This window comes from Gaetbulibacter sp. PBL-D1, from assembly GCF_050509525.1.
Classification (GTDB): domain Bacteria; phylum Bacteroidota; class Bacteroidia; order Flavobacteriales; family Flavobacteriaceae; genus Gaetbulibacter_B; species Gaetbulibacter_B jejuensis.
In genome coordinates, this window is record NZ_JBNWKB010000013.1 from 57672 (window position 1) to 105847 (window position 48176).

35 protein-coding genes and 1 pseudogene are annotated in these 48176 nt (G+C 33.3%); 18 read left to right on the forward strand and 18 right to left on the reverse strand.

Annotated features, from left to right (window positions below; all coding sequences use genetic code 11):
- Window positions 1-71: 71 nt before the first annotated feature.
- The 3 genes from ACQ0RB_RS11780 to ACQ0RB_RS11790 are packed head-to-tail and all read left to right on the forward strand — an operon-like array spanning window position 72 to window position 5636.
- The gene (locus ACQ0RB_RS11780) at window positions 72-2462 is read left to right on the forward strand and encodes a two-component regulator propeller domain-containing protein (RefSeq protein WP_430498650.1); all 2391 of its coding nucleotides are present in this window, start codon (window positions 72-74) and stop codon (window positions 2460-2462) included.
- Between the two features lie 16 nt (window positions 2463-2478).
- Window positions 2479-3198, forward strand: coding sequence for a DNA repair protein RecO (gene recO / locus ACQ0RB_RS11785; protein ID WP_430498652.1), 720 nt, complete (start codon window positions 2479-2481; stop codon window positions 3196-3198).
- Window positions 3199-3224: 26 nt separating this feature from the next.
- Window positions 3225-5636 (forward strand): TonB-dependent receptor, encoded by a 2412-nt coding sequence (locus ACQ0RB_RS11790; protein WP_430498654.1) that lies wholly within the window; start codon window positions 3225-3227, stop codon window positions 5634-5636.
- A 47-nt stretch (window positions 5637-5683) separates the two neighbouring features.
- Here ACQ0RB_RS11790 and ACQ0RB_RS11795 read toward each other — a convergent pair whose 3' ends face one another.
- Window positions 5684-11419 carry a lamin tail domain-containing protein gene (locus ACQ0RB_RS11795; protein WP_430498656.1) on the reverse strand — a complete coding sequence of 1912 codons (5736 nt, stop codon included), beginning with the start codon at window positions 11417-11419 and terminating at the stop codon, window positions 5684-5686.
- 114 nt (window positions 11420-11533) lie between these two features.
- On the opposite strand from ACQ0RB_RS11795, the gene ACQ0RB_RS11800 reads away from it, so the two are divergent.
- On the forward strand, window positions 11534-12004 hold the full coding sequence (locus ACQ0RB_RS11800) for a regulatory protein RecX (protein ID WP_430498658.1): 471 nt from the start codon (window positions 11534-11536) through the stop codon (window positions 12002-12004).
- Window positions 12005-12056: 52 nt separating this feature from the next.
- On the opposite strand, the gene ACQ0RB_RS11805 is transcribed toward ACQ0RB_RS11800, so the two are convergent.
- The 6 genes from ACQ0RB_RS11805 to ACQ0RB_RS11830 form a co-directional block, all read right to left on the reverse strand.
- Window positions 12057-14213, reverse strand: coding sequence for a T9SS type A sorting domain-containing protein (locus ACQ0RB_RS11805; RefSeq protein WP_430498660.1), 2157 nt, complete (start codon window positions 14211-14213; stop codon window positions 12057-12059).
- 130 nt (window positions 14214-14343) lie between these two features.
- On the reverse strand, window positions 14344-14835 hold the full coding sequence (locus ACQ0RB_RS11810) for a DUF6646 family protein (protein WP_343795589.1): 492 nt from the start codon (window positions 14833-14835) through the stop codon (window positions 14344-14346).
- Between the two features lie 35 nt (window positions 14836-14870).
- A complete protein-coding gene (locus ACQ0RB_RS11815; RefSeq protein ID WP_430498662.1) occupies window positions 14871-15740 on the reverse strand; it encodes a cupin-like domain-containing protein in 870 nt (289 codons plus the stop codon).
- A 265-nt stretch (window positions 15741-16005) separates the two neighbouring features.
- Window positions 16006-17442, reverse strand: coding sequence for a flotillin family protein (locus ACQ0RB_RS11820; protein ID WP_430498664.1), 1437 nt, complete (start codon window positions 17440-17442; stop codon window positions 16006-16008).
- Between the two features lie 60 nt (window positions 17443-17502).
- Window positions 17503-18141: a hypothetical protein gene (locus ACQ0RB_RS11825; protein WP_430498665.1), complete on the reverse strand. Its 639-nt coding sequence runs from the start codon at window positions 18139-18141 to the stop codon at window positions 17503-17505.
- A gap of 364 nt (window positions 18142-18505) precedes the next feature.
- Complete coding sequence (locus ACQ0RB_RS11830; RefSeq protein ID WP_430498667.1) at window positions 18506-20323, reverse strand: TonB-dependent receptor plug domain-containing protein; 1818 nt, start codon at window positions 20321-20323, stop codon at window positions 18506-18508.
- Window positions 20324-20402: 79 nt separating this feature from the next.
- On the opposite strand from ACQ0RB_RS11830, the gene ACQ0RB_RS11835 reads away from it, so the two are divergent.
- Window positions 20403-21896 (forward strand): PLP-dependent aminotransferase family protein, encoded by a 1494-nt coding sequence (locus ACQ0RB_RS11835; protein WP_430498669.1) that lies wholly within the window; start codon window positions 20403-20405, stop codon window positions 21894-21896.
- 3 nt (window positions 21897-21899) lie between these two features.
- On the opposite strand, the gene ACQ0RB_RS11840 is transcribed toward ACQ0RB_RS11835, so the two are convergent.
- Window positions 21900-22313, reverse strand: a complete 414-nt coding sequence (locus ACQ0RB_RS11840) for a DUF2007 domain-containing protein (RefSeq protein ID WP_430498671.1) — start codon at window positions 22311-22313, stop codon at window positions 21900-21902.
- A 106-nt stretch (window positions 22314-22419) separates the two neighbouring features.
- Here ACQ0RB_RS11840 and ACQ0RB_RS11845 point away from each other — a divergent pair, with 106 nt between their 5' ends.
- Together ACQ0RB_RS11845 and ACQ0RB_RS11850 are read left to right on the forward strand one after the other, a co-directional pair.
- A complete protein-coding gene (locus ACQ0RB_RS11845; RefSeq protein ID WP_430498673.1) occupies window positions 22420-22938 on the forward strand; it encodes a DUF2975 domain-containing protein in 519 nt (172 codons plus the stop codon).
- Window positions 22939-22940: 2 nt separating this feature from the next.
- Window positions 22941-23147: a helix-turn-helix domain-containing protein gene (locus tag ACQ0RB_RS11850; RefSeq protein ID WP_430498675.1), complete on the forward strand. Its 207-nt coding sequence runs from the start codon at window positions 22941-22943 to the stop codon at window positions 23145-23147.
- A 14-nt stretch (window positions 23148-23161) separates the two neighbouring features.
- Here the strand turns inward: ACQ0RB_RS11850 and ACQ0RB_RS11855 are convergent, their stop codons facing one another.
- From ACQ0RB_RS11855 to ACQ0RB_RS11890, 8 genes are all read right to left on the reverse strand, one after another.
- Window positions 23162-23710, reverse strand: a complete 549-nt coding sequence (locus ACQ0RB_RS11855) for a hypothetical protein (protein WP_134198452.1) — start codon at window positions 23708-23710, stop codon at window positions 23162-23164.
- A gap of 118 nt (window positions 23711-23828) precedes the next feature.
- Complete coding sequence (locus ACQ0RB_RS11860; RefSeq protein WP_129759603.1) at window positions 23829-24122, reverse strand: F0F1 ATP synthase subunit epsilon; 294 nt, start codon at window positions 24120-24122, stop codon at window positions 23829-23831.
- Window positions 24123-24182: 60 nt separating this feature from the next.
- Window positions 24183-25691, reverse strand: a complete 1509-nt coding sequence (gene atpD, locus ACQ0RB_RS11865) for a F0F1 ATP synthase subunit beta (RefSeq protein WP_134198453.1) — start codon at window positions 25689-25691, stop codon at window positions 24183-24185.
- A gap of 169 nt (window positions 25692-25860) precedes the next feature.
- On the reverse strand, window positions 25861-27516 hold the full coding sequence (locus ACQ0RB_RS11870) for a G-D-S-L family lipolytic protein (protein ID WP_238155762.1): 1656 nt from the start codon (window positions 27514-27516) through the stop codon (window positions 25861-25863).
- 4 nt (window positions 27517-27520) lie between these two features.
- A complete protein-coding gene (locus ACQ0RB_RS11875; protein ID WP_430498678.1) occupies window positions 27521-30268 on the reverse strand; it encodes a TonB-dependent receptor in 2748 nt (915 codons plus the stop codon).
- A 190-nt stretch (window positions 30269-30458) separates the two neighbouring features.
- Window positions 30459-32306: a glutamine--fructose-6-phosphate transaminase (isomerizing) gene (gene glmS / locus ACQ0RB_RS11880; RefSeq protein ID WP_430498680.1), complete on the reverse strand. Its 1848-nt coding sequence runs from the start codon at window positions 32304-32306 to the stop codon at window positions 30459-30461.
- 6 nt (window positions 32307-32312) lie between these two features.
- Window positions 32313-33944 carry a DUF4270 domain-containing protein gene (locus ACQ0RB_RS11885; RefSeq protein WP_430498682.1) on the reverse strand — a complete coding sequence of 544 codons (1632 nt, stop codon included), beginning with the start codon at window positions 33942-33944 and terminating at the stop codon, window positions 32313-32315.
- A 102-nt stretch (window positions 33945-34046) separates the two neighbouring features.
- Window positions 34047-34850, reverse strand: coding sequence for a glycogen/starch synthase (locus ACQ0RB_RS11890; RefSeq protein WP_131506237.1), 804 nt, complete (start codon window positions 34848-34850; stop codon window positions 34047-34049).
- Window positions 34851-34960: 110 nt separating this feature from the next.
- Here ACQ0RB_RS11890 and panC point away from each other — a divergent pair, with 110 nt between their 5' ends.
- The 11 genes from panC to ACQ0RB_RS11945 all read left to right on the forward strand — a co-directional run bounded on the left by panC (window position 34961) and on the right by ACQ0RB_RS11945 (window position 47445).
- A complete protein-coding gene (gene panC, locus ACQ0RB_RS11895) occupies window positions 34961-35809 on the forward strand; it encodes a pantoate--beta-alanine ligase (protein WP_430498684.1) in 849 nt (282 codons plus the stop codon).
- 13 nt (window positions 35810-35822) lie between these two features.
- A complete protein-coding gene (panD, locus tag ACQ0RB_RS11900; protein WP_129759595.1) occupies window positions 35823-36173 on the forward strand; it encodes an aspartate 1-decarboxylase in 351 nt (116 codons plus the stop codon).
- 3 nt (window positions 36174-36176) lie between these two features.
- Window positions 36177-37130, forward strand: coding sequence for a lysylphosphatidylglycerol synthase transmembrane domain-containing protein (locus ACQ0RB_RS11905; RefSeq protein ID WP_430498687.1), 954 nt, complete (start codon window positions 36177-36179; stop codon window positions 37128-37130).
- Window positions 37131-37168: 38 nt separating this feature from the next.
- Window positions 37169-38317: an alpha/beta hydrolase gene (locus ACQ0RB_RS11910; RefSeq protein WP_134198459.1), complete on the forward strand. Its 1149-nt coding sequence runs from the start codon at window positions 37169-37171 to the stop codon at window positions 38315-38317.
- 55 nt (window positions 38318-38372) lie between these two features.
- Window positions 38373-39734, forward strand: a complete 1362-nt coding sequence (gene radA / locus ACQ0RB_RS11915) for a DNA repair protein RadA (RefSeq protein WP_430498689.1) — start codon at window positions 38373-38375, stop codon at window positions 39732-39734.
- 10 nt (window positions 39735-39744) lie between these two features.
- Window positions 39745-40224 (forward strand): hypothetical protein, encoded by a 480-nt coding sequence (locus ACQ0RB_RS11920; protein WP_430498691.1) that lies wholly within the window; start codon window positions 39745-39747, stop codon window positions 40222-40224.
- A gap of 96 nt (window positions 40225-40320) precedes the next feature.
- Window positions 40321-43725, forward strand: a complete 3405-nt coding sequence (gene ileS / locus ACQ0RB_RS11925) for an isoleucine--tRNA ligase (protein ID WP_430498693.1) — start codon at window positions 40321-40323, stop codon at window positions 43723-43725.
- A gap of 5 nt (window positions 43726-43730) precedes the next feature.
- The gene (locus tag ACQ0RB_RS11930; RefSeq protein ID WP_129759590.1) at window positions 43731-44114 is read left to right on the forward strand and encodes a TraR/DksA family transcriptional regulator; all 384 of its coding nucleotides are present in this window, start codon (window positions 43731-43733) and stop codon (window positions 44112-44114) included.
- Between the two features lie 123 nt (window positions 44115-44237).
- A complete protein-coding gene (locus ACQ0RB_RS11935; RefSeq protein WP_131506230.1) occupies window positions 44238-44852 on the forward strand; it encodes a lipoprotein signal peptidase in 615 nt (204 codons plus the stop codon).
- Window positions 44853-44884: 32 nt separating this feature from the next.
- Window positions 44885-46771, forward strand: a complete 1887-nt coding sequence (locus ACQ0RB_RS11940; RefSeq protein ID WP_430498696.1) for a hypothetical protein — start codon at window positions 44885-44887, stop codon at window positions 46769-46771.
- Window positions 46772-46785: 14 nt separating this feature from the next.
- Entirely contained in the window at window positions 46786-47445 is a 660-nt protein-coding gene (locus tag ACQ0RB_RS11945) for a hypothetical protein (RefSeq protein WP_430498698.1), read from the forward strand.
- Here ACQ0RB_RS11945 and ACQ0RB_RS11950 read toward each other — a convergent pair.
- On the reverse strand, window positions 47429-48004 hold the full coding sequence (locus tag ACQ0RB_RS11950) for a 5-formyltetrahydrofolate cyclo-ligase (protein ID WP_430498700.1): 576 nt from the start codon (window positions 48002-48004) through the stop codon (window positions 47429-47431). The two genes, ACQ0RB_RS11945 and ACQ0RB_RS11950, sit on opposite strands and share 17 nt — an antisense overlap.
- Window positions 47973-48176: pseudogene (locus tag ACQ0RB_RS11955) on the reverse strand (succinylglutamate desuccinylase); the annotation flags it as partial. The pseudogene ACQ0RB_RS11955 and the gene ACQ0RB_RS11950, both read right to left, overlap by 32 nt.

Genomic DNA, 48176 nt, shown 5'->3' on the forward strand with positions numbered 1-48176 from the left:
AAGTAATGAAGCCAAAAATACAATAATTAATATTATTTTTGGTTAATATTATTTTGAACTTATTTTGTCTTATGAAGTTGAACTTACACATTACTGTGCTTACTTTAATTTTCTCATTTAATTTGTCGTTCGCTCAAGACTATTCAGATTTGTGGGCAGAGCATTTTTCTTACTTAGACATTACTGATATTGTAAATGGTGAAGATAGGATATATGTAGCTTCTCAGAACTCTATTTTTGTTTATAATACTATTACTTCTGAAATTCAAGAGATAACTACTATTAATGGTCTTTCAGGTGAAGATATTACCACTATTCATTACAGTACTGAGTTTAATTATCTTATTATTGGTCATGAAAGTGGTTTGATTGAGGTAGTTGACTTGCAAAACGAAATTGATGTTACAACTGTGGTTGACATAGTTAATAAAGAGACAATACCTCCTAATATTAAGAGAATTAATCATTTTTTTGAGGATAATAGTCTTGTTTACATTTCAACAGATTATGGTATTTCTGTTTATGATTTAAATAACTTAGAGTTTGGAGATACCTATTACATTGGAACAGATAATTCATTTGTAACTGTTAAACAAACGACTATTTATAATGGGTTTATTTATGCAGCATGTGTTTCAGGTGATAGAATAAGAAAAGCTGATATAAATAACCCTAATTTAATTAATTCTTCACAATGGTCAACAATAGGAGGAGGTAGTTTTAATTTTATTTTTAATGTTTCAAATCAACTATATACTATTCGTCCTGGTAATCAATTGTATAAAGTTAATGACAACAATACTCTAACGATATTGCAGACTTTTAACAGTCAAGTTAAAGATGTTCAGGTTTTTAATAACCAAGTAATTGTAGTGTTAAGTGGAGTGTGTTATATTTATGATGAAAATTTCAATCTTATATCTACACAGGAAGTACCTCAGGATTTAGATTTAGATTATTCGGCAGGAACAATGGATAATGATAGTAATTTGTTTTTAGGCACAAAAGGTAGAACAAATCTAGGAAAGCCTGGACATGGTTTGCTTAAGTTTTCAAATGCAGATTACCAAGAGATACATCCTGACGGACCATTGAAAAACAATGTTTTTGAAGTTAAAGCAAATAATAATGAATTATGGGCTGTTTTTGGTGGATACTCAAACTCATTTAATTTTAATGGAGGTTTAGCAAGAACAGGGATAAGTCACTTTATAGATGAACAATGGGTTAATACTCCTTATGATACAATTTCTTTAGTAGTTAACGAGCCTAGGTTTTTATCTCACATAACAATTAATCCTTTTAATAATTCGCAAGTATATATATCATCTTATTATTCTGGTTTGTTGGAAGTTTTAAATAATGAGGTTATTGGCGTGTATAATCAAGATAATAGCACTATAGTCCCTTTTGCAGCAAGTTTACATTTAACATTGGTTAATCATTTTGACGAAAGAGGTGTGTTGTGGGTTGCTAATGGAAGGGTAGATAGACCACTTAATAAATTTGCAGATGGTAATTGGACATCGTATGATTTTCTTTCACTAATCAATCCTGCTGGAAGTAATTTAGGGTTTTCTTCAATTCAAGTAGACTCTCAAAATAAAGTCTATCTAGGAACTTTCAATTATGGTTTAGTAATTTGTGATACCGAAAATGTGGATACTCCAGTTATAAACATTGTTTCACAAGAGCAAAACATGCCTATCGATGATGTGAGAGCGTTAGCGTTGGATAGAAATAATGCATTATGGATTGGAACCAGAAACGGGTTAAGAGTTTTATATAATACATCAAATGTTTTTGAACAAGAATCGCTTTCGGTTAATGAAATCGTTATTTTAGACAATGGGATTCCTCAAGAATTGTTGTCTAATCAATTAATTACTGACATTGAAGTAGATGGTTCTAACAATAAATGGGTAGCAACATCTACTTCAGGAATTTTTTACTTTTCTCCTGATGGGCAAGAAACAATTTATCATTTTACAAAAGACAACTCACCTTTACCGTCAAATGCAATAAACGACATTTCAATTGATAATAGTAACGGAGAAGTTTTTATAGCTACAGACAAAGGAATGGTTTCTTTTCTTTCTGGAGGATCAAAGCCTGAAGATGAGTTGAAAAATGCCTTTGTGTATCCAAACCCTGTTAGGCCAGAATATGATCTTTTAGGGTATAATGATTTAAATAATATTACAAAAGGAGTCAAAATAAAAGGGCTTACCGAAAATGTAAACGTAAAGATTACTGATATTGAGGGTAATTTGGTTGCTGAAGCACAATCTAACGTTAATCAAAGATCTTCTAACTATAATTTTGCTATTGATGGTGGAACAGGAGTGTGGAATGGTAAAAACCTAGCTAATAATGTTGTTGCAACAGGTGTGTATCTAATTATGATTTCTGATTTAGATTCTTTTGAAACAAAAGTTTTAAAGCTCCTCATTGTAAGATAATCCAATTACACAGTTTATGCTTATAAAAACTAATGTAATTGTTCTTTCAAAACTCAAATACAGAGATAACGATCTTATTGTAAAATGCTATACCAAGCATAGAGGTTTGGTGAGTTATATTTTAAGAGGTGTTCTCAAATCTAGAAAAGGTAGTGCTAAAACTGCCTATTTTCAACCGTTAACTCAGCTTCAAGTTGAAGAAAACTATCGACCTAATCAATCTCTTCAAACCCTTAAAGAAGTAAAACCTAAGTATGTTTACGAAAGTATAAATACCAATGTTTTAAAAGGGTCTGTTGCTATGTTTTTGTCAGAAGTGTTATCAAATACATTAAAAGAGGAGGAGAAAAATGATTTGTTGTTTGAATATTTAGAGACTACACTACTATGGTTGGATAATGAAAGTAGTTTTTCAAACTTTCATCTATTATTTTTACTTAATCTAACAAAGCATTTAGGGTTTTATCCTCAACAGTCAAATATTGATAATAAATACTTTAACTTAAGCAGTGGAGAGTTTGAGGTAAACAAGACTAATATGTATTCCATTTCTGGAGAAAATTTAGTGCTCTTAAAACAGCTGTTAGGCATAAATTTTGATGCATTAAATACGATTAAATTAAACTCAAAACAAAGGCAATCGTTTTTAAATATGATATTACTTTATTATGAGTTACACTTAGGAGGTTTTAAAAAACCTAAATCGCTAACTGTTTTTAATCAAGTATTTAACTAACTAAAACCAACAAAAAAAAACGTACAATGAAACACAAATTTCTATTTGTATTAATTTGCTTTACTTCATTTTTACAGGCACAACAAATTCAAGTTCTTGAAAAAGGGACAAATTTACCCATTTCTGGAGTTACAATTTATAATTCTGAGAAATCAAAATCGGTAATTACTGATATCGATGGATATACGACTTTAAGTCAGTTTGATGATAATGAAACTATTTTTTTTCAAAACTTGTTATATCAAAAACTAAAAACAACCAAAGCGGAAATAGCAAGTAACAATTTTATTGTGTATTTAACCCAAAACGTTGAAGGGTTGAATGAGGTAGTAGTTTCTGCCTCAAAATTTGAACAAAGCAAGAGAGATATTCCTCAGAAAGTGATTAGTTTTGATGCTGAAAAAATTCAGTTTTCAAATCCACAAACAAGTGCAGATTTGTTGGAAAACACTGGTAATATTTACGTTCAAAAAAGCCAATTGGGTGGTGGAAGCCCAATGATTAGAGGGTTTTCAACTAACCGATTGTTGATAACAGTTGATGGTGTTAGAATGAATAATGCCATTTTTAGAGGAGGTAATCTTCAAAATGTAATCTCTATTGACCCTTTTTCTATTCAAAATACCGAAGTTAATTTAGGAGCAGGCTCTGTTGTTTATGGTAGCGATGCCATTGGTGGAGTTATGAGTTTTTATACTAAAAAACCTCAGCTTTCGTATTCAGACTCTTTGTTTTTTAAAGCCAATGCAGTAGTAAGATATGCAACAGCAAATAGTGAAAAAACAGGACACTTAGACTTAAATTTCGGACTTAAAAAATGGGCGTTTTTAACAAGCGTAAGTTATACTAATTTTGACGATTTAAGAATGGGAGCTCATGGTCCAGATGAATACATTAGACCTGAATATGTTGAAACCATTAATGGCGAAGACGTTATTGTTGCTAATGATGAACCCTTAGTACAAAAACCAACAGGCTACGATCAAATTAATCTTCTACAAAAAATTAAGTATCAACCTGAAGATAACCAAAGCTTTGATTTAGGACTGTATTATACTGAAACTTCAGAGTATTCTAGATACGACCGATTAATAAGATATCGAGGCGACGATTTAAGATCTGCCGAATGGAATTACGGACCACAACGTTGGTTCATGGCAAACTTACAGTATACTAAACTGAGTAGTAACTCTAGCTTTTATGATAAAATACAAACGAATGTTGCTTTTCAAGATTTTCAGGAAAGCAGAATTGATAGAGATTTTCAGTCTGTTGAAAGAAATACAACCGAAGAAAGTGTAAACGCTATATCTTTTAACCTTGATCTTGAAAAGCAGTTGGGTTCAAAAACAGAATTGTTTTATGGTGTAGAATACGTTTACAATAAAATTAATTCTGAAGGAAATACATACAACATAGAAACCAACGAGACTGCTAACGCTGTGTCAAGATATCCTGATGGTTCCGATTGGCAATCTATGGCAGCTTACACAAGTTTGAAATATAAACCTAATCCTAAATTTGTTTTCCAAACAGGAGTGCGTTATAATCATATTATTTCAAATGCTGATTTCACTGAAAACAATCAGTTTTTGAACCTTCCGTTTAATGAATCAAAAATCAATGCAGGAGCATTTACTGGGACAGCAGGAATAAGCTGGATACCAAACGAAACCATCCAATGGAAATTAAATGCCTCTTCGGCTTTTAGAGCTCCAAATATGGATGACATTGGTAAAGTGTTCGACTCTGAACCTGGTTCAGTAGTTGTGCCTAATAACAATTTAAAACCAGAGTATGCTTATGGTGGTGAACTTGGTCTTAATTTAAATTTTGATCAAACATTTATCATTGACCTTTCAACGTATTACACCTATTTAGATAATGCACTTGTGCGAAGAGACTTTAATATTAATGGTGAAACTGAAATAGAGTATAATGGTGAATTAAGTAATGTGCAAGCTATTCAAAACGCATCTAAAGCTTGGATTTATGGTTTTGAAGCAGGAGCTCAACTTAATTTTTCTGAAAAGTTTAAACTTACCACACAATATAATATAATAGGAGGGACAGAAGAAGATAATGGTATTGAAGTTCCAGTAAGACATGCTGCTCCAAACTTTGGAAACACACATTTAGTTTGGCAAAATGATAAGTTACAGTTAGATGCATTTGCGGTTTATAACAATGAGTTGTCATTTAATCAATTGGCGCCTTCTGAAGCTGAAAAAGATTACATCTATGCTTTGGATGCTAACGGAAATCCTTATTCGCCTTCTTGGTATACTCTTAATTTAAGAACTAAGTATAAGATTACTGATGCAGCAACACTAATAGCGAGTTTAGAAAACATTACAGACCAACGCTATAAAACATATTCATCAGGTATTGCTTCTGCTGGAAGAAATTTAATACTGTCCTTGATGTACACATTATAAATAAAAAAAGCCTCCAACTTAGGAGGCTTTTTTGTGTGATGATTATTTTATTTTCGTTTCACTGCTTTCTTAGTAATTACTTGTCCGTTTGACAATGTTACTTTAGCCAAATAGGTGGCTTGACTTAAAGCCGAAAGGTTATAAATTTCTGAATTGCTATTACCATTAAAGTTGTATAGCGTTCTTCCTAAAAGATCAATAATTTCAACATGTTCAATAGTAATATTTGCACCTATAGTGAATTTAACATCATTATCGTTAAGCTCAATGATTGTTAAATCTTTAGGGCTAATATCTTTATCGTCAATTGATAGCGCTTCTGGCATAAATACAATTTCAAAACGCTCATTAAACTCACCAGCTTCAGATGTAAAAGTATAATCAGTTTCTGATAGGTTGTGAGTGATATTTAATAATTTATCTTTTACATAAATAGTATTAGTGGTTAAAAACTCACCTTCTAGTTTTGAGATAGTTAAGGTATAAATTGTAGGTGTATTTATTAATGTACTAAATCCTAAAGGAATTACTTCGTTTAAGGTTAAACTCTCTGGCGCTCTTCCTTGAATGGTGTACTTTTTATCAGAACCTTCAATAATTGAATACATCACAGCATTAACGTTTGGTGAAGCCATAGGAGCATCAAAATACATTTTATCCAAACTGTTAGTTGCGTTGTCGACATAACCTACTAAAATTTGATTAAACACTCCATTATCAGTTGTTAGATCTAACCATAATTTATTAAGTGTGTTAGTTGTGTTTTGTCTAAAGAATTGAGAGTTATCGTTGGTTCCTCTTACACGCATTGAATTATTAAAAACAACACGTTTTCTTTGTATATCTCCAGCTTGTGCTGTTGGGTTTGAAACATACTCAGTAGTAGGAGCAGTATCAGACATTGCAATAAAAAATGCTTGACCCGAAGGAATCATTCTATTTGTTGGGTCACTGCCATCTCCACCAGCACTAGTAGCTGTTTCTCCTACACCATTAATGATAGCATAATCACTTTGAGAAAAGTTTAGCTGCTCATTACCGCTTGTATTGCCATCAGGAGGAGTGTTTTGTGACCATAAGTAAATAGCTCCATCAACAACTCTGTTAGTGGCAGTGCCTATATCTGCATTGTAATTTAAAAATGCATCAGCACTTATGGCAGAAGGATATGGGTTTCCAAGTAAATTCCAGTTATTATCGTTGGTTTCCTCATCATTTCTATACATCCAAACTTCAATAACACCATTATTAAAAAGACCTCTAAAAGAATAAGTAAATTGACAGTTAGGACCATTATTACAAGGAAGTGCACTAAATAAGCCAGAATCGTGAGTTGAAGCGTACCCAACACCAGGAGTCATAAAATCACTATTGTTTGTTTGTTGCCAATCGTACCCTGTACCATCAGCAAATGAGCTTGGATCATCTATATTGTCTTGACCAATTATAAATGTGTTAGTATTGTTAATTTCTTGATTAGAATCTCTATAGTCTTGGGCACTAAATTTAAAACGCCTGTTGCTTGATGCATCTACTAAAGCGTCTCCAATAGTTTCTTCAAAAACAGGAGAACTCCAGTAGGTGTATTCATACCAGTTATCCATCATTGCAGTTCTCTTATTAACTTGAATATTGTCAGGATTATCGGCAGTTACTAAACCATCATCATTAATTTGTACAAAAGCACCTTGAGGATGAACCAATATTGAAGCGGTACCATTTAGTATAAGGTCATTACCAACTTCTACATACGTGTTAATACCACCATTGTTAACATCGGCAATAATAAGTTCTGCATCATTAATGATTAAATTACAAGCCTCAAAGCTTGTTTCTCCATTAACATTTACACTAGTGTTATAATCGGCATTTAAAATTGCAGTCTTATTAGAAGCTGGAGCAGATGACCAGTTCGTCCCGTCCCAAATTGCTGTTTCAGCACTTATTTTAACAGCATTACTAGCTGTATAACAAGTGCTAGAATTTTCCCTAACTTGACAATAGAATTGATAATCAATATAAGTAATTGGGTTAATTATATCTAGTGTTGCTGATGTTGAATCATTATTAAAATCGACATTATTAGGAACAACAACAAAAGTAGTAGCGTTTGGTGCAAGGTAGTACCATTGATAACTTAAAGGCAGACCTCCTGCAACACCTTCAGAGCCATTTACTGTAAGTTGAATGGAGTTATTACAGTCAAAAGTAGGTGTGTTTAATACAGAAACTGTTGGTGGGATTCCTAAAGAAAAATCAAATAGCCCAATGTCTACATAATCAGAATCAGAACAACCAGTCCAGTCAATCATATCCCAATCATTAATGTCAAATGTGCTAGAGGGCAATGGTGTAGCATTGTTTTGTCTTCTAAAATTAACACCATCACCGCCAATACCTAGTCCATTAGCCCATGTGCCACTTCCATAAACTCCAAAGGCATCAATAATAGAAGTTGTTGAAATTTTGTAAAGTGCAATCATATCAGAGCTATTATTGTCAAAATTAATTCCACTTGATGTACTAAAAGTTTGGTTAGGGCTCACACTCAAATTATTTAATGGACTACAAGATGTTGTCCCAAGCGCTACAACATAAACGCTGCCAGATGCTAGATTGCCAGATAATGCGTTTGAACTAGAAGGACTTGCATTACCATTATTGTATACATTTATACTATAATCTGATAAATTTATTGTGCCTGATGTACCATTAAAAATCTCAACATAGGATGAACTTCCACTTGTTGCATCGGTAACCTCGCTTATAAATAAATCATTTGGAATTGTTGATGATAGCGCAGTTTCACAACCACTAATTGCATTATCAATAAAAGTAAAAGAATTTGTAGAGGAACAGCCAGTTGGAAACTGAACAACTAAATTTCCTGATGCTGCACCAGCAGGTACTAAAACAACAAGCTCAGTAGAAGTTGAAGAAACTGTCGTCATAAGTAAGCCATTTAATTCAGCGTAAGCTCCAGTTAAATCTTCAGCAGAAGTGATGGTCACTTCAGTATTTTCAGGGCCTTCAATTGGCCAAATAGAACTAACTAAAGTTGCTGTGCATACTCCTGTGCCTTCAATATCAAAAGTATAAGGGTTCTCGTCGCTATCAGAATTAACTATGTTTACAGTAGCTGTTCTTGTTCCATCAGCAGTAGGAGAAAATTCTATTCTAAATTCAGAATCAGAAGATGATGCTATAGAGGTATTAGGTTGTAGGGTTACTGTAAAATCACTAGCGTTTGCACCTGTAATTTCAACGATAGGTGCTCCAGTAAGGTTTAAAGCAGTTGCTCCAATATTTTCTACAAAATAGCTTTTTTCAGCACTAGTTGACCCTACATTTGTTGAGCCAAATAATGTGTTGTTTAAGCCATAAGGAGCGTTAAAGCCGTTTGGTATAGTAATATTATTACCTTTTACATTTATTTCAGCATTTGTTGGTTGAATAACATTAATGGTGTAATCTTCAACTTCACCAAAACTAAAATATTCACAAGGTGTAGCATAAGATTCTCCATCATCTGATTTTGCACTTACTCTCATTCTTATATTTCCAAGTGCAGCGTTTGTAGGAACGGTAATAGATAAAGGAGATAAAGATGGTTGGGCGTTTGCACTATTGGTGGTTGTTCCTAATTCAAATGCTTCGTTTCCGGAATTATTAAAAGTTCCGTCCTGATTCCAATCTATCCAAACTTTTACATAAGACGTATGATTGCCAGAAGTATTAACATTAACACTTAAATTATAACTATCACCTAAAGTCAAATTGGTTGTAATTGCTGTGTAATCTGAATAACTATTAGTAGAAACAGTTGAGTTATCAATAGTGTTTAGATTAACATTTAAAATACCAGACGCATTAGTTCCACCATCAGAACTACAATATGTTAATGTAGGTACTGAACAAACTTCTACTCCTTCAGACCATGTTGTGCCTCTTCTTATAAAAACTTTAAAGCAATAATTTAAGCCATTAACTAAACCAGTAACTGATTTATTGGTAACATTTGCTGTTGTTTCGTAAACAAGCTGATTAGGTGTAGTATAAACATCATTGTCAGCTCCTGAATAAGCTGAGCCATCACCTGTTGGAGTAAAGGTAACTGAACCTTGGTTAGCTACTATTATTAATTGATCCCAACAAGAAGTAGGTGTTGGATTATTCCAACTTAAATTGACTTGGTTAGTAAGAGGTGTAGCAGTTAGGTTGCTAATATCTCCCTGAGCAATACCATTGGTAACAGTACTTCCACCTGTGTCTCCACTTGCCCATCCAGTAAGTGATTCGCCAACATAAGAATATACTGTAAACGAATAATTATTATTCTCAGTTAATCCTGTAATAGTAGCAGATGTAGCATTACCTTTATAAACGACGCGACCTAATGAAGCAGGTGTTACAGGAGTAGCTAATGAAAAATCTGAATTAGCAGTATAAGTGTTAGCATCTGTTTTGGTTCCAGCAGGATCGGTTCCACCGTCGATTGCAAAAACAACATAACCTGTTGGAGTGATTCCAGTTGGAAGTGTCCAATTTAAAATAACACTATTATCTTCAAAACAACCTGAAATGCCAGTTACGTTATTTGGATTAGGATTAGAAAGATTTAAAGTAGCACTGTTTGATGTTGTTGAACCACAAGTATTACTTAATACACATCTGTAAAGATTACCATCCATTGTCGCGTTTGTAGTTCCAGTAGTATAGGTGTTAGTTGTAGCTCCAGTACCACCTGTTACATTGTTCCAACCCGAACCAGAGTTAACTTCCCATTGGTATGTTGTAGCATTACTAGAAGCAACAGAGAATGTTGCTGTATTTGGTATTATTTCATTTTGATTGGTTGGTTGTGTAGTGATATTAGGAGCAGTAATTCCTGTACCAGTTAAAATGCTTGTAGCATCATCGGTTATTGTTGTGCTACTTATTGTTAAAGTAGCTGTTTGCGCTCCAACAGCAGTAGGAGTAAATGTAACATCATAGGTAGCTGTACCAGAAGGAGCAATAGTAGTCGAAGATAAATTGCTTACTACAAACTGAGGGTCATCTGAAACCACATTAACATCAACAGCAGGCACAGCACCATTATTGGTTATTGTATACTGTAGTGTTGAAGCAGATGTATTTAAACAAGATGAGCCATGATCTGTAGCAGCACCTGAAATGGCAAGGTCTGAGGTTGAAGCACAAGATGATGTATGTCCAGAATTAGCAGCTCCATTACCATAAGTTGTTAGGATCCATTCTGAATTAGTTGTATTTGTTCCAGCAGATATTGACCAATTTGTGTTTGGGCCACAGACAGTTGATTTTCTTGTTAAAGTATGATCAACAGTAGCATTATTTGTGCCAGCAACTGCCCAACCAGTACCTGGATCTGCTCCATCAGTTCCAACTACATCTATTAACGTCCCTGATTTAGCGAGTCCAACAGCATCATCTCCATTCCAAGAACAAAATCCTGAATTGTATTCATCCGCTCCAGGTGTGTTTGTTGAATTATTAGCTATTACGATTGTAGCTCCATCTGCTAGCGTTGAAGTAGTAAAATTGTATGTGCCTTCATTCCATGAGCCACCATTGGTAATTTTCCATAATTGATAGTTCGAAAGATTTACAGTACCACCAGTGCCATTATATATTTCCACATATTTAGCACTCCCAGGAGTACCTTCTCCATATTCTGAAATAATTAAATCTGTCACTTGCCCAAACCCAGTTGCGGTTAGGCATAAAAATGCTATTAATACGAGGGAGTATTTCTTTTTCATAAAGGGAAAATTATATAACGCTAAAAATACAAACGGTAAATATAAGCCAAATTACTTAATTTTCAAGGGGTTGAGTTTTCGGTTTTATTAACAAATTGTTACTATTTTTGCACTATGCATCGACCAAAAACATATACTTTAGATGAAGCGCAAAAGCGAATGGAACAGTATTGTGCATATCAAGAACGTTGTCATCAAGAAGTGACCAAAAAGTTATATGCAATGCGAATGATTCCTGAGGCAAGAGACAAAATTATTGTGCATTTACTTGAGCATAATTTTTTAAACGAAGAGCGTTTTACAAAGACGTTTGTTTTAGGGAAGTTTAGAATAAAAAAATGGGGTCGTAAGCGCTTAGAGTTAGAGCTTAAAAGACGGGAAATTAGTGCTTATAATATCAAGTTAGCGTTCAAAGAAATTTCTGATGCTGAATATCTAGAAGCCTTTAACCAACTTGCCGAAAAAAAAGTAGCACAAATAAAGGAATCTAATCTTCAAAAGAAAAGAAAAAAACTAGCAGATTATTTACTGTATAGAGGTTGGGAAACTCATTTAGTATATGATAAGGTTAATGAACTGATATAAAAAAGCCCTTGAGTAAATACAACAAGGACTTTTTTAAAACCAAAGGTGAAATTTAAAACTGCTTTATGAATTTTTTGGTTAATCTAGTATGGTTTGTTAGGGTTGTTTCCATAATATAATTGCCTTTAGAAAGTTGTGAAGTGTTAATAACAACTTCATTGTTATTGGCTTCAGTTTCATTTACTACTTGACCTAAAACAGTATAAAGTTTTACTTGAGCTATGTCTTGAGTTTTGTGTTTAACTTTAATACTCGTTCTGTCTAAATTGTAAATTGAAAAATCATTTATTTCAGCTTCAGAAACACTTAGAGTACTGTTCTCAGTAAAAACTATTTCAAATCTGTTATCATGTTCTCCTGCTATAGCATTAAACGTATAATCAGCTGATGATAAATCATGTTCTATACTTAAAAAATTATCTCTTAAATAAATAGTGTGTGTATTTAAAAAATCTCCTTCAAGCTGAGGTATTGAAATGGTAAATTGAGCGTCTTCAGTTGCTATAAATCCTAAAGGGATTATTTCATTTTCAGTAAGTGTACTAGGCGCTTTACCTTGTATAGCTAGTTTGTGAACATCTGTTTCGTTAATTAGTGAATATAAATAAGCATTAGCACCACTTGCTAGGTTTTTTTCAGCATCATAAAAACTAGAGTCTTCACCATCAGTTGCACCATTAACATAAGCTACAAGAGTTTGATTAAATGCACCATTGTTATTGGTAAGGTTAACCCATAATCTACTTTCGGCTGAAGGACTACAAGAACCTGCATCTCTAAAAAATTGATTGTTACTAATGTCGTCTCCCATACGCATGCTGTTGGTAAAGGTTACATTGGCGTTTGCTAAACCTTGAATAAAAAAGCTCTGTCCTGAAGGGATGTACCTACAAGGTACAATACCTGATCCACCTGCAATTTGTCCGCTTCCGTTAATAACAGCATAATCATTGGTGTTAAAGTTTAGCGTTTCATTACCTGTGTTATTACCACTAGGAGGTGATGCTTGTGACCATAAATAAACTGCGTTAGAGACTACACCTGTATTTTCAGTAAAAAAGGCATCAACACTTATTGCAGATGGATATGGATTTCCTATCATATTCCAATCGTTATCTCCATTATCTCCATTGTAATATATAGGTGTCGTTATATCTCCTGTGTTAAATGGTCCGCTAAAGGTGTATGGATATGAAGTTCCAGATGAAAACCCACTTGCTGTATGTGTTGCTGCATATCCTGTTCCTGGTTGTAAAACTGTTGCGTCAGAAATACTTTGCCAATCGTTACCATCATCATCAATATTATCATGTCCAGCAACATATGTTCCAGTATTTCCAATTTCATCTAAAACATCAAGATAATTTTGTGCATTATAAACAAAACGATATTGAGATGATGAAAGCGCATCTCCAGCAGTTTCACCAACAACTGGCGAACTCCAATAGGTATAATTGTACCAGTTGTTTAATTGTGCAGTTTGCTTTACAACGTTAGAAGTACCACCTGCATTAACAGTAAATGTACCTGTATCTTCAACTTGCACGAAAGCACCATAATGAGCTACAGTTATTGTTCCATCAACTACTACGTCAGTAGTTACAGAGACATGTGTGTTATCACCAACTGATAATGTATGACCTGCATTAACTTGAAGACTCCACGAGTTTATGTTTCCTTGAAGATTAGTAATATAATCAGCATTTATCTCAACAATACTGTTTTCGTTAGGTTGAGAGTTGCTCCATGAAGTTCCATTCCATGTCGTAGAGTGTCTAACAACTTCACCACTTACAGAAACAGATTCAGAAACAGAAGGGTTTGGTAATAACTCAGGGGCTGAAATTGCTATAGTTCCATTATAGTTTCCAATAACTAGTCCGCTTTCAAGTCTAATGTAAACGATTACGGAGCCAGAGCTAATTAATGCTCCTGGAATAGTAATTTCAGAACTATATCCTGAGTTTTCATTAGTAGAAACCTCATAACCAGTTGGGGCAGTAATGGTGTAAGGTCTACTTAATGAAAACGCATCGGATACTAAAAAAAATTGTGCAGCTGAGGGACCATTTTCATATTCGTATGAAAACCCACTAATTGAAGGTACGCTAACAGTGTAGGCTAAAGCTTTTGCATGTGTTAATACTCCAAAGCAAAAAGCAATGGTCAATACACGTATAACTCGTAGGTTAAGTAATTTAATTATCATAGGTTAAGTTTGGATTTGGTTAATCGTTGAGTAATTATACAACTTTAGATTAACTCACCTATGAAATGCAATTTGTTTTCGATTAAACGATTATTTATGTAGGATAAATCCTAATTTATGGTGAATAAACTTACAAATTAAATGAAGCTCCAATATTTAAAGCAAACTGATTATGAATGTAATAACTAATGTCAGATTTATCATCACTATATTTTGCTAAAGGGAATGATGCTTCTGTAAAAATTCCAAAACCATCAGTGAAAAAATATCGAGCTCCAACATGACCTCCAAAATTCTTTAAGCTAATGTTTAAACCAGGATAAAGATCAAAGTTTTCATCAATATTTACCACATTACCTAAATTAGCATTAAAACGCCCTTTAATATCAAAGCGATCACCAAAACCAGCATCTAAACGATCATCAATTCCTAAAGCATAGGTAGAGGATACACCAATAGAGATGTTTTCGCCTAAACCATAGTCGTAACTTACATTAATTCCTGTAGCTTCATCTTGCAAATTCAGTCCGACTTGAAATTTCTGGTCTCCTTTTCCTTTAAATGCTTGTGCATTTACTAATGAAAATGAAATTAATGCAATAAATAAAAATAAGTTTTTCATAATTAAAATGTCTTAAAGTTTTAAGCCTGTAAATATTATAAATTCTTAAGATAGTTATTGGTCTTTGTTATGGCTTTTTCGTTTTTCCAATCTATCCAGTTTTGTCCTTTAATTCTACGCATTATATTATCAAAATGTCTCATAATAAAAATATTGTATAGCGCTTTTGATAAATTTTTAGGACGCTTTGCTATAGATCTTAGACTCATAGAAAAGCCTGGGGTCACATATTTCATGTAATGCCAATAGCCTTCAGGCATATAAAGGACTTCTCCATGGTTGAGTTCAGTAGTGTAGCCTTTAGCATGTTGTAGTGCTGGCCATTTTTTGAAATCTGGATTGGAAAAATCAATATCTTCTCTTGTGATTAAAGAGTGAGGTACTTTATATAGATACTTGTTTTGTTTTTGGTCAAAAAGGATAATTTGTTTTTTACCTTCAAAATGAAAATGAAAAATATTAGCCAAATCAATATCATAATGCATAAAGGTATAAGAGTCTTCTCCACCAAAAAATAACATTGGTAGTCCTTTCATTAAGCGAATACCAAAATTAGGATAGCTAAAATCTTTTTGAAGTTGAGGTACTTCTTTTAAAATGTTCCAAAGAAAAATACGATAACGTGTAGGTTCTTTTTTAAGTAAATCTACATAGTCGCGCATTTTCATTTTAGCATGTGGCTCGTTAAAACCGTCTTTATAATCAACAGGTCTGTCGTCATAAAGCGGTACGGTTTTATCACCAGCAACCGACTTCATATAATCTAAATTCCATTTGGAATACGCAGGCCAATCTTCGATAAAACGCTCTATAACCACAGGTTTTTGTGGTTTGTAATAGTGTTTTATGAAATCCTCTTTAGTGATGGTTTTTACTCGAGGGATGTCCTGAAGTTGTAATTTCAATGCTATTAATTTAGAACGCCAAAGTTAAGAAAACGTTACGAAATGAATTACATTGTGTATTGAAAAATTTTACACTGAAAAGAATTACAGCCATTTAGATTCATTTTCGTTTGCATCCAAAATATCAATTTGCAAGACTTCGGCTAAATATTTAGCTACTTCAAAAGCATCTTCTTTGTCAGTTGTTAAGTTGTCTTTAATCTTTTCTTGTAAAGAGGTTTAGTGCTTAATAAAAAAATCCGCTATTTAGCGGATTTTTCAATGTTTAGTTTTTATCATCTTCCTTTTTGCTAGGTAGAGATTTTGTCTCTTCTGGATCTTTTTTGTCTTTACCTTTAAGATACTCAGGTAAATCCATTCCTGCCATATTAAACATTTCTTGTAGAGGAGGAACAGCTTTGTACATTCCTGAGATAAAGTTAGATGTTGAAGATTTTCCGCCTTTATTACCTCCATTTTCCCAAACAGTTACTTTATCTATCTTAATATTTTTAATGGCTTCAGCTTGTGTTTTTACTAGTTCTGGTAACTTATCAGCAATTAATAAAAGTACAGCGTCTTTAGAGTTGTTACCAGCTGCTTTTACGATTTCATCTAAACCTGCAGCTTGTTTGGTTAATACTTCATAAAGCCCTTTTGCTTCTGCTTGTGCTTTAAACAATATAGCATCTGCCTCACCTTTTGCACGTCTTCTAATGCGTTCTGCTTCAGCTTCTGCATCAATTTCAGCTTTCTTTTTAGCAATTTCGGTTGGTACAATAACATCAGCCATTTGTGATGAACGTTCACGTTCTGCTCTAGCAGTTTCAGCTTCTTGCTCAGCAGCATACGACTCTTGTAATGCCTTTGCTGCTTGTACTTTCTCTGAAGCAATTGCTACACGCTCAGCTTCGGCTTCACGTTGACGACGTAAGGAATCTGAATTTGCAACCGAAATTTTAGCTGTATTTTCTCCTTCAACAGCTTTAGCATTTGCAGCGGCAACTTGTGTTTTTTCGTCCTGTACTGCATTAGCTTCACCAATAGCTCCATCTCTGTTTTTCTCAGCAACCGATTTACGAGCAGCATTAATAGCGTGTGCTGCAGCTTCTTTACCTAAAGCTTCAATGTATCCTGATTCATCAACAATATCAGTAATATTTACGTTGATGAGTTTAAGACCAACCTTTTTTAGCTCAGATTCTACAGACTGTGAAATATTGGTTAAGAATTTATCTCTATCAGAATTAATTTCTTCAATATCCATAGAAGCAACTACCAAACGTAACTGACCAAAAATAATTTCTTTAGCAAGTTCTTGAATGTCTTGTAAGCCTAAACCTAATAAACGTTCTGCAGCATTTTGCATTACTCCAGGTTCAGTAGAAACACCAATGGTAAAACGCGATGGTACATTTACACGAATGTTTTGTTTAGAAAGTGCGTTTACTAAGTTTACTTCAATAGAGATTGGTGTTAAATCGAGATATTCATAATCTTGAATTACAGGAACTATAAAAGCAGCTCCACCATGAATACATTTGGCAGATTTTCCGCCTCCAACTTTTCCATAGACTACAAGTATTCTATCTGATGGACAACGTTTGTAACGCTTAATAAGGATAACTAAGGTTAAAACTATAAATAGCGCTACAAAAATAAGTAGCATTGGACCGCCTAAACTTTCAACGTTGAAGCTTTCCTGAAGGGTTAGAAATTTCATTTGAGTCATTTTAAAGATTTAATAGATTGTGTTATGATTTTATGATAGATTAATAGTGTGTTACTCAATTAAGTTGTTGTTACCGTTATTGAGTTTTTGACGCTCAGTAACTGAGGGTTCAATTGGTTTTCTAGTTTGGTCAACAATAAGAATACCGTTAGAGGTAACGTCTACAACTTTAATAATTGTTCCAGATTTTAATTCGGTTAACGAGTCGGTTAAAGCGTCTAATTCACGCACAGTTCCTTGTACATTTACGCTTACTTTACCCATACTAGAGCGATCTGCACCAATAGTAAGGTAAACTTCACCAACTGCATCTATAGCATTTTTATAGTTAAGTGTTCCGCTATCGCTAAGCTTACTTATAAAATGAAACATTGCAGCCATGATTAGCATCATGAGTAAACCGCTAATCACAGAAATAATTATGGTTGTAGGTTTAGAATATCCTGCATTTAAACAAGCAATTCCACTCCAGCCAAAAATAGTAAAGAACCCAACCAAATTTTTGAATGTGATAAACTGAAAACCTGCACCTATGTCGCTATCGATATCAGTGTCAATATCGCCTAAGTCATCAGCATCACCTCCTAAAAAAGCCATAAACATTACTGCCAAAAATACAACAGAACCTATAATGGCAACTACCCAATATACTTTAGGCAAAAATTCTAAATTTGAAAACCACTCTGTCATATTTTAAAGATTTTAAATGCGTTAATAAATATACAATCATTGTAAGATTATTCTATCTTATTTTTGAAAGTTTTCGACAAAGTTTAGCCACCTTATAGACTTACATAGTCTTGGATGTTTTTTGAAATCTTTTTTGGATAGTGAATTATCCAAAATTTAGGAATGTCAATAGTATAAATTTAAGATGGTTAGTCTTGGCGGTTTTTAAACCATATTTTTTGAGCTCTAAAAAAGGAAGGTGTAAAAACTACTTTCAATATATCAGTAGTTTACAATTTAATTTTGTTACATTTTTGAAATAAATTAAAAAAAAAAATTCCTGTCTGAAATAGACAGGAATTACATTTAATGCGTTTACTTGTTTTTATCTAAAGTTATAACGCAACCCAAATAATACATTGCTTGGAGGCATTGGAACAAATCCTGACTCAATGTAATCTACATCAAAAATGTTGTTTGCAGTTACACTAAACTCAGCAGATTTTACTTTTACAATAACTGATGCATCCCAAACATTGTAAGTTTGTCCTGTAGTACGTTCGGCATATTTATAAACTATGTTTTGTCTTATATTTTTAAATAATTGAGAGCTAAACCTAGTAATGTATTGATGCCTCAAGGTATTTAATGAGTAACGTGATAAATCTTCGTTTTGATCTAAAATGTTATCATCTAGGTATGAATAGCCAAAGCCTAATGTTTGTTTATAGTCATTAATGTTGAAGTTATAGGCAGCATCAAACTCTAGTCCTTTGGTATTAACTTCGGTAACATTGGTAGCTGAGAAAGTGTCTTCAGACACGTCTGTTCTTAAATAATCAATTAAATTTTTTGCGTCTCTGTTGAACGCTGCAATGCTAGCTGTAAGTTTTGCTGAAGTATATTTAAGACCTACTTCTTGTGCAAAAGCTTCTTCGGGTTCTAAGTTAGAATTTCCTTGGGTAACAGGGTCGCTATAATACAAGTCAGTGTAAGTAGGAATACGATAGGTATATCCAATATTTCCGTAAGCTTTTAAACGGTCTGAAATGTCATAACCTATATCTAAACCAGGAAATGCATGAAACTTAAAATCGGAAAAGTAAGTTAGTGCAACACCAGGAGTAACATCTAGCTTATCATTAGCAAATTTAAATTGATGTTCAACAAAAGCTGTAGCCATAAAGCGGTTACGTTGTCCAAGGTTATTACTGCTAATGTAAACTTGGGATAAATCGATACCAAATCCTGTAACACCTGCTTTTGAAGTATAAGACGCATTGGCTTCAGCTCCTATTTTGTTTGTAATATGAAGGTTTCTGTAAAAACTAGGTTCTTCTCTACGTAGTAAAAAGAGGTCTTGGTTTCTTTTCCAGTGAACCCTTGGTTGTATCTTTAATTTGTTTGATGCAAATTTTGTTGTAAATGCTAAAAGGCTATTTTGAGTTTCTTCGTACTCAAAAAATGTTGGGTTTGTGGTGTAAAAATTTTGAGCACCAAACTTTCTATCCATAAAGGTAGCAAGCATTTCAATAGGTTTATGTTTAGTATTGAAAATACTTTTCAAAAAGAAATTGGTGTTATCATAATCGGTATTTGTGCGATATCCATCCGAAGTCATTTTTCCTGCATGTACTAGGTGTTGAGAATTTTCAAGCGAACTAGCAGCGGTTATTGAACCGTTAAGTTGACCGAAAGAACCTGCTTCTGCATTAACAGACACTGATGTGTCTAACTTATTTTTGGTAACAATATTGATGGCACCATTAAAGGCGTTTTGGCCAAATATTCTAGCAGCAGGACCTTTAACAATTTCAATACGCTCAATAACTTCTAGCGGAAGTGCAGCATTCATAGTGTGATGACCTGTTTGAGCATCGTCCATTTTTATACCATCAATTAGTAATAAGGTTTGATCAAAACCACCACCTCTTATGTACAAATCGGCTTGACTGCCTCCAGTACCACGACGTCTAATGTCGACTCCTGCAAATTGCTGAAGTAAATCAGCAACATTAGTTGCTGCACTATTTTTTATATCCTTACTTGATATAACAGTGATGGTTCTTGAGTTTTCTTTAAACGGAACATCGATTCGTGTTGAAGTTATTACAACCGAGTCTAGATTTTGTTCCTCTAGTTCTTGAGCTTGTATTGATAATGAAAAAATAAAAAGTACAGTAAATAAAGAGATTGCTCTCATAATATAAATGATTTTCGTGTTTTTAACGCTGCAAAAGTCGTAACTTTCCGGATCATTAAAATAGTCCAGTTTTAAAACAATGAGTAGTCCGGTTGAAGGCAATCTTAAATCCTTAATTACATTTGATAAAGCGTCAAGTACTTCGGTTTATATTCAAATTGCACAGCAAATGGTAAATGCTATACAAAGAGGCTATTTACATGAAGGAATAGCACTTCCAGGAACACGAAAATTTGGTGAGGTATTATCTATTAATAGAAATACAGCTGTTGCTGTTTATGATGAGTTAGCATCGCAAGGTTGGGTAGATATTGTACCCAATAAAGGAACGTTTGTACTGATGCCAGAGCAAAAAACGGCTGTCATTAAAGCAACAACGCAAAGTATTGAGCACTTAACAACATATCCTGAAACTACAGGTTTTCCGTTTCAACCGTCTTTCAATTTGGCTTCTACAGAAGAAACAACACAATGTAATTATGTGATTAACGATGGTCAACCAGATTTAAGGTTGCATCCTACGCATCAGTTTTCAAGATGGTATAGTGCTTCTATGAAACGAACTGCTTTAATTTCTAAATGGAATCAAACCCATGAACAATCGCATTTAACATTCAATATACAATTGTGTAATTACCTCAATGCTACACGTGGGTTTCATATAAAACCGCATAACATTTTAAGTACAAGAAGTACTGAAATGAGTTTGTACATTGTATCTCGACTACTTATTCAAAAAAATGACATTGTGCTTGTAGGCGATTTAAGTCACTACAAGTCTAATATGATTTTTCAACAAGCAGGAGCAACGCTAAAGACAATTCCTGTTGATGCTAATGGTATTGATGTAGATTTTATAGAAAGACATTTTACTAAAGGAAGCATACGTTGCGTTTATGTTTGTGCGCATAGGCAGTATCCAACTACGGTAACGCTTTCTGCAGAAAGACGTTTAAAACTGTTACAGTTAGCGAAGGTTTATGGTTTTGCTATCATTGAAGACGATTTTGACTACGATTTTCAATTTGATGGGTCTGCAATGTTACCAATGGCAAGTGCAGATGCTGAGGGTGTTGTTATCTATTTAGGACGATTGGGTCAATCGTTTTCCCCAAGTTTTCAAGCTGGTTTTATAGTAGCTCCTCAAACTATTATTAAAGAAGCGAACAATTACTTGCAAATTTTGGATAAGCAAGGTGATTTAATTCAAAAGCAAATGCTTGCAGAACTTATTAATGAAGGCGAGATACATCGTTTAATTAAAAAGAATATTACCATTTATAAAGCAAGACGCGATTATTTAATTTCTTGTTTACAACATCATTTTAGCGATGATTTGTATTGGAAAGTGTCTGCTGGTGGCTTAGCTATTTGGTTACATTTTAAACCTAGTATATCGCTTGCTAAACTTGCTGAAAAAACTAAAGCGCGAGATTTATTGTTGCCAAAAACAATACTGTATCAAAGCAAAACTATTTGCGCTATTAGGTTTGGCTACGGACATTTAAATGAAGATGAAATAACTGCAGTCGTTACTATTTTAAAAGAGTCTTACACGGCAATTAAAGGTTAGTAGTTATTTTATATCAAATTCAGTATTGCATTCCTCACATCTGTATTTGTCTTTTGCATAAAATGGGAGAGTACTAAATAAAAACCCTATCAAGAAAGAGAAAAACGATTTAAAATCTTTAATAGTTGAAAACAACATTACTTTACTACTATTGCAGTTAGGGCATTGTATAGCGTTACCATCGTCATCTATAGAATATTTATTAATGGTTTCTAAAATATGTTGTGCTTTTAAAGCATCTTTAGCGAGTACTTTTAGCTTAACACCACCAATAGCATTGCTAACCAAAGGATCAGTATCTATAGTTAAATAATCACTTAAAAAGACTTCAATACCTTCAGATTCTAAACGTCCTTTTATAATTTGAGCTTCTGTAGAATACTGAAATTTTGCTATTGTTTTAAAGGTTGATGACATATTTGTTTTTAAATTGATTATAAATATAGCTTTTTAGATTTTAGTTAAAATTATTGTTTTTCGATAATTTTTTATACATTTGTTATTGTTAAACGATAATTTAAGAATGAAGTCATTACAAGTTTTTAAAATAATGCATGTGATATCGTGGATTATTTTTATAGGATTAAGTATTAAGGCAGGTGCATTAATAATCTCATTTATTGTTAGCATTTTTGTGAATGAATTTGCGTCAAAGAACCTTTACCTTGGGTTAGATTTATTAAATGTGTACAACTTTAGTGTGTTTCATTACTCGAGCATAATTGTATTCTATATTCTTACCGCAATACTGAAAGCCTATTTATTCTATCTATTGATTAAAGTGTTTAGACATTTAGATGTCAACAATCCGTTTAATTTAAAAGTTGCAAAAACAATTACTAAAATTAGTTATGTTTCATTTTGTATAGGCTTAATTGCAGCACTAGCTTATGGATATACTATATGGCTTTCTCAAAAAGTGTTTTTTGCATTTAACTGGAATGCTTCAGGATTTCTTTTTATGGCTGGAGTTATATTTATAATAGCCTTTTTATATAAACTCGCTGTTGAATTGCAAACAGAAAACGAATTAACTATATAATTATGCCAATAGTAGTCAATCTAGATGTAATGCTAGAAAAAAGAAATATGAAGAGCAACGAGCTGGCAGAAATTATAGGTATCACTACAGCAAACCTCTCTATATTAAAAACAGGAAAAGCAAAAGCGATTCGGTTTTCAACTTTAGAAGCAATATGTAGAGCTTTGGATTGTCAGCCTTCAGATATTTTGGAGTATACTAAAGATTAAAACAATATAGGGTGTCACAGATATTTAACCTGTTTTGTTTCTCTATATACATCTTTATTTACCCACCTATGGTTGCCTCTTTCACGAGCGTCTAACAAATCAATGTTTAATTTATCAGAAAAAATAAAGGCCTTTTCAATAACTGAATCATAATCATCAAGTAAAAAAAGGTTTAAAAATTTATTGTTTCCATACCATAAGTTTACTTGGTAACTACCTCGGGAACTAAACATTGAAATGTAATTTAAGTCTTCAAGATTTTGCCATTTTTCATTATGATTAAATATACCTATAGCGTAGGAATGTTTTATTTTATGCTCACTGAAGTTAAAATGTATTGAATGTTGTGCTACAATTGGAGTAAAGCAATAAATAAGCGTTATGAAAATTAAAATAGAAAAAATAATCATTTTAATAATATCAGAAGATGTTAAGCTTTGAATAATATTACTACTAAAAAAGAAGTACATAAGACCAAAAAATGATGTAAAAATTAGTGAAAAAACAATACGGTAAAACCAAGGTACATTAGGTTCTTTAATTATAAATTCACTTTTATACATATTAGTAAATGTACTGGTTTAGGTTAAATTATGAGTCATGGTTATTTTAATTAAAGCTACATAAAAAAAGCCAAACATTATTGTTTGGCTTTTTAATATTAAGAATAAAGAAATGTAATTAGTCAGCTAATACAATTACTTTATTGTCTTTCATTTCAATAGTTCCTGAATTAATTTTCACAGTTAGTATTTTGTCATTATCGTTATGAGGAACAACACTTGCATGTAGCTCATCAAATACTAAATGACTTTGTGTGTGAGTGTGGATTCTAATAGTTCCTTCTTTTAAAAGCGACACGATAGGAGCGTGGTCTTTTAACATTTCAAACTCACCATTAACTCCAGGAACAACAACAGAATCTACTTCTGATGAAAAAATTGTTGCTTCAGGTGATACAATTTCTAAATACATAGTTTTTTAGTTTGCAGTTGCAGTTTGCAGTCAATAGAGACTGACTACTGCCAACTAATTTTAAGCTTCAGCTAACATTTTCTCACCAGCCTCAATCGCTTCTTCGATAGTTCCTTTAAGGTTAAACGCTGCTTCTGGTAAGTGATCTAATTCACCATCCATAATCATGTTAAACCCTTTAATAGTTTCTTTAATATCAACTAATACACCAGGAATACCAGTAAACTGTTCAGCTACGTGGAAAGGTTGTGATAAGAAACGTTGTACACGACGCGCACGAGATACAGCAAGTTTATCTTCTTCAGATAATTCTTCCATACCAAGAATTGCGATAATGTCTTGTAATTCTTTATAACGTTGTAATAACTCTTTTACACGTTGTGCACAGTCATAGTGCTCATTTCCTAAAATATCAGCAGTTAAAATTCTTGATGTAGAATCTAATGGGTCTACCGCAGGATAAATACCAAGCTCAGCAATTTTACGAGATAATACCGTTGTTGCATCTAAGTGAGCAAACGTTGTTGCAGGAGCAGGATCTGTTAAATCATCCGCAGGTACGTAAACCGCTTGTACAGATGTAATAGAACCTTTTTTAGTTGATGTAATACGCTCTTGCATTGCACCCATTTCTGTTGCTAATGTAGGTTGGTAACCTACCGCAGATGGCATACGACCTAAAAGTGCAGATACCTCCGAACCAGCTTGAGTAAAACGGAAGATGTTATCTACGAAGAAAAGTACGTCTTTTCCTTGACCGTCACCAGCTCCATCACGGAAATATTCTGCTATAGTTAATCCTGAAAGTGCCACACGAGCACGAGCTCCAGGAGGCTCATTCATTTGTCCGAATACGAAAGTAGCTTTAGAACCTTTCATAGCAGTTTTATCTACTTTAGATAAATCCCATCCGCCATCTTCCATAGAGTGCATAAAGTCATCACCATATTTAATAATACCAGACTCTAACATCTCACGAAGTAAATCGTTTCCTTCACGAGTTCTTTCTCCAACACCTGCAAATACTGAAAGACCACCATGTCCTTTTGCAATGTTGTTAATTAACTCCTGAATTAATACGGTTTTACCTACACCAGCACCACCAAATAATCCAATTTTACCACCTTTTGCATAAGGCTCAATAAGATCGATTACTTTAATACCTGTAAAAAGTACTTCAGTAGAAGTTGATAAATCTTCAAACTTTGGCGCTTGTCTGTGAATTGGTAAACCTGCGTCACCAGCTTTAGGTAAATTTCCAATACCATCAATAGCATCTCCAATTACATTAAATAGACGTCCGTAAACATCTTCACCAATTGGCATTTGAATAGGAGCACCAGTAGCAGTAACTTCTGTTCCTCTACTTAAACCATCAGAAGAGTCCATTGCAATAGTACGTACAGTATCTTCACCAATGTGAGATTGTACCTCAAGTACTAGAACAGAACCATCAGGTCTTTTAATTTCTAACGAATCATAAATTTTTGGAAGTTCAGCACCAGCTCCGAATTCAACATCGATAACTGGACCTACTATTTGTGCAACTTTACCTGTAACTTTTGACATTACTTATGTGTTTAATATTATGCAATTTAATTGAATGAAAACACCTATTGTTTTCGCGCTGCAAATATATGAGTTTTAATTTAAAAACTCTATCATTTTTTCAGGCTTTTTAAGCATAAAAAAACACCTTCAAGTTGAAGGTGTTTTGTATAAGATTTTTTAAGATAGTTTATTGAAGTGTAGGAGAGTAATTTGTTGGGTAATTTCCAATGTTTACCAAATTACCTGAAGCTTCAAAGTTTGAACCGTAAGTAGCATCAATTGCTTTCATAAATTCATTTGCAAGTAAAGCATAACCTCTAGATGTTGGATGTACACCATCTAATGAGAACGCTCCACCTGTAACTAAATCAGAAGTTAGTGTAAAGTCACCATCAGAATATCCGCTACTTGCTAATTGCATCATCAATGAGTTAGCATCAACAAATGCTAAACCAGCAGATGTAGCAGCAGTTTCAAGTGTTGCGTTAAAGCTAGCTGTTGCAGATGCGATTTCAGCTTGCTCTGTTGGGATTAGTACCCATTTGTCTTCTAAAGGTAAAGTAATCCCTTCGATTGCAAATTGACCCGCTAATTCGGCTGGTAAACCTTGACCTGCTAAAAAGCCAGCATAATCCATATTTACTTCACCAATCACTGAACTACTTGGTAAAACAAATAAGTCGTTTTCAGTAGCTTGTCTTGTTTGCCCATAAGTTTGCCCTAAAAGGTTAGCTACTAACTGTACAACAATAGGGTTACTACCATCTAAACCAAATTGTGCTATAAAAGCAGGGAATGTTGGACTTGCCATTAGTGCTCCTGTAATTTGAGCTGAAATATCATCTAAGCTTTCGTCTTTAATAACTACAGCGCTTGCTTCGGTTTCAGAAAAAACTATAGCTCTTTCAGGTTGACCTAAAGCAACATAAATTTGGTTTATAGCACCGAAAATTGAGTTTAATAATGGTATTTGCGGACCAAAATCTTCATTTGTTGGGTCTAATGGATTATGAGGTACTGTAGTAAAATGTGGTATTGAAGTCACATCAGGAATGTTAGCCATTACACCTTTTGCACCACCAGAAGTTAATGTGGTTACTAGGGTGTTTATAGCAAAATCAAAAGTGGCTTGGTCAGTTATTGCACTAGAACCATCGCCACCAGAGGTAGCATATCCTAAAACGTCATTGTTACCAGCCCATAATGTAAAGAAAGTTGGTGATTGCGCCATTGCAAGTTCTAATACACTTGCATCAGGAGTAGCACCTGTCATTCTTATGAAATATGGGTTAGCAGCAGCAGGGAAATTAGCGATGTTACCATATCCTGGAGCTATTAAGTGAAAACTAGCTGCACCAGGAACTCCCATATTATTAAAAGGACCAGTTGGGTTGTTTAGTAAGAAATCAGTTGTTGAAGTTACAGGACCAATAACATCTTCTAGGTCTTGTGGAGCTCCACCAGTAGTTACTAATCTAGGCTTAAATAGTTGCTCTCCAGTTAAAGGATGAAAAACAGGAGTTCCGCCTAATATAAGACCTCCAATATTATCATTCATTAATGGTTGAGTAAAACTTCCACCTCCAGCAAAAGCAAATTGAGTTGCTAAAATATTTGGAAGTGAGTTTTCTTGAGATGCAATGAACAATGCGTTGTCAGAAAATCCAGCAGTTAAAGAATTTCCTACTGATACATAGTTAGAAAAATCTGCTTCTCCAGCAGTTAAAGCTGGTAACTCCATTCCACCACCATTTGATGAATCGTCGTCATTTTCACAAGCTGTAAATCCTAATAGTACAGCAAGTAACCATATATATTTTACTTTCATAATATTCTTTTTCATGTTATTATAAGTTGTTAATTGTCCAAGATACATAGTACATTGAACCTATATTACCAGTACCAATTGCTGTAAAGTATTCATCTCCTAGAATATTAGTTGCTCCTGCTTTAAATGTAGATTTAAAAGAAGGTACTCTAAGGTTGATTTGAGCATCTAAAGTATGGTATGAAGGAATCTCTCCGTCACCAAAAGTAGCTTGCCAGTAATAGTTGTCACTCCATCTCCAAGCTAAGTTAAAACCAAAGTTTTTAAATAAATCGGTATTACCAAAACTAGCTTTTACTTTATGCTCAGGTGTGTTAAAGTTTGTTCTAAAATCAGGGAATTCGTCTTCATCAAAATCTTGCTTAGCATAAGTATAGTTACCGCTTAAATCAAAGTCACCAAATACTTTAGTAGAAACTCCAATAGATCCACCAAATGCATTCACATCTGCCGGAGAGTTTGTATAAGTTTGATATACTTTATAATCTCCATTTGCTACAGCAGCTAGTGAAAGAGAGTTGTCACCAACTTCACCATATAACGGAGCAATTACATTTTCACCTGAAATGAAATCTTGGTACTTGTTGTAATAAACACTTAAGTCAACAATCGTTTTGTTTAGTTTTCCACGATATCCTACTTCAAACGAAGTTACTTTTTCTGGCGTTACTAAATCAGAATTAGCAATCACTAAGTCTGCTGGGTTTTCTGATTGCGCAAATGCTTGAACAGATGTTGCAAGATATGAGTTTTCATAAGCAGCTCTACCTGATTGTTGAACTGTAGATGGTACACCTAATAATTGACCAGATGCACTAACGCCATATGTTCTTGTATAACGATCTAAGTTATCAGGAGCAGAACCAACTAATATTGCTCTACCAGCATCTAATCCAATAAATAAATCTTGAGTAGTTGGGTTTCTAAAACCTGTTTGGAATGACCCTCTAATGTTGTGGTTTTCATTGATAGTGAAACCAGCTGAAAGTCTTGGAGATAAGAAACCATCAAAGAATTCAGATTTGTCATATCTTATAGATCCTGTAAGCTTAAGTTTTAAATTCTCATTAAGGTCTAGTTGTTTTTGTAACTGAGTGTATAATCCATATTCGTTATAGTCAATATTTCCATCATAATCGGTATAAATTGTACCGAATGAATTTAAGCTATATTGTCTGTAAGAACCACCAACTTGAATTTCTATTTCATCCCAAAGGTGACTAAAGTTATAATTACCATCTACATGATAGTATTTAGAAGCATCTTGGAATTTTGATCCACTAGCAAAATCAGGGTTAGTAATTACATTATCAAATGCAGCTTGGAATTCTGGAGTTCCAGGTACTAATCTTCCAGTTTCAGCAGCAGCTCTAGCAGCAGCGTGTGCTTGAGTATCATTTGCACCACCTAAAGTTGCAGCAGCATATGTTTGTATGTATTGCCCAAACCAATCTTCATCACTTTTCCAACTTCTATTGATATTAATTCCTGTAAATACCATGTCATAAGAATCACCTGCTTTGTCAGATACAATATATCCTCTTAAAAAGAAATTATCGTTTTTAACTTCAATTTTATGTTGTTCCTGAGTAAACCCATTAATGTAATACCTGTTAGTTCCTTGGTAAATTGTTGACCCAGTACCTACTTTACCAACATATTGAATTTCGAAGTCATTAGCCCATGGACGATAGTATAATCCCCAATCAGCCTTTACACTTTCAGCATTATAATCAGTTAGGTCTTCTTCATTATAACCAGTTCTACTAACAACAACATCTGGAATTATTCCTAATCCTCCAGAAGCAGCTCTGATGTTAGTTGCAACCTCATCACCATAAACATTGTATCCATCGTAACCTAGAGCATCTCTTGTGTCTCCAGTTCCTGGTTTACCATTGTAGTTATTAGCAGCCCAATCGGTTCCTTTTAACCAACCAAAATTTACTTTAGCAGCAAACTTGTCGCTAAACTTATAAGCCATTCTTATTCCTGCATCTCTATAAGTATTGTCTCCAGCAGCATCTTGAGATGTCATACCTTGCTTGTAATATCCACTTATACCTTGATGGTCAAAAGGGCTTTTACTTCTCATAAATAGTATACCATTAAAAGCATTTGCTCCATATAATGCAGAAGCAGCTCCTGGTAAAAGCTCAACACTTTGAATGTCTGTTTCATTCATACCCATAAGGTTACCTATAGGGAAGTTAAGTGCAGGTGTGGAGTTGTCCATACCATCTACTAACTGCATAAATCTTGTGTTTGCAAAGGTTGCAAAACCACGAGTGTTAACAGATTTAAAGGTTAAACTGTTGGTGTTTACGTCAACACCTTTTAAGTTTTCAAGACCATCATAAAAATCTGCTGAAGCAGTATTCTTGATTTCTTTTAATCCAAAACGCTCAACTGTAACAGGAGATTCGAAAATTCGTTCAGGAGTTCTTGAAGCTGAAATAACAACTTCATCTAATGAGGTTCCTTCAACTAAAATAACTTCTACTGTTTGAGGGTTTGTGGTTATTTCTTTTGTTACTGTTTCAAAGCCAACACTACTTATTTGTATAGAAAATGGTGGCTCTTGATTGTAGGTTAGGGTAAATTTACCATCAAAATCTGAAATTGTACCTGTTGTTGTACCTACTACTATTATATTTGCTCCAGGTAATGGTTGACCGTTATTGTCAGTCACAGTCCCTTTCACGGTAGTTTGTGCAAAGGAAACAGCACAACAAAACAGCATAAAAATCTTAAGAATTGTTTTCATGTATAGAGAATTAGTTAATTTATTAATGGCAATATAAATAAATATACGAAATTTTAATGCGTTTTTTTAAAAAAGTATGCACGCATAGTAAAATTTTGAAAATATTTAAGGGTTAAAATTGTGTTTTTAGCAATTTTGAACACTTAAACTGAGAATTTAACATTTGATATTTAGTAAAATAAGAGCAAATTTACTCTACAGTTACTGACTTTGCTAAGTTTCTTGGTTGGTCTACATTTTTATTTAGCATTACTGCAATATGATATGATAATAATTGAAGCGGGATTGTAGTAACTAATGGAGATAACGACTCTAGAGTTTCAGGAACTTCAATAACGTGGTCAGCTAACTCTTTTACTTGCTGGTCACCTTCAGTAACTATTCCAATTATTTTTCCTTTTCTAGATTTTATTTCTTGAATATTACTTACAACTTTATCATAGTGTCCTTTTTTTGTAGCAATGACTACAATAGGCATGTTTTCATCTATTAATGCTATTGGTCCATGTTTCATTTCTGCTGCAGGATAACCTTCGGCATGGATGTATGAAATTTCTTTAAGCTTTAGAGCGCCTTCAAGTGCAACAGGGAAGTTGTAACCTCTCCCTAAATACAGGAAGTTTTTTACATCTTTATAAATGTTGGCTATAGTTTTTACATAGTCATCAGATTTTAGAACTTTTTCCACTTTACCAGGAATAAGTTCTAATTCGATTAAGTGATGTCTATAGTCTGAACTTGAAATAGTTCCTTTTGCTCTAGCTAATCTCAAAGCAATAAGTGTTAAGACAGTAATTTGTGTAGTGAACGCTTTTGTAGAAGCAACACCAATTTCTGGTCCAGCATGAGTATAAGCTCCAGCGTCAGTTTCTCTTGCTATAGAAGAGCCTACTACATTACAAACACCAAAAACAAAAGCACCTTTAGATTTAGCGAGTTTTATTGCGGCCAATGTGTCAGCGGTTTCACCTGATTGCGAAATGGCTATCACTAAGTCTTTTTCTGTTATAACTGGGTTTCTATATCTAAACTCTGAGGCATATTCAACTTCAACAGGTATTCTTGCTAAGTCTTCAAAGATGTACTCTGATACTAATCCTGCATGCCAAGAGGTGCCACAAGCCACAACAATAATCCTGTCAGCATTAAGGAATTTTTTCATGTTATCCTCAACACCAGACATTTTTATTATGGCTTCGTTGGTTCTTAATCGACCTCTAAAAGTATCTAAAATTGCTCTAGGTTGCTCATATATTTCCTTAAGCATGAAATGATCATAACCGCCTTTTTCTATTTGCTCAAGATTGAGTTGTAACTCTTGCATGTAAGGAGCAACAGGAGAGTCGTCTTTAATTTTCCTGATTTTAACTTCTTTACCTCTTCTCACTATTGCCATTTCTTCATCTTCAAGATAAATAGCATTTTTAGTGTATTCTAAAAATGGAGAAGCATCACTAGCAATGAAAAATTCATCATCACCAATACCAATGGCTAATGGACTTCCTAATCTAGCAACGACAATTTCGTTGGGTTTGTTTTTGTCAAACACAGCAATGGCATAAGCACCTACAACTTGATTTAAGGCAATTTGAACAGCTTTACCTAGTTTTGTGTTTTCCTTTTTCATCACATCTTCAATCAAATTGACAAGAACTTCTGTGTCTGTATCTGATTTAAAAGTGTACCCTCTTTTTATAAGTTCTTTTTTTAAAGACTCATAGTTTTCGATTATTCCATTATGAATAATAACAAGGTTACCTGAATTTGAATAGTGTGGATGAGAGTTTATATCGTTAGGAATACCATGAGTTGCCCATCTAGTATGACCTATTCCAAGGTTTCCATTAGTAGTTATTTCTTTTTCTAAACGTGCTTCTAAATCGGCAACTTTTCCTTTTGTTTTGGAAAGTTTTATGTCAGAGCCATCATAAAGTGCAATACCTGCACTATCGTATCCTCTATATTCTAATCGTTTTAAACCTTTAAGTATTATTGGGTAAGCTTCACGGTGCCCAATATAGCCAACTATTCCGCACATAATATTTTAGTTATTTGGTTCGGTATAAAAGATCTCTAAATATACCTTTTTTTCTTCGTTTGTTGTATTGTTTCCAAATAAAACAGTTCCTTCAGGACATATAATAGAACTACCAGGAATCCTATTAAAATCCTCATCATCAGTTTGAAAGCTATATTGTAATGTGTTGTTTTCAAAATCAACATTGCTACTAACGGTTAACCCAAGCTTTACATTTGTAGAATCGTTAAGTAAAATGTTGTTGATGTGTTCAGTGATTTTAATTTTATATTTTATTCCTTTTCCTAGCTCGTCTGAGCCTGTGTCTTCTCTTTGTAAAGCGCCTAGGTGATTAGCTTTAGATAAAAGAGGGTATGTTGTGTTAGTTAAGTCGTAGTAATAATCTATCAAAGGAGTTTGATTTTTTAAATCGTATAAATAAACTCTATCTGGTTCAGTTTCGTTGTCACCAATCATCATATCTTGGTCTACATAAAACACTAGGTTTGCTTCGTTTATTAACCAGTTATTTGATTTGAATTCTTCTAGCTCAGGAGAGTCTCCATTTTCATCTCCATTAAATAAATTAATTATAGCCATCGAGCCTTCACCACCTTTTAGGTAAAGTTTTTCGTCACCATCAACTTGATTGCCGTCTGCTAATGGAATATTGTAGTCATTGTTAAGTAAATTTACACGATTACCAGTAAAATTAATTGTAAAGGTAGAGGATATTCTGTCAGCTCCTTCTGTTAGAGGGTCTTTGGTGTAATATAAGGTTACATTTGCGGTACTTGCAGTTAGATTTAATAGAGAAAGTGTCCCGCTGCCAGGGTTTACCTCTTCAACTTTAAAATATAAGCCTCTGAAATAGTCGCTAAAATTATTTTGATTTGTTAGTTCTGGTTCTCCTTCTTTATCAAGAATTTTTTCTTGCCAAAATGCATTGTCAAGTTTTAAACGTAATGCAGGTGCTAGTCTATCAGAAATTTCTATTTCACCATCTTCGTTTTCTTCTTTTAGGACAATTTGACTTGCACTAGGTTTAAATAGCCCATCAGGAGGATGATTCATTGAATTTGTGTAATAAATTAAATCACCTTCTAGTAAAGACTCAGGAATAAAATCTGAGGAAGATGTTGAGTAATTGGAATAGTAGCGTTGAGAAATATCAAACTCTGAATTTGGATCAAAATCTCTTAAATAGTAATTGCTTTCATAAATAGAAAATTTTATATAACCTTCACCAAATATTGAATCTAACTCATAGATTGTACCTCCTTCACCATCAGACTCTATAGCTGTACTAAAATATGGGATTGATAATATTACCGAATCTAATTCCACATTCTCACCAAAGTCAGGGTCTAGTGTGCTGATGTTAAGCTGTGTTACAAAATTAGCTGTTGTTTTTCCATATACTGGATCGTTGTATATCCCAAATAGATTTACTGGAAGATTATTTGTTTGTACAGGAGGCAGCTTTTTGTTGTAAGCTATAACATCATACTGGATTTGGCTTGAATTGAAATGTGTAGCATTATCTCCATTTATGATATCTGAATCAATACTTGCAAAATCTTTATCACATGCAATAAATGAGCTTATTAACACTGTTAAAATAGCAATGTATTTCAGGGCAAACTTTATCTTTTTCATTTTAAAATTTTTGTTTTTTGATTGTCAAATGTAACATCTTATCTTTTTTGATGCCTTTGGTTTAACAAAACTTTAGAAAGTGCTCAGTGAATTTGTATTAGTCTAAAACTGAGAATTATAAAACTCAGTATATGGTTCAGCAAACTCCTCTGGTGAAAAATAATCTAACACAGGTTTTTTAGATGCTTTTAAGTAATCTTCAAGCTCATTAGGAATTTCTTGAGACCCTTTAATCAAAGCATCTGAATGATCAATAGCAATTTTCATCAAGTTGTTATAATTAGGTGTGTCAAGTACTTTTACAATCTCTTCGTCAATATTGTCGAACTTAACTTTACCAATCATGTTTTTATCTAACGTACCATCAAAGCTTTGATTGTATATAGAAGTTATTATTTTACTTTCATTAAATAATGGTTCATTTTTATAAAACTCCTTAAGATACAAAGGAAGTAATGATGCCATCCATCCATTAACATGAATAATATCTGGTGACCAATTTAATTTTTTTACTGTTTCGATAACACCTTTAGCAAAGAAAATAGCGCGTTCGTCATTATCAGGGAATAGATTACCATCTTCATCTGTTAAGGTTGCTTTTCTTTTAAAATACTCTTCATTATCAATAAAATAAACCTGAATACGTTCTTTAGGAATCGAAGCAACTTTAATTATCAAAGGCATGTCTAAATCGTTGATAACTAGGTTTATTCCTGAAAGTCTTATTACTTCGTGTAGTTGATGTCTTCTTTCATTTATATTTCCATACCTAGGCATAAATATTCGTATTTGACCTCCTTGTTTGTTTACCATTTTTGGAGCCTCAAAAGACATTGAGGAAATTTCAGTTTCTGGTAAATATGGTACAACTTCAGAAGACACATACAATATTCGCTTATCTTTCATAAATCAGTTCGTTTTGGAAATTAAAAATAAAAAACATGCAAAATTACAAAAATTTATGCAGATTGCTAGTAAAATATTAAGTTTGCAAGCTGTTATTTTTTAGTAAACACGTGGAAATTTATCATAAAAAGCAAAATTTAAATCAATTCATTAAAGAATTGAAAGCTCAAAAACTGTCGTTAGGATTAGTGCCTACAATGGGAGCTTTACACGATGGTCATTTGTCTTTAATCAAAAAAGCACTTGAAAATAATGACAGGGTTGCTATTTCTATTTTTGTAAATCCAACTCAGTTTGATAACAAGGACGATTTAAAAAAATACCCAAGAACTTTAGAGTCTGATGTAGAGCTGCTTAAAACAGTATCTAACGATATTATTGTGTATGCACCAACCGTTGAAGATGTTTATGGCGATAATGTAACGTCAGTTAACTATACTTTTGATGGTCTAGAGCATGCTATGGAAGGCAAATTTAGACATGGTCATTTTGACGGAGTTGGTACTATTGTAAAACGTCTTTTTGAAATTGTACAACCAAACAATGCTTATTTTGGTGAAAAAGATTTTCAGCAATTAATGATTATCAAAAAGCTTGTTGAAAAGCACAATATTCCTGTAAATGTTGTAGGCTGTCCTATACATAGAGAAAAGGATGGGTTGGCAATGAGTTCTAGAAATACACGTTTAAAACCAGAATACAGAAACGCTTCTCCTTTTATTTATAAAACGCTATTAGCTGCTAAACAAAAGTTTGGCACAAAAAGTGCTAATACAGTGACGGAATGGGTTGAAAAACAGTTTGAAAATCATGAGTTATTAAAACTAGAATATTTCACAATTGCTGATACCCAAACACTAAAAACAGTAAAACGAAAGTCAAAAGACAAAACATATAGAGCATTTATAGCTGTATATGCAGATGATATAAGACTAATAGATAATATCGCATTAAATTAATTACCTTTGCCTCATGCAAATTCAAGTCGTAAAATCTAAAATTCACAGAGTAAAATGTACAGGTGCTGAACTTAACTACATTGGTAGTATAACTATTGATGAAGACTTAATGGATGCAGCAAACATAATTCAAGGTGAAAAAGTTCAAATTGTAAATAATAACAATGGCGAACGCTTAGAAACCTATTGTATTCCTGGACCTCGAAAAAGTGGCGAAATTACTCTTAATGGTGCTGCAGCAAGAAAAGTATCAGTAGGAGACACGCTTATTTTAATTACCTATGCATTCATGGATATTGAAACAGCAAAAAGCTTTAAGCCTTCACTAGTGTTTCCAGACGAAGCAACCAATCTATTAAAGTAAACATTGACAGCAAAAACTAAAAAATTACTTCGCATAGCAATTCCAATTGCTCTTGCTGTATTTTTTGGTTGGTACACCTTTTCTAAACTACCTGTAGATACAATCATTCCTTTTGTAAAATCTGCTAATTATTGGTGGATTGCTTTTGGTGTGTTTTTAGGTATCTTAAGTCATTTATCAAGAGCATACAGGTGGAAGTATTTGCTAGAGCCTTTAGGGTATACTACCAAATTACCTAATGGAATTATGGCAGTATTTATCGCTTATTTGGCTAATTATGGCATTCCAAGATCAGGCGAAGTATTACGAGCAGCAGTACTTACTAATTATGAAAAAGTACCATTTGAAAAAAGCTTTGGAACTATTGTAGCTGAGCGTATGGCAGATTTGGTAGTTATGCTTGGTATTATCTTAGTGACTTTAATTATAGAATACGATTTTATTTTCAACCTTCTTGAGCAATCATTTCAGCCTAAAAAACTAATACTATTAGGTCTTACAGGAATTGTAGTTCTATTTTTAGTATTCATTTATATCAAAAAAAGCAATTCTAAATTTGCTGTAAAAGTAAAGACCTTCTTCAAAGGATTAATGGAAGGTGTCTTAAGCATTTTTAAAATGAAACATAAATGGGCATTTATTGCTCATACATTGTTCATTTGGGGGATGTATGTTTTAATGTTTTACGTTACTACTTTTGCTTTACCAGATTTAGATAATGTTACAATTGGTGTGGTGTTGGTTGGTTTTATTTCAGCAAGTTTTACCATTGCAGCAACAAATGGAGGGATTTTTGTGTATCCTGCTGCTGTTATGGCTGCATTTACACTTTTTGGAATTGAAAAAGACCCAAGCTATGCATTTGGGTGGATTATGTGGGCATCACAAACCATAATGGTTATTGTTTTAGGTAGCTTGTCGTTTCTCTACTTACCAATCTATAATAGAATAAAATAATTGTTTACCTTGCAGTAACAATTTTTAATAGGCTAACCATGAAAAAACTTATCCTGCTAATGCTGTTGTGTTTTTCAGCAAACACAATTTATTCACAAGCGAATTATGAATCTATTTTTTCTGAAAAACTAGGAGAAGATAGACAGTTAAAAATACTATTACCAAGAGGTTATAGCGATGATGACAATAAAAAATATCCGTTAATCATTGTTATGGATGGTGATTATTTGTTTGAGGCAGTAGCTGGAAATGTAGATTATTATTCCTATTGGGAAGATATTCCTGAAGCTATTGTTGTAGGTATCAAGCAAGCCGATAAAAGGTTTGACGATTGTATGTATTCTGAACAAAATTCGCTTCCAATTGAAACAGGTGCAGCGTTCTTTGAATTTGTAGGTATGGAACTTATTCCGTATTTGAACAAATCGTACAAAACTGAAAACTTTAGAGTAGCAGTAGGTCATGGAGAAACCGCTAATTTCATTAATTATTATTTACTGAAAGACGTTCCGCTATTTCAAGCTTACATTACTATTAGTCCAGATTTAGCACCAAATATGAATGAGTATTTAGCTGAAAGATTTGGAAAATTAGAGAACAAGATTTTTTATTATTTAGCAACATCAACCAACGACGTTGGTTCAATAAAAGAGGGAACCGAAGCTTTAAATAAAAGTTTAACAGGTTTAGACAATAAAAACCTATTATATAATTTTGATACTTTTGAAGGGCCTTCTCATTATGCTTTACCAGCTCATGCAATTCCTAAGGCTTTAGAAAGTATCTTTTTTGTGTTTCAACCTATTAGTAAAAAAGAATATACCGAAAGTATCTTAAAACTAGACTCTTCTCCAGTAGAATACCTTCAGGAAAAATACACCACAATAAAAGACCTTTTTGGAATTGATAAGAAAATTCTTGTAAACGATTTTAGAGCTATTGAAGCTGCTATTAAAAAGAAAGAGCAGTGGGATTATTTTGAAGAATTAGGTAAAATTGCCAGAAAAGAATATCCTGATACACTTTTAGGACATTATTATTTAGCTCAGTTTTATGAACAAACTGGAGAACCTAAAAAAGCAATGAAAACTTATAGGTCTGCTTATATTTTAGAAGAAATAGGAGGCATCACAAAAGATTTAATGCTAGAAAAGGCAGATGAGATTAAAGCAGATTTTGGGTACTAAATTATAATAAAAATATAAATTCCTTCTCCTTTGGAGAGGTTATTAGGAAAGGTTAATGGCTAAAGTAAAAACGACATTTTTCTGTCAAAATTGTGGCACACAATACTCTAAATGGCAAGGACAATGTACAGCGTGTAAAGAGTGGAATACCATTGCTGAAGAACTCATTCAAAAACCAGAAAAAAGCGACTGGAAAACCCCTGAAAAAGCATCAACAAAGCGCGTTTCAAAACCGTTATTGATCAATGAAATTGATACAGCTCAAGAAGCGCGTTTAAATACCCAAGACCATGAGTTTAATCGTGTTTTAGGTGGTGGATTGGTTCCAGGATCCTTAACGCTTTTAGGAGGCGAACCAGGAATAGGAAAAAGCACACTCTTGCTTCAAATAGCTTTAAAATTACCATACAAAACACTATATGTTTCAGGTGAAGAAAGCCAAAAGCAAATAAAAATGCGTGCTGAACGCATTAACCCAAACAGTAGCAATTGTTATATTCTTACCGAAACCAAAACACAAAATATTTTTAGGCAAATTGAAGAGTTAGAACCAGATATTGTTGTTGTAGATTCTATTCAAACATTGCATAGCGATTATATCGAGTCGTCTTCAGGGAGTATTTCACAAATTAAGGAGTGTACTACTGAACTTATCAAATTTGCCAAGGAAACTGCAACGCCTGTAGTTTTGATTGGTCATATCACCAAAGATGGTAATATAGCTGGTCCAAAAATATTGGAGCACATGGTAGATACGGTTTTACAATTTGAAGGCGACCGAAATCATGTGTTTAGAATCCTTAGAGCCAATAAAAACCGATTTGGGTCTACTAACGAACTCGGAATTTACGAAATGCAAGGTTCTGGTTTGCGAGAAGTTACCAACCCAAGCGAGATATTAATTTCAGAAAAAGATGAAGCCTTAAGTGGTAACGCTATTGCTGCAACACTAGAAGGTATGCGGCCTTTAATGATTGAAGTACAAGCTTTGGTAAGTACAGCAGTTTATGGAACACCACAACGTAGTGCCACTGGTTTTAATGCAAAACGCTTAAACATGCTTTTAGCGGTTTTAGAAAAACGAGCTGGTTTTCGTTTAGGTGCAAAAGATGTCTTTCTAAACATCACAGGAGGAATTACTGTTGATGATCCTGCAATAGATTTAGCGGTTGTAGCTGCCATTTTATCATCTAATGAAGATGAGGCTTTGCAAAGCGATTTTTGTTTTGCTGCTGAGGTTGGTTTGTCTGGTGAAATTAGACCTGTTCAACGTGTTGAGCAACGTATTCTAGAAGCTGAAAAATTAGGGTTTTCAACCATTTTTGTGTCTAAATACAATAAAATCTCACTCAAGAATACAGTTATCAAGATTCAATTGATTTCGAAAATTGAGGATTTGGTAGATTTTATTGTTTAAAAAAAATCAAATGAAAATAAGAATAGTAATTGTTTTTTTAATTTTTGCTTCATGTAGTCCAAAAATTACCCGAGAAGCTAACAGTGTTAAGTCTTTTGAAGATTTAAAAGAAGAAATAATAGCATTTAAAAATTACGAAAAAGAGGTTAAAAACAATAAAAATTTAAAGCAAGAGATTACAGAAGGAGCGTTGACAGATACATTAGGATTTAAAGATGTTGGAAGATTTAAACATTCTGTATTCTATAATGAGAAAACAAATGAACTCTTTAGGATAAAGAATATAGAAATAACTGATAAGACACTAGTTGAAAATTATTACTTTAAAAATGGTGAATTTTATTTCGTTTTAGTTGGAGAAATGGAAGCTTCTTATCCTCAATATCTATACTTTACAACAAAAGGATCTACAGTAGAGCATGCAAGGGAATTTGCTAGACTTTCTAAAAAGGCTGAAATATTTAAAAGAGACTTTGAGAAAACACATTGATTCTTTTAGATTGTATGCAAAATAGTTTTAGGCCATTTCAATGACTATTTTACTAAAAATCATTAATTTCGCACGTCGAAACGAATTAATGATATAATGAGTAAGAAATTCCCTGAATATAAAGGTCTTGACTTACCAAAAGTTGCTGAAGAAATTGGTAATTATTGGCAAGAAAATAACGTATTTGAAAAAAGTGTTACCACACGTGAAAACGCTAAACCATTTGTGTTTTTTGAAGGGCCTCCTTCTGCAAACGGCTTACCTGGTGTACACCACGTTTTAGCACGTGCTATCAAAGATATTTTTCCGCGTTACAAAACCATGAAAGGTTACCAAGTAAAGCGTAAAGCTGGTTGGGATACCCACGGATTACCTATTGAGTTAGGTGTGGAAAAAGAATTGGGAATTACAAAAGAAGACATTGGTAAAACCATTTCGGTTGAAGATTACAACGCAGCATGCCGTAAAGCGGTTATGCGTTATACCGATGTTTGGAATGACCTTACACAAAAAATGGGTTACTGGGTTGATATGGACGATCCATACATTACCTATGAACCTAAATACATGGAATCGGTTTGGTGGTTACTAAAGCAGATATACAACAAAAGCTTGTTGTATAAAGGTTATACCATTCAACCATACTCTCCAAAAGCTGGTACAGGTTTAAGTTCGCATGAGTTAAACCAACCAGGAACCTATCAAGATGTAACAGATACAACGGTTGTTGCGCAGTTTAAAGCTAATGAAGCATCGCTTCCTGACTTTTTACAAAACGAAGGAATCATTCATTTCTTGGCTTGGACTACCACGCCATGGACGCTTCCAAGTAATACAGCCTTAACGGTTGGACCTAAAATAGATTATGTTTTAGTTGAAACGTATAACCAATATACGTTTGAACCAATTAACGTTGTGCTAGCAAAACCGTTAGTTAACAAACAATTTGACGGAAAGTTTAAACGTGTAGAAACAAAACCAGAATTATTAGAATATACATCTGGAGACAAGAAAATACCGTACTACGTTGTAAAAGAATTTAAAGGAGCCGATTTAGTTGGTATTACGTATGAGCAATTATTGCCTTATGCGTTACCAAACGACAATCCTGAAAATGCCTTCAGAGTTATTGCTGGAGATTTCGTAACTACCGAAGATGGTACTGGTATTGTGCATACTGCGCCAACTTTTGGTGCAGATGATGCTTTGGTTGCTAAACAAGCAACTCCTGAAGTGCCACCAATGTTGGTAAAAGATGCTAATGGAAACTTGGTGCCTCTAGTAGATTTACAAGGTAAATTCCGTCCAGAAATGGGTGAGTTTGCAGGTAAGTATGTAAAAAATGAATATTACAATGATGGCGAAGCTCCTGAAAAATCAGTTGATGTAGAGTTAGCAATCAAATTAAAAACTGAAAATAAAGCCTTTAAGGTTGAAAAATACAAACACAGCTATCCTAACTGTTGGAGAACTGATAAACCAATTCTATACTATCCGTTAGATTCTTGGTTTATTAAAGTAACCGATGTTAAGGACAGAATGTTTGAATTGAATGAAACCATTAACTGGAAACCAAAAGCAACAGGAACTGGTCGTTTTGGAAACTGGCTTGCTAATGCCAACGATTGGAACCTATCGCGTTCGCGTTATTGGGGAATTCCGTTGCCAATTTGGAGAACCGAAGATGGTAAAGAAGAAATCTGTATTGGTTCTGTTGAAGAGCTTAAAGCTGAAATGGCTAAAGCTGTTGAGGCTGGCGTAATGAAAGCTGATATTTTTGCTGATTTTGAAGTAGGAAACAATTCTGAAGAAAACTATGCAAAGTTAGATTTACATAAAAACATCGTTGATGAAATTGTGCTTGTGTCGCCATCAGGACAACCAATGAAGCGTGAAAGCGACTTAATTGATGTTTGGTTTGATTCAGGCTCTATGCCTTATGCACAATGGCATTATCCGTTTGAAAACAAAGAAAAAATAGACAACAACACTTCATTCCCTGCCGATTTTATCGCAGAAGGTGTTGACCAAACACGTGGATGGTTCTATACGCTACATGCTATTGGAACGATGGTGTTTGATTCTGTAGCTTATAAAAACGTGGTGTCTAACGGACTGGTATTAGACAAAAACGGACAAAAAATGTCTAAACGTTTAGGTAATGCTACTGATCCGTTTGAAACCTTATCAATTTATGGTGCTGATGCCACACGTTGGTACATGATTTCAAACGCAAACCCTTGGGATAACTTAAAATTTGATGTAGATGGTATCGAGGAAGTAAAACGAAAATTTTTCGGAACGCTCTACAATACCTACTCATTCTTCAGTTTATATACCAATTTAGATAAATTCAATTATAGCGAAGCCGATATTCCGTTAGAAGAACGTCCAGAGTTAGACCGTTGGATTTTATCTGAATTACATACGCTTATAAAGAAGGTAGATGAGTTTTATGCAGAATACGAGCCTACCAAAGCAGCAAGAGCTATATCAGACTTTACACAAGAATATTTAAGTAACTGGTATGTGCGTTTAAGTAGAAGACGTTTTTGGAAAGGCGATTACCAAACCGATAAAATTTCGGCTTATCAAACGCTTTATACTTGTATGGTAACGCTTGCAAAATTAGGCGCGCCAATTGCACCATTTTATATGGATAAACTTTACCAAGACTTAACACAAGTAACACAAAAAGAAAACTTTGAGAGTGTACATTTGGCGGAGTTTCCAAAATACGATGAAAGCTTTGTAGATAAAAGTTTAGAACGTAAAATGGAGAATGCGCAAACAATATCGTCGTTGGTATTGTCGTTAAGAGCAAAGGAGAAGATTAAAGTGCGTCAACCATTGCAAAAAATTATGATTCCTGTTGATAGTGAACAACAAAAGGAAGAAATTCTTGCAGTTGCCGATTTAATAAAACATGAGGTTAACATTAAAGAAATTGAATTGTTAAGCGACGCTTCAGACATTTTAGTAAAACAAATAAAGCCTAATTTTAAAGCGTTAGGACCACGTTTTGGTAAAGATATGAAGCTTATTGCTGGAGCAATTTCTAAGTTTACTTCAGAAGATATTAAAAAAATCGAGCAAAATGGTGTTTTAGATGTTGAAGTTAACGGAAAAAACATTACTTTAGAACTCGCTGATGTTGAGATAACATCTCAAGATATCGAAGGTTGGCTTGTTGCTAACGAAGGTGCTTTAACAGTAGCACTCGATGTTACACTTACTGATAATTTACGAAGAGAAGGGATTGCTCGTGAGCTCGTAAACCGTATTCAAAATTTACGTAAAGATTCAGGCTTTGAAGTTACAGACAGAATTAATGTTGTACTTCAAAAAGATGATAATATTGTTAAAGCCATAGATACAAATCTTGAGTATATCAAAACAGAAACTTTAACCGAAGAACTTGAAATTATGGACACTGTAAACAATGGTATAGAAATTGCTTTTGATGATGTAAATACCAAATTGTTTATTCAAAAACATTAGAGAATATGGCAGCAGAAACAAACGTAAGATACTCTGATAAAGATTTAGCAGAATTTAAAGCTTTAATACAAGAGAAAATAGATAAAGCAGAGCACGATTTAGAATTAATTAAAAGTGCTTATATGAATGACCTCAATAATGGTACTGATGATACCTCTCCAACGTTTAAAGCCTTTGAAGAAGGTAGTGAAACAATGAGTAAAGAGGCAAACTCACAGTTAGCTATTCGTCAGGAAAAATTCATTCGCGATTTAAAAAATGCTATCATTAGAATAGAAAATAAAACTTATGGCATTTGTCGTGTTACAGGAAAGCTTATCAATAAAGAACGTTTAAAGCTTGTGCCACATGCTACACTTAGTATTGAAGCTAAAAATATGCAACAATAACATTCTCATAAAAGTGAGAACCTCGTGATATTGTAACGAGTTTAAGTAACTATAATTAGCGTCTTGCTCATGGCAAGACGTTTTTATTTTTAATAAAATAATAGTTTATTTTTGCACCCAAATATGTCATTAAAAAAAGCAACACTCTTAATAATTGTAATACTACTTATTGACCAAATAAGTAAAGTATACATTAAAACGAATTTTTCACTAACCGAAAGAGCAATAGTTTTTGATTGGTTTCAAATAGTATTTGTTGAAAACGATGGAATGGCTTGGGGAACAAAACTCAGCGATTTTGTTACTTTTATTTCTGATAGAACAGCTAAACTTTGCCTAACACTTTTTAGAATAGTAGCTGTTGTTGGTATTGGATATTGGTTAGTAACTTCGGTTAAAAAAAATGCGTCCAAAACACTAACCATTGCAGTTTCTTTAATATTTGCTGGTGCTTTAGGTAACATTATAGATTCAGTATTTTATGGTGTTTTATTTGATTCTAGCTCTAACCAAGTTGCTTCATTTTTACCGCAAGATGGAGGCTACGATTCGTTATTTCATGGTAAGGTTGTAGACATGCTTCATTTTCCTATTTGGAAAGGTGTTTTACCTAATTGGATTCCGTTTTATGGCGGAAAGTACTTTACATTTTTTGAACCTGTTTTTAATATTGCTGATATGGCAATAAGTACTGGAATAGGAATTTTAATCTTCTTTAATAAAAAAGCGTTCAATTAAGCTTATATTAGTTTCTTAAAAATCATTCTTTTATGAAGCTAAAACATTTTTTAAGTCTTTTTGTATTCGTTTATTGTGCTAATACTTTACACTCCCAAAATTATTTTGGAATACATTTTCCTAATCAAGGCGAGCAACAAGTTTGTCAAAAGTTCAATCAGGCTTTTGTAAACAGACCTAAAGAATCAAAGTTTGCAATAAAACGTGAAAACTCTAATCTGTTTTTTGAAACCAATGATAAAGAATGGTTCAATGCTCTTTTTACAAACATAACCGACGGAATTGCTATAGATATAGTAGATAAAGACCGTTATGCTTGTAGTGTAGCGTCAATAGAACAAGTGCAAATTAAAGGGACACTTTTACCACCTGTATATGCTAAAAAGCTAAAAGCAGGTCTTAAAAAAAGTAGTGAAACATCGTATAGGGTTTTAGTAGGTCGTATTCCTGCAAACCTTATGAATAAAGAATTGGAGTTTAATATTCTCTTTTTAAGCGATAAAAACCTGTGTCAATATTATGTAATTTATGATCTAGAGTCTTACCCTTGGGATTTATTGGATATGGGAATGTATCTAGATTCTGTAACCTATAATGCAAAACAGATAAAAGCCAACGCTAAGGACGCTTACATTATAAAGAATAAAACCTTAAAGTTTAAAATTCCTTTTGAAAAGAATAAATCAGAATACTCTCCTGAAGATATTAAACCTATTTATGATTCACTTCGCTTAACCGATTATTACATAAAAGCAATAAAAATAAAAGCTTATGCATCGGTTGAAGGTAGCTTGGAACGTAATATAGAGCTACAGCAACAGCGTGCTGCAAGTATTGCAAATGCACTACAATCATTTCAAAAACCATCCATTAAAAATGACATTTCGTCTTCTGAGAATTGGGTGGAATTTCTAAATGCGATTGAAAATACCAAATACAGTGATTTAAAAGAGTTAAGTAAATCTGAAATTAAAGCAAAACTCGTTGGTAGTTTGTCTACTGAAATGGAACCAATTTTAAAAAACCATCGAAAAGCTTTAGTGGAGTTGGAACTTGAAAAAAAGGACAAGTACAAGGATTTGAGTGGAACAGAACTGGTAAACAAGTTTAATACAGCATTAACCCAAGACCAACTTGATGAGGCATTGCAAATTCAAAATTCGCTTTTCGAAAAATTAAAGAATAAAGAAGTTTCACCAGATCATATAGGTAAGCTTCAAGTACCAAATCAATTAAAATACCTTACATTTTTGAATAAAAATTCAGCAATGAAATATATGTTGGAAGAACCTCAAATAGTAATTGTTTATAACGAATTGCAACAGTTGGAAAAACTGTCGCCAAAAGATAAACGTGTAAAATATAACATTGCAGCTATTGAGCTTAAGTTGTGGCGATATAAAGCAATGGATATTGATAAAAACAAACTTAAAAGCAAAATAAATGCTTTAAAAACCTATGGTATTAATCAGGAACTAATCTCTAGAATGCTGGTGAATTATCATATTATTGAAGCTGAAAATTTAATGCGAAAACGCGATTATGCCAACAAGGACAAAGCTGTTTCGTATATTAAAAACAGTTATAAAAGTTTTTATTTATCAGACTATGATTATTTAAGTTTAGCGCAGTTTTTTAGCTATTACGCTAATACTGATATGGCTGTGGAACTTTTAAGCCCAAAAGCAAAAAGCATTGATATTGACGAAAACTTGCTGTTTTACTATTTGAATTTAACCATCATAAATCCTGAGCTTACACAAACGTCAGATTATAGAACTATTATGTTAAATGCATTAAACATGAACAAAACACGCTATTGTAAATTGTTTAATCCTTATGGTGAAGGTGGAGTTACATTTCAGTTGTTGGAAGATAGTTATTTAAGAACAACCTATTGTGAGAGTTGTGAAAATTAAGTGTCATTAATGGTTTGAAAAAGTCTAAAGACATATTGATAATTATTTTTTTGGTTCTTGTAATTTCAGTTTTGATTTATTTGGTTAGCATGTTTTTTCATGTTCAAAAGAAATATCGCGAAATTCCAATTGAAAAAAATGAAGTTGTTAAAACGTCAAAATTAGATGTTAACTCTAGTTTAGTTGAATTTTTAAAAAGTCCAATAGATTTACAGAAATTTAAAAGTGACAAAAAGAGAAATGTAACAACAACAGTTACTAATGGAATGAATTACTACTTCTCCCCAAAATTTAAAGATTCAATTTTTTATAAATACAATTTTATAACAGAAAAAGAAGGAGGTAAGCTTGGAATTAATAAACTAGTTGTCTTTAAATATGGAGAAAGCAAACACAAGTATGACGATTCAACAGAAATATTGATAGAGCTAAAGATTTCTAATAAAGATGTAAGTTTAAAGAAAGCAAACCTTGTTGGAACCACAAAAAAAGATATAGAATCTAAATTTGGAAAAGATTATTTAGTCTTTGAAAAAGGAATAGTTTATTCTCACAAAGACAAAGTGTTAATAATTGAGTTTAACGATTCTATAGTTAGTTCATTTAAATATATAAGATTAAACACTAATGTAATTGATAACGAGTTAATCCGAAAAATTAAAGAGAGCGATTAAACCTATATATGGTTTTAGGCGTCACGCAACAATCTAAAGTTACGTCACTTTCAAAAGTGTCTTCAATTTGGGTTTCTGCTTCAAAAAAAGACAGTCCAATTTTTAGTGTTTCAGGGTTGCATTGCGACAAGAATTTATCATAAAATCCTTTGCCATAACCTACACGATGACCTTGTTTATCAAAAGCTAAAAGCGGAACAAAAACAACATCTATTTTTTTCGAAGGAATAGCAATACCATCAACTGGTTCTGGGATATTATAATGGTTTTTCTTAATAACTGTTGCATCAGTTAAGAGAAAATGAGTCATTTCATACGTGTTGAAATCACTTTTTGAAATCACTATGTTTTTATCTTTTCCTGAGAGGATGTTTAAAATAAAATCGGTATTGATTTCCTTTTGTTCTTCAATAGATAAAAAAATATGATAAAACGATTTGTCCCAAATATCTAATTGGAGTAACGCATTTGCAATTTGAAGACTCAAATCATCAACATCATCTACTGTTAAAGCGTTGCGTTTTTGTTTATAAGTTGCTCTTAAGGTGGCTTTTTTCACTTGAAGAGGGTTTTAGTTTAGTGGTAATATGAAAAAGGGCATCACCTTGATATACAATAGGAGATTCATTAACATTAATAATATAACCCGAAAAAGAAGCTCTCACAAAGTGGTTGAATTTTCCGTAAGGGTCAGTAATATTACCAATAATATCTCCTTTAGTCACTTCAGA

What these genes read in the sequence shown, in the direction of transcription:
- ACQ0RB_RS11930 (WP_129759590.1), top strand. Translation starts at nt 43,731, where the DNA reads ATGGCAGCAGAAACAAACGTAAGATACTCTGATAAAGATTTAGCAGAA.
- ACQ0RB_RS11920 (WP_430498691.1), top strand. Translation starts at nt 39,745, where the DNA reads ATGAAAATAAGAATAGTAATTGTTTTTTTAATTTTTGCTTCATGTAGT.
- ACQ0RB_RS11935 (WP_131506230.1), top strand. Translation starts at nt 44,238, where the DNA reads ATGTCATTAAAAAAAGCAACACTCTTAATAATTGTAATACTACTTATT.
- ACQ0RB_RS11805 (WP_430498660.1), bottom strand. Translation starts at nt 14,213, where the DNA reads ATGATAATTAAATTACTTAACCTACGAGTTATACGTGTATTGACCATT.
- ACQ0RB_RS11910 (WP_134198459.1), top strand. Translation starts at nt 37,169, where the DNA reads ATGAAAAAACTTATCCTGCTAATGCTGTTGTGTTTTTCAGCAAACACA.
- ACQ0RB_RS11830 (WP_430498667.1), bottom strand. Translation starts at nt 20,323, where the DNA reads ATGAGAGCAATCTCTTTATTTACTGTACTTTTTATTTTTTCATTATCA.
- ACQ0RB_RS11940 (WP_430498696.1), top strand. Translation starts at nt 44,885, where the DNA reads ATGAAGCTAAAACATTTTTTAAGTCTTTTTGTATTCGTTTATTGTGCT.
- panD (WP_129759595.1), top strand. Translation starts at nt 35,823, where the DNA reads ATGCAAATTCAAGTCGTAAAATCTAAAATTCACAGAGTAAAATGTACA.
- ACQ0RB_RS11890 (WP_131506237.1), bottom strand. Translation starts at nt 34,850, where the DNA reads ATGAAAGATAAGCGAATATTGTATGTGTCTTCTGAAGTTGTACCATAT.
- ACQ0RB_RS11875 (WP_430498678.1), bottom strand. Translation starts at nt 30,268, where the DNA reads ATGAAAACAATTCTTAAGATTTTTATGCTGTTTTGTTGTGCTGTTTCC.
- ACQ0RB_RS11835 (WP_430498669.1), top strand. Translation starts at nt 20,403, where the DNA reads ATGAGTAGTCCGGTTGAAGGCAATCTTAAATCCTTAATTACATTTGAT.
- ACQ0RB_RS11845 (WP_430498673.1), top strand. Translation starts at nt 22,420, where the DNA reads ATGAAGTCATTACAAGTTTTTAAAATAATGCATGTGATATCGTGGATT.
- ACQ0RB_RS11790 (WP_430498654.1), top strand. Translation starts at nt 3,225, where the DNA reads ATGAAACACAAATTTCTATTTGTATTAATTTGCTTTACTTCATTTTTA.
- ACQ0RB_RS11850 (WP_430498675.1), top strand. Translation starts at nt 22,941, where the DNA reads ATGCCAATAGTAGTCAATCTAGATGTAATGCTAGAAAAAAGAAATATG.
- ACQ0RB_RS11825 (WP_430498665.1), bottom strand. Translation starts at nt 18,141, where the DNA reads ATGACAGAGTGGTTTTCAAATTTAGAATTTTTGCCTAAAGTATATTGG.
- recO (WP_430498652.1), top strand. Translation starts at nt 2,479, where the DNA reads ATGCTTATAAAAACTAATGTAATTGTTCTTTCAAAACTCAAATACAGA.
- ACQ0RB_RS11810 (WP_343795589.1), bottom strand. Translation starts at nt 14,835, where the DNA reads ATGAAAAACTTATTTTTATTTATTGCATTAATTTCATTTTCATTAGTA.
- ACQ0RB_RS11820 (WP_430498664.1), bottom strand. Translation starts at nt 17,442, where the DNA reads ATGAAATTTCTAACCCTTCAGGAAAGCTTCAACGTTGAAAGTTTAGGC.
- glmS (WP_430498680.1), bottom strand. Translation starts at nt 32,306, where the DNA reads ATGTGCGGAATAGTTGGCTATATTGGGCACCGTGAAGCTTACCCAATA.
- ACQ0RB_RS11855 (WP_134198452.1), bottom strand. Translation starts at nt 23,710, where the DNA reads ATGTATAAAAGTGAATTTATAATTAAAGAACCTAATGTACCTTGGTTT.
- radA (WP_430498689.1), top strand. Translation starts at nt 38,373, where the DNA reads ATGGCTAAAGTAAAAACGACATTTTTCTGTCAAAATTGTGGCACACAA.
- ACQ0RB_RS11795 (WP_430498656.1), bottom strand. Translation starts at nt 11,419, where the DNA reads ATGAAAAAGAAATACTCCCTCGTATTAATAGCATTTTTATGCCTAACC.
- ACQ0RB_RS11885 (WP_430498682.1), bottom strand. Translation starts at nt 33,944, where the DNA reads ATGAAAAAGATAAAGTTTGCCCTGAAATACATTGCTATTTTAACAGTG.
- ACQ0RB_RS11870 (WP_238155762.1), bottom strand. Translation starts at nt 27,516, where the DNA reads ATGAAAAAGAATATTATGAAAGTAAAATATATATGGTTACTTGCTGTA.
- ACQ0RB_RS11860 (WP_129759603.1), bottom strand. Translation starts at nt 24,122, where the DNA reads ATGTATTTAGAAATTGTATCACCTGAAGCAACAATTTTTTCATCAGAA.
- ACQ0RB_RS11800 (WP_430498658.1), top strand. Translation starts at nt 11,534, where the DNA reads ATGCATCGACCAAAAACATATACTTTAGATGAAGCGCAAAAGCGAATG.
- ileS (WP_430498693.1), top strand. Translation starts at nt 40,321, where the DNA reads ATGAGTAAGAAATTCCCTGAATATAAAGGTCTTGACTTACCAAAAGTT.
- ACQ0RB_RS11780 (WP_430498650.1), top strand. Translation starts at nt 72, where the DNA reads ATGAAGTTGAACTTACACATTACTGTGCTTACTTTAATTTTCTCATTT.
- atpD (WP_134198453.1), bottom strand. Translation starts at nt 25,691, where the DNA reads ATGTCAAAAGTTACAGGTAAAGTTGCACAAATAGTAGGTCCAGTTATC.
- ACQ0RB_RS11840 (WP_430498671.1), bottom strand. Translation starts at nt 22,313, where the DNA reads ATGTCATCAACCTTTAAAACAATAGCAAAATTTCAGTATTCTACAGAA.